General features: G+C 70.8%; 58 protein-coding genes, 1 tRNA gene and 1 pseudogene (1 of these 60 running past the window's edge). 37 read left to right on the top strand and 23 right to left on the bottom strand.

Going from position 1 to position 54,713, the window contains the following annotated elements:
- On the bottom strand, window positions 1–57 hold the 5' end (the start) of the coding sequence (locus tag ACIHFD_RS19955) for a flavin-containing monooxygenase (RefSeq protein WP_397368187.1). 1,392 nt of this gene lie to the left of the window's left edge; the window shows 57 of its 1,449 coding nt (coding positions 1–57); its start codon is at window positions 55–57; the stop codon falls past the left edge of the window.
- Window positions 58–554: 497 nt separating this feature from the next.
- Entirely contained in the window at window positions 555–728 is a 174-nt protein-coding gene (locus ACIHFD_RS19950) for a hypothetical protein (protein WP_355190968.1), read from the bottom strand.
- A gap of 105 nt (window positions 729–833) precedes the next feature.
- Between ACIHFD_RS19950 and ACIHFD_RS19945 the strand changes: the two genes are divergently transcribed.
- Both ACIHFD_RS19945 and ACIHFD_RS19940 read left to right on the top strand, forming a co-directional pair.
- The gene (locus ACIHFD_RS19945; RefSeq protein ID WP_397368186.1) at window positions 834–1,616 is read left to right on the top strand and encodes an SURF1 family protein; all 783 of its coding nucleotides are present in this window, start codon (window positions 834–836) and stop codon (window positions 1,614–1,616) included.
- 2 nt (window positions 1,617–1,618) lie between these two features.
- A complete protein-coding gene (locus ACIHFD_RS19940) occupies window positions 1,619–1,936 on the top strand; it encodes a DUF3817 domain-containing protein (RefSeq protein ID WP_350728517.1) in 318 nt (105 codons plus the stop codon).
- Between the two features lie 80 nt (window positions 1,937–2,016).
- On the opposite strand, the gene ACIHFD_RS19935 is transcribed toward ACIHFD_RS19940, so the two are convergent.
- The 3 genes from ACIHFD_RS19935 to ACIHFD_RS19925 form a co-directional block, all read right to left on the bottom strand.
- Window positions 2,017–2,211 carry a hypothetical protein gene (locus ACIHFD_RS19935; protein ID WP_397368185.1) on the bottom strand — a complete coding sequence of 65 codons (195 nt, stop codon included), beginning with the start codon at window positions 2,209–2,211 and terminating at the stop codon, window positions 2,017–2,019.
- A 114-nt stretch (window positions 2,212–2,325) separates the two neighbouring features.
- Window positions 2,326–3,390 (bottom strand): protein kinase, encoded by a 1,065-nt coding sequence (locus ACIHFD_RS19930; RefSeq protein ID WP_397368184.1) that lies wholly within the window; start codon window positions 3,388–3,390, stop codon window positions 2,326–2,328.
- Window positions 3,391–3,417: 27 nt separating this feature from the next.
- The gene (locus ACIHFD_RS19925; protein WP_397368183.1) at window positions 3,418–4,272 is read right to left on the bottom strand and encodes an arylamine N-acetyltransferase; all 855 of its coding nucleotides are present in this window, start codon (window positions 4,270–4,272) and stop codon (window positions 3,418–3,420) included.
- 72 nt (window positions 4,273–4,344) lie between these two features.
- Between ACIHFD_RS19925 and ACIHFD_RS19920 the strand changes: the two genes are divergently transcribed.
- Genes ACIHFD_RS19920 through ACIHFD_RS19895 form a run of 6 tightly spaced genes read left to right on the top strand, consistent with a single transcriptional unit; the run spans window position 4,345 to window position 12,589 of the window.
- The gene (locus tag ACIHFD_RS19920; RefSeq protein ID WP_313044633.1) at window positions 4,345–5,028 is read left to right on the top strand and encodes a response regulator transcription factor; all 684 of its coding nucleotides are present in this window, start codon (window positions 4,345–4,347) and stop codon (window positions 5,026–5,028) included.
- A complete protein-coding gene (locus tag ACIHFD_RS19915) occupies window positions 5,025–8,327 on the top strand; it encodes a DUF4153 domain-containing protein (protein ID WP_397368182.1) in 3,303 nt (1,100 codons plus the stop codon). Before ACIHFD_RS19920 ends, ACIHFD_RS19915 begins: the two co-directional genes overlap by 4 nt.
- An 8-nt stretch (window positions 8,328–8,335) precedes the next feature.
- Window positions 8,336–9,877: an amidohydrolase family protein gene (locus tag ACIHFD_RS19910; protein ID WP_397368181.1), complete on the top strand. Its 1,542-nt coding sequence runs from the start codon at window positions 8,336–8,338 to the stop codon at window positions 9,875–9,877.
- A gap of 48 nt (window positions 9,878–9,925) precedes the next feature.
- Window positions 9,926–10,993, top strand: a complete 1,068-nt coding sequence (locus ACIHFD_RS19905) for an alanine racemase (RefSeq protein WP_397368180.1) — start codon at window positions 9,926–9,928, stop codon at window positions 10,991–10,993.
- 9 nt (window positions 10,994–11,002) lie between these two features.
- Entirely contained in the window at window positions 11,003–11,383 is a 381-nt protein-coding gene (locus tag ACIHFD_RS19900; RefSeq protein WP_185071114.1) for a RidA family protein, read from the top strand.
- Between the two features lie 9 nt (window positions 11,384–11,392).
- Window positions 11,393–12,589: a hypothetical protein gene (locus ACIHFD_RS19895; RefSeq protein ID WP_350728524.1), complete on the top strand. Its 1,197-nt coding sequence runs from the start codon at window positions 11,393–11,395 to the stop codon at window positions 12,587–12,589.
- Here ACIHFD_RS19895 and ACIHFD_RS19890 read toward each other — a convergent pair.
- On the bottom strand, window positions 12,575–13,123 hold the full coding sequence (locus tag ACIHFD_RS19890; RefSeq protein WP_397368179.1) for a TetR/AcrR family transcriptional regulator: 549 nt from the start codon (window positions 13,121–13,123) through the stop codon (window positions 12,575–12,577). The genes ACIHFD_RS19895 and ACIHFD_RS19890 overlap by 15 nt on opposite strands.
- A 4-nt stretch (window positions 13,124–13,127) precedes the next feature.
- Entirely contained in the window at window positions 13,128–13,742 is a 615-nt protein-coding gene (locus ACIHFD_RS19885) for a LysE family translocator (protein WP_397368178.1), read from the bottom strand.
- Window positions 13,743–13,844: 102 nt separating this feature from the next.
- On the opposite strand from ACIHFD_RS19885, the gene ACIHFD_RS19880 reads away from it, so the two are divergent.
- Window positions 13,845–16,601 carry an ATP-binding protein gene (locus tag ACIHFD_RS19880; protein ID WP_397368177.1) on the top strand — a complete coding sequence of 919 codons (2,757 nt, stop codon included), beginning with the start codon at window positions 13,845–13,847 and terminating at the stop codon, window positions 16,599–16,601.
- 7 nt (window positions 16,602–16,608) lie between these two features.
- Here the strand turns inward: ACIHFD_RS19880 and ACIHFD_RS19875 are convergent, their stop codons facing one another.
- The 3 genes from ACIHFD_RS19875 to ACIHFD_RS19865 are packed head-to-tail and all read right to left on the bottom strand — an operon-like array spanning window position 16,609 to window position 19,391.
- Window positions 16,609–17,187 (bottom strand): TetR/AcrR family transcriptional regulator, encoded by a 579-nt coding sequence (locus ACIHFD_RS19875; protein WP_397368176.1) that lies wholly within the window; start codon window positions 17,185–17,187, stop codon window positions 16,609–16,611.
- Between the two features lie 43 nt (window positions 17,188–17,230).
- Window positions 17,231–18,394 carry a hypothetical protein gene (locus ACIHFD_RS19870; protein WP_397368175.1) on the bottom strand — a complete coding sequence of 388 codons (1,164 nt, stop codon included), beginning with the start codon at window positions 18,392–18,394 and terminating at the stop codon, window positions 17,231–17,233.
- Window positions 18,395–18,446: 52 nt separating this feature from the next.
- Window positions 18,447–19,391, bottom strand: a complete 945-nt coding sequence (locus tag ACIHFD_RS19865) for an AraC family transcriptional regulator (protein WP_397368174.1) — start codon at window positions 19,389–19,391, stop codon at window positions 18,447–18,449.
- Window positions 19,392–19,513: 122 nt separating this feature from the next.
- Between ACIHFD_RS19865 and ACIHFD_RS19860 the strand changes: the two genes are divergently transcribed.
- From ACIHFD_RS19860 to ACIHFD_RS19810, 11 genes are all read left to right on the top strand, one after another.
- Complete coding sequence (locus ACIHFD_RS19860; protein ID WP_350728531.1) at window positions 19,514–20,074, top strand: NAD(P)H-dependent oxidoreductase; 561 nt, start codon at window positions 19,514–19,516, stop codon at window positions 20,072–20,074.
- Between the two features lie 731 nt (window positions 20,075–20,805).
- Window positions 20,806–21,747 (top strand): sulfite exporter TauE/SafE family protein, encoded by a 942-nt coding sequence (locus tag ACIHFD_RS19855; RefSeq protein WP_397368173.1) that lies wholly within the window; start codon window positions 20,806–20,808, stop codon window positions 21,745–21,747.
- A 59-nt stretch (window positions 21,748–21,806) separates the two neighbouring features.
- A complete protein-coding gene (locus ACIHFD_RS19850; protein ID WP_397368172.1) occupies window positions 21,807–22,193 on the top strand; it encodes an RrF2 family transcriptional regulator in 387 nt (128 codons plus the stop codon).
- A 110-nt stretch (window positions 22,194–22,303) separates the two neighbouring features.
- Window positions 22,304–23,935, top strand: coding sequence for a TIGR04028 family ABC transporter substrate-binding protein (locus ACIHFD_RS19845; protein ID WP_397368171.1), 1,632 nt, complete (start codon window positions 22,304–22,306; stop codon window positions 23,933–23,935).
- On the top strand, window positions 23,917–24,864 hold the full coding sequence (locus ACIHFD_RS19840) for an ABC transporter permease (RefSeq protein WP_397368170.1): 948 nt from the start codon (window positions 23,917–23,919) through the stop codon (window positions 24,862–24,864). The genes ACIHFD_RS19845 and ACIHFD_RS19840 overlap by 19 nt, the downstream gene beginning before the upstream one ends.
- Complete coding sequence (locus ACIHFD_RS19835; protein ID WP_350728541.1) at window positions 24,861–25,652, top strand: ABC transporter permease; 792 nt, start codon at window positions 24,861–24,863, stop codon at window positions 25,650–25,652. The genes ACIHFD_RS19840 and ACIHFD_RS19835 overlap by 4 nt, the downstream gene beginning before the upstream one ends.
- Window positions 25,649–27,187, top strand: coding sequence for a dipeptide ABC transporter ATP-binding protein (locus ACIHFD_RS19830; protein ID WP_397368169.1), 1,539 nt, complete (start codon window positions 25,649–25,651; stop codon window positions 27,185–27,187). The genes ACIHFD_RS19835 and ACIHFD_RS19830 overlap by 4 nt, the downstream gene beginning before the upstream one ends.
- The gene (locus tag ACIHFD_RS19825) at window positions 27,184–28,176 is read left to right on the top strand and encodes a putative FMN-dependent luciferase-like monooxygenase (protein ID WP_397368168.1); all 993 of its coding nucleotides are present in this window, start codon (window positions 27,184–27,186) and stop codon (window positions 28,174–28,176) included. Before ACIHFD_RS19830 ends, ACIHFD_RS19825 begins: the two co-directional genes overlap by 4 nt.
- A complete protein-coding gene (locus ACIHFD_RS19820; protein WP_397368167.1) occupies window positions 28,173–28,763 on the top strand; it encodes a CMD domain protein in 591 nt (196 codons plus the stop codon). Before ACIHFD_RS19825 ends, ACIHFD_RS19820 begins: the two co-directional genes overlap by 4 nt.
- A complete protein-coding gene (locus tag ACIHFD_RS19815) occupies window positions 28,760–29,335 on the top strand; it encodes an alkylhydroperoxidase domain protein (protein WP_397368166.1) in 576 nt (191 codons plus the stop codon). The genes ACIHFD_RS19820 and ACIHFD_RS19815 overlap by 4 nt, the downstream gene beginning before the upstream one ends.
- Window positions 29,332–29,952, top strand: a complete 621-nt coding sequence (locus tag ACIHFD_RS19810; RefSeq protein WP_397368165.1) for a VOC family protein — start codon at window positions 29,332–29,334, stop codon at window positions 29,950–29,952. Before ACIHFD_RS19815 ends, ACIHFD_RS19810 begins: the two co-directional genes overlap by 4 nt.
- Window positions 29,953–30,002: 50 nt before the next feature.
- Here the strand turns inward: ACIHFD_RS19810 and ACIHFD_RS19805 are convergent, their stop codons facing one another.
- Genes ACIHFD_RS19805 through ACIHFD_RS19790 form a run of 4 tightly spaced genes read right to left on the bottom strand, consistent with a single transcriptional unit; the run spans window position 30,003 to window position 32,314 of the window.
- Complete coding sequence (locus tag ACIHFD_RS19805) at window positions 30,003–30,449, bottom strand: hypothetical protein (RefSeq protein WP_397368164.1); 447 nt, start codon at window positions 30,447–30,449, stop codon at window positions 30,003–30,005.
- Window positions 30,450–30,486: 37 nt separating this feature from the next.
- Window positions 30,487–31,242 carry a MauE/DoxX family redox-associated membrane protein gene (locus ACIHFD_RS19800; protein ID WP_397368163.1) on the bottom strand — a complete coding sequence of 252 codons (756 nt, stop codon included), beginning with the start codon at window positions 31,240–31,242 and terminating at the stop codon, window positions 30,487–30,489.
- 15 nt (window positions 31,243–31,257) lie between these two features.
- Window positions 31,258–31,854: a cell wall protein gene (locus ACIHFD_RS19795; RefSeq protein WP_350728549.1), complete on the bottom strand. Its 597-nt coding sequence runs from the start codon at window positions 31,852–31,854 to the stop codon at window positions 31,258–31,260.
- 10 nt (window positions 31,855–31,864) lie between these two features.
- Window positions 31,865–32,314, bottom strand: a complete 450-nt coding sequence (locus tag ACIHFD_RS19790; protein WP_192790359.1) for a hypothetical protein — start codon at window positions 32,312–32,314, stop codon at window positions 31,865–31,867.
- Between the two features lie 155 nt (window positions 32,315–32,469).
- Here ACIHFD_RS19790 and ACIHFD_RS19785 point away from each other — a divergent pair, with 155 nt between their 5' ends.
- The 10 genes from ACIHFD_RS19785 (at window position 32,470) to ACIHFD_RS19740 (ending at window position 42,597) form a co-directional block, all read left to right on the top strand.
- A complete protein-coding gene (locus ACIHFD_RS19785; protein WP_397368162.1) occupies window positions 32,470–33,318 on the top strand; it encodes an alpha/beta fold hydrolase in 849 nt (282 codons plus the stop codon).
- Between the two features lie 100 nt (window positions 33,319–33,418).
- A complete protein-coding gene (locus ACIHFD_RS19780; RefSeq protein ID WP_397368161.1) occupies window positions 33,419–34,294 on the top strand; it encodes a siderophore-interacting protein in 876 nt (291 codons plus the stop codon).
- A gap of 10 nt (window positions 34,295–34,304) precedes the next feature.
- Window positions 34,305–35,300 (top strand): iron-siderophore ABC transporter substrate-binding protein, encoded by a 996-nt coding sequence (locus tag ACIHFD_RS19775; RefSeq protein ID WP_397368160.1) that lies wholly within the window; start codon window positions 34,305–34,307, stop codon window positions 35,298–35,300.
- Window positions 35,297–36,295, top strand: coding sequence for a FecCD family ABC transporter permease (locus ACIHFD_RS19770; protein ID WP_397368159.1), 999 nt, complete (start codon window positions 35,297–35,299; stop codon window positions 36,293–36,295). The genes ACIHFD_RS19775 and ACIHFD_RS19770 overlap by 4 nt, the downstream gene beginning before the upstream one ends.
- Window positions 36,292–37,311, top strand: a complete 1,020-nt coding sequence (locus ACIHFD_RS19765; RefSeq protein WP_397368158.1) for a FecCD family ABC transporter permease — start codon at window positions 36,292–36,294, stop codon at window positions 37,309–37,311. The genes ACIHFD_RS19770 and ACIHFD_RS19765 overlap by 4 nt, the downstream gene beginning before the upstream one ends.
- A 129-nt stretch (window positions 37,312–37,440) precedes the next feature.
- Window positions 37,441–38,826, top strand: coding sequence for a family 2B encapsulin nanocompartment shell protein (locus ACIHFD_RS19760; protein WP_397368157.1), 1,386 nt, complete (start codon window positions 37,441–37,443; stop codon window positions 38,824–38,826).
- Between the two features lie 38 nt (window positions 38,827–38,864).
- Window positions 38,865–40,031 (top strand): family 2 encapsulin nanocompartment cargo protein terpene cyclase, encoded by a 1,167-nt coding sequence (locus tag ACIHFD_RS19755; RefSeq protein WP_397368156.1) that lies wholly within the window; start codon window positions 38,865–38,867, stop codon window positions 40,029–40,031.
- A 17-nt stretch (window positions 40,032–40,048) separates the two neighbouring features.
- The gene (locus ACIHFD_RS19750; RefSeq protein WP_355191035.1) at window positions 40,049–40,894 is read left to right on the top strand and encodes a geranyl diphosphate 2-C-methyltransferase; all 846 of its coding nucleotides are present in this window, start codon (window positions 40,049–40,051) and stop codon (window positions 40,892–40,894) included.
- A 78-nt stretch (window positions 40,895–40,972) separates the two neighbouring features.
- Window positions 40,973–41,473 (top strand): SigE family RNA polymerase sigma factor, encoded by a 501-nt coding sequence (locus ACIHFD_RS19745; RefSeq protein ID WP_350728558.1) that lies wholly within the window; start codon window positions 40,973–40,975, stop codon window positions 41,471–41,473.
- On the top strand, window positions 41,470–42,597 hold the full coding sequence (locus ACIHFD_RS19740; protein WP_397368155.1) for a hypothetical protein: 1,128 nt from the start codon (window positions 41,470–41,472) through the stop codon (window positions 42,595–42,597). The genes ACIHFD_RS19745 and ACIHFD_RS19740 overlap by 4 nt, the downstream gene beginning before the upstream one ends.
- A 24-nt stretch (window positions 42,598–42,621) precedes the next feature.
- Here ACIHFD_RS19740 and ACIHFD_RS19735 read toward each other — a convergent pair whose 3' ends face one another.
- From ACIHFD_RS19735 to ACIHFD_RS19725, 3 genes are all read right to left on the bottom strand, one after another.
- A complete protein-coding gene (locus ACIHFD_RS19735) occupies window positions 42,622–43,716 on the bottom strand; it encodes a hypothetical protein (RefSeq protein WP_397368154.1) in 1,095 nt (364 codons plus the stop codon).
- On the bottom strand, window positions 43,713–44,219 hold the full coding sequence (locus ACIHFD_RS19730; RefSeq protein WP_397368153.1) for a SigE family RNA polymerase sigma factor: 507 nt from the start codon (window positions 44,217–44,219) through the stop codon (window positions 43,713–43,715). The genes ACIHFD_RS19735 and ACIHFD_RS19730 overlap by 4 nt, the downstream gene beginning before the upstream one ends.
- 122 nt (window positions 44,220–44,341) lie before the next feature.
- A complete protein-coding gene (locus ACIHFD_RS19725) occupies window positions 44,342–44,776 on the bottom strand; it encodes a CBS domain-containing protein (RefSeq protein ID WP_397368152.1) in 435 nt (144 codons plus the stop codon).
- Between the two features lie 116 nt (window positions 44,777–44,892).
- Between ACIHFD_RS19725 and ACIHFD_RS19720 the strand changes: the two genes are divergently transcribed.
- From ACIHFD_RS19720 to ACIHFD_RS19710, 3 genes are all read left to right on the top strand, one after another.
- Window positions 44,893–45,240: a hypothetical protein gene (locus ACIHFD_RS19720; RefSeq protein WP_225963971.1), complete on the top strand. Its 348-nt coding sequence runs from the start codon at window positions 44,893–44,895 to the stop codon at window positions 45,238–45,240.
- 12 nt (window positions 45,241–45,252) lie between these two features.
- Window positions 45,253–46,095, top strand: coding sequence for a universal stress protein (locus tag ACIHFD_RS19715; protein ID WP_397368151.1), 843 nt, complete (start codon window positions 45,253–45,255; stop codon window positions 46,093–46,095).
- Between the two features lie 118 nt (window positions 46,096–46,213).
- Window positions 46,214–47,266, top strand: a complete 1,053-nt coding sequence (locus tag ACIHFD_RS19710) for a cellulose binding domain-containing protein (RefSeq protein ID WP_397368150.1) — start codon at window positions 46,214–46,216, stop codon at window positions 47,264–47,266.
- Here the strand turns inward: ACIHFD_RS19710 and ACIHFD_RS19705 are convergent.
- From ACIHFD_RS19705 to ACIHFD_RS19685, 5 genes are all read right to left on the bottom strand, one after another.
- The gene (locus tag ACIHFD_RS19705) at window positions 47,263–47,748 is read right to left on the bottom strand and encodes a YbaK/prolyl-tRNA synthetase associated domain-containing protein (protein ID WP_350728565.1); all 486 of its coding nucleotides are present in this window, start codon (window positions 47,746–47,748) and stop codon (window positions 47,263–47,265) included. The genes ACIHFD_RS19710 and ACIHFD_RS19705 overlap by 4 nt on opposite strands.
- A complete protein-coding gene (locus ACIHFD_RS19700; RefSeq protein WP_185071156.1) occupies window positions 47,738–48,040 on the bottom strand; it encodes a helix-turn-helix transcriptional regulator in 303 nt (100 codons plus the stop codon). Before ACIHFD_RS19700 ends, ACIHFD_RS19705 begins: the two co-directional genes overlap by 11 nt.
- A 36-nt stretch (window positions 48,041–48,076) precedes the next feature.
- Window positions 48,077–48,739, bottom strand: coding sequence for an AIM24 family protein (locus tag ACIHFD_RS19695; protein ID WP_363962621.1), 663 nt, complete (start codon window positions 48,737–48,739; stop codon window positions 48,077–48,079).
- Between the two features lie 75 nt (window positions 48,740–48,814).
- Window positions 48,815–49,453, bottom strand: coding sequence for a hypothetical protein (locus ACIHFD_RS19690; protein WP_350728567.1), 639 nt, complete (start codon window positions 49,451–49,453; stop codon window positions 48,815–48,817).
- A gap of 48 nt (window positions 49,454–49,501) precedes the next feature.
- Window positions 49,502–49,891, bottom strand: coding sequence for a response regulator (locus tag ACIHFD_RS19685; RefSeq protein WP_350728568.1), 390 nt, complete (start codon window positions 49,889–49,891; stop codon window positions 49,502–49,504).
- 116 nt (window positions 49,892–50,007) lie between these two features.
- Here ACIHFD_RS19685 and ACIHFD_RS19680 point away from each other — a divergent pair.
- Both ACIHFD_RS19680 and ACIHFD_RS19675 read left to right on the top strand, forming a co-directional pair.
- Window positions 50,008–50,079: transfer RNA gene (locus ACIHFD_RS19680), tRNA-Arg, on the top strand.
- 572 nt (window positions 50,080–50,651) lie between these two features.
- Window positions 50,652–51,872: a WD40 repeat domain-containing protein gene (locus ACIHFD_RS19675; RefSeq protein ID WP_397368149.1), complete on the top strand. Its 1,221-nt coding sequence runs from the start codon at window positions 50,652–50,654 to the stop codon at window positions 51,870–51,872.
- Between the two features lie 75 nt (window positions 51,873–51,947).
- Here the strand turns inward: ACIHFD_RS19675 and ACIHFD_RS19670 are convergent.
- A pseudogene (locus tag ACIHFD_RS19670) lies at window positions 51,948–52,391 on the bottom strand (transposase); the annotation flags it as partial.
- 153 nt (window positions 52,392–52,544) lie between these two features.
- Between ACIHFD_RS19670 and ACIHFD_RS19665 the strand changes: the two are divergent.
- On the top strand, window positions 52,545–52,949 hold the full coding sequence (locus tag ACIHFD_RS19665; protein WP_397368148.1) for a hypothetical protein: 405 nt from the start codon (window positions 52,545–52,547) through the stop codon (window positions 52,947–52,949).
- Entirely contained in the window at window positions 52,946–53,932 is a 987-nt protein-coding gene (locus tag ACIHFD_RS19660; RefSeq protein WP_397368147.1) for a tyrosine-type recombinase/integrase, read from the top strand. Before ACIHFD_RS19665 ends, ACIHFD_RS19660 begins: the two co-directional genes overlap by 4 nt.
- Window positions 53,933–54,713 lie beyond the last annotated feature (781 nt).

The raw sequence follows: 54,713 nt of genomic DNA, 5'->3' as shown, positions 1-54,713 counted from the left end.
CTTGATGGCCATGCCGATCCCGGCGAACCCGGACCCGATGATCGCTAACCCTGGCATCTGACCTCCCGGGGTGGCGCTTATTGGACGCTCAATCCAATGTAATAACCCGCCTCACCGAGGTCCAGAGCGACCCCCTCTCACGCCCTCCGCCCCTCACCCCGCTATCCGGCCCCGCCCCGGCCCCGCGCGCTCCCAGCCCCCGCGCCTGCTCGCGTGCCCCATCGCTCGTGCGCCCGCTCTGGTCCTTGCCGCTGTCCCGCTCCTGGGCGTCTCCAGCCTCACCGCCCCCAAGCGGCCGTTCGCTTGTTCGGTGGCCGTGGCGCGTTCCTGCGCAGGCGGGCACGTGGCGTGGCGGCTCTTGCCTGTGGGGTGCTGCGCCTCGGCAGAGGTCCTTGGGAGGCATTCGCCTCGCGGGCCGGAGCGGCGTCGGCAGGGGAGGCGGCAGGGAGGCGGGGTTGCCGAGGGCCCGCGCGTCGTTGGGCGGGCCGAAGGGATGATTGCGTGAACGGCGAGAAACCGCCACGGCCCCCGCGGCGGTTCGATCAGATCTGGGGTTACTTCAGCAGGAGGAAGGCGGCAACGCCGACGATCACGATCGCGACGACGACCGCGATGATCGGTACGACGGGGGACTTCTTGGGGGTGGCGGCGGCTTCCTGCTCGCGACGCTGAGCGAAAGCCTTGAACTGCTGAGTGTTGCCCGAAGGGTCGATATGCTGGTCAGACATGGCCAGCAGCCTAGCGTGAGCGCCTGTGTCGTTTGCACTGTTTGTTGGTATCGGTAGGCATGGGCTGATTAGGGGACCACCCCACCCGGCGGATAGCTTTGAAACATGCTGCGGACCCTGTTCTCCCCCCGTCTCATGGGGTTGCACCTGCTCACGATCGGGGTCCTCGTCGCGTTCATCCTGCTCGGGCGCTGGCAGCTCGGCGTTTTCCAGGATTCGGGAAAGCCGCACGCCTCCACCGATCCCGGGCCCGTCGCGGTCGGCACGCTCGCCCAGGTGGGCCCGCAGCTGAGCGGTGAGCTCGTGGGCCGCAAGGTCACGGCGGAGGGGGTCTACGAGGCAGGCCGCCAGCTCCTGGTCGCCGACCGGCGGGCCGACGTCGACGCCCCCGGCGGCAACGTCTCGCGCGATCGCGGCTACTGGGTGCTCACGCCGCTCCGGCTCGACGACGGCACGCTGATGCCGGTGGTACGGGGCTGGACCGCCAAAGCGGACGACCCGGCGGTCTCCGTGGTGCCGCAGGGCAAGGTCACGGTGGCCGGGCGGCTGCGGCCGCAACAGGGCACCGACAGCGTGCAGCGGCGCGCGGAGGGTCTGCCCGCCGGTCAGGTGCAGACGGTGTCCACGGGCGAGCTGGTCAACCTGTGGAGCGGTCAGCAGGTACGCGCAGGCTTCGTCGTCGCGCAGCCGCCGTCCGGCTCGCTGGCGCAGGTCGAGATCCAGCCGCCGGTGGTGGGAGGCACGCTGACCTGGCGTAACCTGGCATATGCCGCCAACTGGTGGATCTTCGCAGGATTCGCCGTATTCATGTGGTTCCACTTCGTACGCGATGCCGTACGAACCGATCGGGACCGTGCCAAGTCCCCTGAGATGGCTCTGGAAGGTTAATCGTGGAATCGGCTCTGAAGCCCTTCCGGGTGCTCGCGTACGTGGTCGGCTGCATGCTGCTCGTGCTCTGCGTGGCCATGGTGGTGCGTTACGGCTTCGGCGACCCGACGCTGTCGAAGGTCATCGCGCCCATCCACGGCGGGCTCTACATGCTCTACCTGGTCGCGGTCATGAACCTGGGCATGAAGGCGCGCTGGACGTGGCAGTACATGCTCGGCGTCATGGTCGGGGGCACGGTGCCGTTCCTGTCGTTCTACATCGAGCGCCGGGTGACCCAGCGCGTGCAGACGGAGCAGGCGGCGGCGACGGCGGAGGCCTGAGCGCGCGGCGGACGCCTGAGCCCGCAACGGACGCCTGAGCCCGCGGCGGAGGCCGTGTCACGGCCCCCGCCGCGCGGAGTTCAGTGGCCGATGCCGCGCCTGCGGGCCCTCTTGAGCCGCTCGCGCTGCGACGGGTCGAGCATCAGGTAGCCGACCACGGGAGCGGCGATCACGCCGAGGACGACCAGCAGGGTGATCCACCCGGTCCCGAAGATGATCAGGGAGAGCAGGACCGCGGCACCTGCGCCAATGGCGTACTTCTGGATTGGCGACATACTCAACTTCCTCCGAGCTGCTTCCGAACACGGAGCGCGTGCCCCGCCTCTCCTACATTCTGCGTCCCCTGTCCAACGAGTGAGCCCATCGCTTGGTTCCAATCGCGATGTATCTCAACGGGGGCGTCGTACCAACCGGAGGTCGCGGCGGAGCTCGTCCGGAGTGGGACGTTCCAACGGATTACCTGACAAAAGACGGAACAACACCTGAGCCAGCGCCCCCGCTCTGGTCAGCGGCGCGCCGGGTGAGGGCGGCACGCCCTCGACGGCGGTGAAGAGCGTGGCGCCCAGGGACCACAGGTCGGCGGCCAGGGTGGCGGAGGCCTCCGGGGCCGTGTAGGCCGGGAGCGTTCCCGACCTCAGCAGCGGGGTCAGATGGGCCCGGCCCCGGTCGTCGATGAGGACGTTGCCGGGCTGGATCCCGCCGTGGAACGCCTCCCCGGCCTGGAGCTGCTCGATCAGCGCGAGCCCCATCGCGGCCACCACGGGGATCGGCAGCGGCCCGAACAACCCGATGATCACGTCCAGCGGGCGGCTCACGGCCAGGAGTTCGAGGGTCTCGCGGATCACGTCCGTCGCCGGCGCCCCCGCCGGGTGGAGCATGGCTCTGATCAGTGTCCTGAGCGGGTCCGCGCCCTCCGCGGGCACCTGCCCCGGCGGGCGGCCCTCCACCGCGAAGTGCAGCGTGGCGGCCAGCGCCCACAGGTCCGCGGAAGGCAGCATGCTGAGACTGGGGAAGCCGAAGCCGGTGAGCACCGCCCGGCCCGTCGGGGTGAGCAGGACGTTGCCGGGCTCAACGCGCCCGTGTACGATCCCGGCCTCGTGCGCCGTCGTCAGGGCGGACAGGACGCAGACGCCGACCCTGGCCGCCTGCGCGACCGGCAGCGGGCGGCGGGCGCGTACGGTCTGCTCCAGCGACGCCCCCGACACGAACTCCATGACCAGCCACGGCGTCTGGTCCTCGATCACCACGTCGAGCACCCGCACGATCGAGGCGTGCCGGAGCCCGGACGCCCGGCGGGCCTCCTCCAGGGCGGCGTCGCGCAGCTCGGCCGGGACCCGCAGCTCCCTGACCGTGACATCGCGGTGCTCCGACTCGTCGAAGGCCAGCCGGACAGAGCCCGCGGCCAGGGGATTCAGCAGCCGGTAGCGACCGGCCAGCTTCCGGGTCTCACCCATGTCGAGGTGCACGATAGCGCAAGGCTGTCACGTCGCGTCACTGGCCAGCCAGGCCTCATGCGCCTCGTACAGTCTGCGCCAGAGCTTCTCCTTCTCCGGCCCGCTCACGTCCGTGAGCGGGAGCAGGAAGATGTCCGCCAGCGCCGCGTAGTAGTCGCGGGCGTCGTCCAAGGTCACCGAGAGCGTCCGGCCGCCGATGCGCTTCAGCTGGAGCCCGCGCAGGCTGTCCACGCCGTACGCGTCCCGTCGCTGGACGGTCGCGATGCGCACGAACCCGGACGTCGGCGACGTCGTCAAATGCCGGTGCATATCGACGAACGCCGACATGTCCGTCGGGGCCGGGCCGAAGTCCATGCCCTCGAACGAGCCGCTCGGATCGTGCTCGAACCGCCAGCCGCCCGGCGCGACCTCCGACGGGCGCAGGACGTACGTGAACGGCCCCTGCCCGTACGTGCCCTCGACCAGCGGCAGCGGCTCATGGAACCCGTCCCCGAGCCCGAGGTCGGTCAGCCAGGCACCGCCCGGATTGTCCTGCGACGGCAGGCCGCGTACGGTGAGCACCAGGTGGTTGGCGGTGATGCCGGGCTCGTCGCCGCGGTTCTGGACCCCGCCGACGTGCCTGGTCACGTCGTACCCCAGCGACCTGATCAGCTCGGAGAACGCGCCGTTGAGGTGGTAGCAGTAGCCGCCGCGCCCTCCGATGACGCGCTCGGCGGACTCGACGGGATCGACGGTGGTGGGGCGATCGAGCCAGATCTCCAGCGCCTCGTACGGCACCTTCTCGAGGTGCGCGGCGTGGAGCGCCCGCAGGTTCTCTGCGCTGGTGGGGGCGTTGAGGAGGCTGGGCAGGCCGATGCGGCGGAGGTATCCGGCTGTGTTCACCAGCCAAGTCTGCACTGTATGTGCACAAATTTAGGAGTGTCGTCTGCACAGGCCGCTTCTAGGCTTTCGTACGTGGCAGAGCAGCGACGCATCCTCGTGGTCGAGGACGATCAGACGATCGCGCTGGCCGTACGGAACCGGCTGGCCGCCGAGGGCTTCGACGTCAGGGTGGCCGGCGACGGGCAGGATGCCCTGATCCAGTACGGCAAGGCGGAACCGGACCTGGTGATCCTCGACCGGCTGCTGCCGGGGCTCGACGGGTTGGAGGTGTGCCGCCGGATGCAGGCGGCCAGGCCGGTACCGGTGCTCATGCTGACCGCGCTCGGCGAGGAGACCGACGTCCTGGTCGGGCTCGGCGTGGGGGCGGACGACTACCTGGCCAAGCCGTTCAGCATGCGCGAGCTCGTGGCCAGGATCCACGCGCTGCTGCGCAGGGTCGAGCGGGCGGCCCAGCTCGCGGCCGAGGACACGGTGATCAGGGTCGGCGAGGTCGAGATCGACACCGCGGCCCGCCGGGTGTTCGTCGGGGGCGCGGAGGCGCAGCTCACCAGGACGGAGTTCGACCTGCTGCGCCGGTTGGCGGAGCGCCCGGGGCAGGTGTTCGAGCGGGACCGGCTGCTGTCGGACGTGTGGGGCTTCTCGGAGGCGGCGGCGACCAGGACCGTGGACAGCCACGTCCGGGCGCTGCGCCGCAAGCTGGGCTCCGACGTGGTGCGCACGGTGCACGGCGTCGGCTACGCCCTGGTGCGGCGATGAGGCCGCTCGACTTCCTCGGCCGCATCAAGGTCAAGCTCGGCATCGTGATCGTGCTGGCCGTGGGGACCGCGTTCGTGGTGAACGAGGTCGGGCTCAACTCGGGCCTGTCCCGCGAGTTACGCATCGCGGTCGCCGTGGTCCTGGCGTTGATCATGGTGCAACTGCTGGCCACGGGGATGACCAAGCCGCTGCGCCAGATGGCCAGCGCCGCACAGACGATCGCCAAGGGCCTGTACGGGCTGCGCGTGACCGCCACGTCGCGCGACGAGGTCGGGGAGCTGGCCAGGGCGTTCAACGCGATGGCCGCCGACCTCGGCGAGGTGGACCGGCAGCGGCGCGAGCTCATCGCGAACGTCAGCCACGAGCTCCGCACCCCCATCACCGGCCTGCGCGCGGTCCTGGAGAACGTCGTGGACGGCGTCTCCGCCCCCGACCCCGTCACCATGCGGACCGCGCTCGCCCAGACCGAACGCCTCGGCCGCCTCGTGGCCCAGCTCCTGGACCTGTCGCGGCTGGACTCAGGCGTACGCCTGATCGAGCCCGAGGCCGTCGAACTGGCGCCGCTGGTCGAGCAGGCGGTGCGCGAGGGGGCGCTGGCCCGCGACGACGTCGAGATCCGGGCGTCGGTCCCCGCCGACCTGGTGGTGCGCGCCGACCCCGACCTGCTCGCGCAGGTCCTGGCGAACCTCCTCGACAACGCGGTACGCCACAGCCCCTCGGACGGGGTGGTGACCGTGACCGTCGCGGCGAAGGGGGCCGGGGTGCTGCTGGCCGTCGCCGACCGGGGGCCGGGGATCCCGGTCGCGGCCAGGGGGCGCGTGTTCGAGCGCTTCTCCCGGCTCGACGCCGGGCGGGCGGCCGACTCCGGGGGCGCCGGGCTGGGGCTGGCCATCGTGAAGGAGATCGTCGAGCTGCACGGGGGCTCCATTCGCATCGACGACTGTGCGGGTTGCCGCATGGTGGTCGATTTACCAGGGAGGACGACGATGGCGGATGTGCCGCTGGAGGGCGGTGAGCGGGGCACGGGGACCGAGCAGCTGCCGGAGGCTCTGGACGCCGCTGCCCCGACGACGGCGGGTCCCGAGACCCGCGATCGCGCCGCGGAGTTGGTGGTCACCGCCTCGGCTGAGGACGGCGCCGAGGTGGTGGGCCCGGCGGCCGACGCGGTCGAGGGCGGTGCGGCTTCAGGTGAAGGGTCCCGTGACGCCGCCGGAGTCGCGGCTCTCGTAGCCCTGGCCACGGTCGGTACGCCCGGCCGCCCCGCCGCCGAGAGCGAGACGGGCGCCGTCGTCGCGCCTGGGTCGGCGGCAGGGGTGGGAGTGCCCTCAGGGCTCGCAACCGGAGTGGGCGCGTCCGCGGGGCTCGCGGCGGGTGTGGGCGCGTCCACGGGGTTCGCGCCGGGTGCGGGCGCGTTCGCCGGTGGCGGGGGTGCTGGGCTCGCGGCGGGTGTGGGTGCGTCCGGTGGTGGCGTTGTGGCGGGGGGCACTGGGCGTGGTGCCGGGGTGCCGGCGGGCAGCGCGTTCGTCAGGATGATCGGGGGTGCGGTCATCGGTGTGCTGGTCGGGTTCCTGACCGGCCTGTTCGCCGCCGTGCTCGTCAGTGTGACCGTCAGCGACGGGATGGCCCTCGTCACGCTCGTCATGTGCACCGCGCTCATGGGCGCGGTCGGCGCGGGGATGGGGGCCGGGTCCGGACGCCGGGCGGCCGCGGCGGCCTACCAGTCGGCGCAGGTCGCGGCGTACCAGTCGGCGGCCCAAGCGGCGGCGGGCCAGGGGAGCCCGCAGGTTGCGGCGCCGCACCGGAGTCAGGGAGGCCCGCCGCCGCCCTACGTGCCGCCGCCCCTCTTCCCCAGGCCCGAGCTGCCCGACTCGCCCCGCTGGCTGCTGCCCGCGGCGGCCGGGGCCGGGGTGTTCGCGGCGGTGGCGTTGCCCGAGGCGCAGGTCGGGCTGGGGATCGTGCTGGTCGCCATGGTTCTGGGGGCGGCCGCGCTGCCTGCCGTGTTGCGGCGGATGACGCCGTGGACGGTGGCGTTCGGGCTGACGGCGTACTTCCTGATCTCGATGGCGGCGGTGCGCGACGCGGACTGGCTGGTCGCGATCCTGCTCGTGGCGGGGGCTGGTCTGGGCGCGCTGGCCGTGTCGGGAGCCGGGGCCGGGTGGCTCGGCGTGATCAGGGGCGGCGTGTCCGTGATGCTGGCGCTCGGCCCGGTGCCGTGGTTCCTGGCCCAGCCGCTGAAGAAGCTGACCGCCAGGCGGCGCTTCATGCCGATGCTGGCCGCCCTGGGCATCACGGCGGTGCTGCTCCTGGTGTTCGGGCTGCTGTTCGCCTCGGCGGACGCTGTGTTCGCCTCCTTCCTGGAACGCCTGACGACCGCGCCGGACTGGGCGGAGTCGGCGCCGGTGCGGATCTTCCTGTTCGGGCTGTTCGCCGTGCTGCTGGCCGCCGTGGTGCTGGTCGCGCTCAGGCCGGTGGTCGACCCCGTGGGGCCGGAGCCGAAGTTCACGGTGAGCAGGAGCGTCTGGATCGTGCCTCTCACGGCGGTGAACCTGCTGTTCGCCTCGTTCGTGGCGGTGCAGATCACGGCGCTGTTCGGCGGCAACACCTGGGTGCTGAAGACGGCCGGGCTCACCTATGCCGAGTACGCCAGGCAGGGGTTCTTCCAGCTCGTGGTGGTCAGCGTGTTCGTGCTGGGCATCGTGGCGGTCGCCAGCGGGATGCTCAAGGTCGAGCGGCGCGAACGCTGGCTGCTGGCCGTGCTGCTCGGCGTGCTGTGCGGGCTGACCATGGTGGTGCTGGCCTCCGCCCTGCACCGCATGAACCTCTACACCGAGGCGTACGGCCTGTCCAGGTTGCGCCTGTCCGTGCAGGCCACGGTGTGGTGGCTGGGAACGCTGTTCGCGCTGGTGCTGCTGGCGGGGGCGGCTCGGCTCCTGGGCCGCGGCTCCGGCTGGCTGCCGCGTACGGTCGTGCTGGTCACCGGGCTGGGCCTGGGCGCGTTCGCCATCGTGAACCCCGATCTCCAGGTCGCCCACACGCAGGTCGAGGTGCGCGGCGTGACCAAGCTGGACTCCGACTACCTGGGCGACCTCGGCGCGGAGGCCGTACCGGCGCTGGACAAGCTGCCGGAGCCGCAGCGAAGCTGCGTGCTGGCCGACGTGGTCGCGGCCAACGGCCTGTCCCGCCCCGACCCCTGGAACGGCTGGAACCTCGACCGGGCCCGGGCTCGCGCCGTGCTGGCCGCCCGGCCGATCGTCAAGTCCGTGGAATGCCCTCCGGCGTATTCGCGCGGCTCTGATTGAATCTTGGTGTGAGGTTCGACGTAGTCATCAACGGCGGCCGGGTGCTCGACGGGACGGGCGCCCCGCCGTACCGGGCGGACGTCGCGGTCGCGGACGGCAAGATCGCGGCGATCGGGAGGCTGGGCGGCGCCGGGGCGGAGACCGTGATCGACGCGACGGGGCGCTTCGTCGCGCCCGGCTTCGTCGACTGTCACGCCCACGGCGACGCGGCCGTGTTCGACCCGGCGGTCCAGCGGGCGGCGCTGCGGCAGGGGGTGACCACGTTCGTGCTGGGGCAGGACGGCCTGTCCTTCGCCCCGGGCTCGGCCGCCACCGTCGCCTACGCCTCCCGCTACTTCGCCGCCGTCAACGGGCCGCTCGGCGGCCCGCTCGCCGCCGATGGGCCGCTGACCGTCGGCGAGCTGCTCGGCGGCTACGACCGCGCCGTGGCGCTGAACACCGCGTACCTCCTCCCGCACGGCACCATCCGCTACGACGTCATGGGGCCCTCGCCCGAGCCGCCCTCCCGCGACCACCTGGCGGCCATGCTGCGGCACGTCGAGCAGGGCCTGTCGGAGGGGGCGGTGGGCCTGTCGACCGGCCTCGAATACCTCCCCGGCCGCTACGCCACCGCCGAGGAGCTGGCCGCCCTGTGCGCCCCGCTCGGCGGCCTCTCGTACGTCACCCACATGCGCGCGTACGGCCCTCAGGCCGGGGTGGGCATGACCGAGGTCATCGACATCGCCGAGCGCTCCGGCGCCGCCGTGCACGTCTCCCACCTGCACGGCCCCGCGGACGTGCTGCTGCCGCTGGTCGAGGAGGCGCTCGGCAAGGGCGTGGACCTCACCTTCGACACCTACCCCTACCTGCGCGGCAACACGATCCTGGCGATGGTCGTGCTGCCCGGCTCCGTGCCGGGCGCCGAGACCGACCGGGCGCTGGAGATGATCGCGTCCGACGAGCTGGACGGCTGGTGGCCGACGCTCGACGCCGTCTGGCCGCGGCTGACCGTCTCGCACGCCCCGGGGATGGAGTGGGCCGAGGGCCTGACCATCGTGGCGGCGGCCGAACGGGACGGGTCGGCGCCCGCCGAGTTCTGCCGCCGTCTCCTGACGGAGACGCGGCTGGAGGCGGGCGTCGTGTCCGCCCGCCCCGACGAGGGCCCGGAAGGGGAGGAGTCGGTACGCAGGATGCTCCGGCACCCCTCGCACACCGGCGGCTCCGACGGCATCTATGTGGGCGGCCATCCGCATCCGCGGGGTTTCGGGGCGTTCGCCAGGTTCCTCGGCCGGCACGTGCGGGAGCTGTCCGACTGGACCTGGGAGCAGGCCGTGGTGCACCTGGCCTCCCACCCGGCCAGGCGCTTCGGGCTGACGGACCGGGGGCTGGTGCGGAGCGGGTTCGCGGCCGACGTGGTGGTGTTCGACCCGGCGGCGGTGGGCGACCGGGCGACCTACGAGGCGCCGCGCACGCTCGCGGCCGGGGTCGACGACGTGCTCGTGTCGGGGGTACGCGTACTGGCCGGGGGAGAGCTGACCGGCGCCACTCCGGGGCGTGCGCTCCGTCCATGATTGCGGCGAAGGTCTGAGATAGGGTCGGACGCGGACGAAAGGGGCATTGTGCTCGGGCAGCAGGTCTTCGCGGGTGGACTCGAACTCCCCCTCATGGTCGTGCACCGGGACGCGCTGGAGCACAACATCGAGACGATGGCGGCCTTCGTCCGCGATCACGGCATGGAGCTGGCGCCGCACGCCAAGACGCACATGTCCGCTGAGATCGCCGCGCTTCAGCTCGAAGCGGGCGCCTGGGGGCTCACCGTCGCGACGCCGCGCCAGGCGCGGGTGGTCCGCGGGTTCGGGGTGGGCCGGATCCTGGTGGCCAACCAGCTCGTGGACCCGGCGGGGCTCGACTGGGCCGCGGGCGAGCTGGAGCGGGATCCCGCATTCGAGCTCCTGAGCTTCGTGGACTCCGAGGCCGGGGTGGACATTCTCGCTTGGCATGCCGCCTCCCGGCCGTTCCGGGTGCTGGTGGAGCTGGGGCACGAAGGCGGACGAGCCGGGTGCCGGTCCCTGGAGCAGCTGCTGAGCCTGGTGTCGTACGTGCAGGGGGTCCCAGGCGTAGAGCTGGCCGGGGTCGCCGGGTACGAGGGCGCGCTGAAGACCGCCGACGAGGTCCGGAAATATCTGTACTTGCTGCAGGAGGCCGTCGAGTACGTCCGCCTCAAGAACCCGATCCTGACCGTGGGCGGCAGCCAGTGGTTCGACGTGATCGGCCGCGAGCTCGTCACCACCCAGGCCAGGATCCTGCTGCGCAGCGGCGCGTACGTCACCCACGACGACGGCTACTACCGCGAGCGCACCCCGTTCAACCGCATCGACGGGGAGCTGCGCCCGGCGCTGGAGGTCTGGGCGCACGTGCTGTCCACGCCCGAGCCCGGGCTGGCGATCGTGGGCATGGGCAAGCGCGACGCGCCCTACGACGAGGGGCTGCCCATCCCGCGCCGCGACGGCGTCACGATCGTGAAGATGCAGGACCAGCAGACGGTCGTGCGCGCCGACGGGCTCAAGCCCGGTGACCTGCTGGCCTTCGGCATCTCCCATCCCTGCACCGCGTTCGACAAGTGGCGCGTGCTGCCCCTGGTGGACCAGGACTACCGTGTCGTTGGCCAGATAACCACCAATTTCTAGGGAGACACGGTGAAAAAGGAGCTCAGGACCACCGAAGGCGCCGCCCCGATCGGCGCCTACTCGCAGGGTCTCGTGGTGGGGGACTTCGTCTACACCTCCGGCATGGGCCCGCTCGACCCGCAGACCGGTGAGATCGTCGGCGACGACGTGGCCACCCAGACGCACCAGGTCATGCGCAACCTCGGCGCCATCCTGGCCGCCCACGGCCTCGGCTTCGACGACGTGATCAAGTCCACGGTCCACCTGCAGCACCTCGAGCGCGACTTCGCCGCCTACAACGAGGTTTACAAGTCCTATTTCAGCCAGCCGTTCCCCGTGCGGACCACCGTAGGATCCCAGCTGTTGGGCATCCTGGTGGAGATCGACTTCGTCGCTCACAAGAGCGCTTAAGGTCTGCTTGTGGACAGTTCGGTGTACGTCTTCGTCGAGGACCTGCGCGGCGAGGGCGTCGAGCGGGTGCTCGACAGGATCAGCGCGTACGGCGTGAGCGGCATCACCGTCGGCGCCGTGCACCACGCCTCCCGCGACGTCACCCCGCACGGACTGTCCCGGCTGACCATCCGCCACGACGGGGCGCACTTCCCCCCGCCGTCCGATCTGTTCGCCGGGCTCCGCCTGTCTCCCGTGCCCGGCTATCTGAACGCCCTCGACGGGCTTCGCGAGGCTTGTGCGAAGCGGTCCATGAAGCTCCACGGATGGACGGTCTTCCTGCGCAACGCCACGCTCGGCACGAAGCATCCGGACGTGACCGTACGCGACTGCTTCGGCGACCGCGGCTCCCTCACCGACCTGTGCCCCGCCCACCCCGACGTGCGCGAATACGCGGTCGCGCTGGCCCGGGCGGTGGCCAGGCTCGGGGTCGACAGCGTGGTGGCGGAGTCGTTGCACTTCAGGCCGCTCAAGCCGCAGCGCTCGTTCGTGCCGCTGGGGCCGATGGACGCGTACCTGTTCGCGCTCTGCTTCTGCGACTACTGCATGCGCCGCGCCACCGACCTGGGCGTGAACGCCGAGGTGGCGCGCGACGAGTGCGCCAGGATCGTGGGCGGCGTGTTCGACGGCGACCCGCCCGCGCAGGGGGAGGTGACCCGGGCCGCGCTCACCGCGTACGCGGGGCCCGACGTCGTGGCCTACGCGCGGGCCCGGTCCGAGACCGTCACCACGCTCGTGTCCGAGGTGGCCTCGGCGGTGGCCGACGAGGGCTCCAAGCTGGTGTTCATCGACTCGACCGGCGCGGTCAAGGGCTACACGGACGGGCTGCCCACACCCGGGCTCGCGGCGCACGACGCCTGGCAGCTCGGGGTCGACCTGGTGGCGCTGGGTGACCTCGTCCCGGCCTTCGGGGTGCTGGCGTACGCACGGGACGCGGCTCGGGTGGCCGACGACGTGGGCGCCTACCTGCGGTCGGTGGGCAAGGACCGGGAGGTGCGGGCGGTGCTGCGGCCCGGCTACCCGGACAGCGACTCGACGGACCGGCTGGTGGCCAAGGCCCGGGGCGCGAAGGCGGCGGGCGCGCTCGCCGTGGACTTCTACGCGTACGGGCTGGTGCCCCACCCCGTGCTGGACCGCATCCCGGCCGCGCTCTCAGAAGCGTTGTAGCCCGTCCAGGAGGGCCGAGACGGTCGCCGTGGGGAAGTCGTCGGCGACCGGCAGGCCCCGGAAGACCGCCCGCATCCACACGGCCCCGGCCAGCAGGTCGACGATCAGCATCGGGTCCACCGACCCCTTCAGCTCGCCCCGCCGTACCGCGCGCTCGAAGATCTCCCGCTCCCGCGCGAAGCGGTCGGCGAAGAAGCGGCGGGCGTCCAGCTCGGGATGGCGGACGGCGGCGGCCAGCGCGGCTACGGCGATGTCGCTGGACGGCGGCTCGGTGAGCAGTCGCCGCACCCCCTCGACCAGCGCGACCAGGTCACCGCGCAGGCTCCCCGTGTCCGGCGCCTCGAACCCCAGCACGTCGGCCTCCACCAGCGCCGCCCCCAGCAGCGCGGCCTTGGACGGCCACCAGCGGTAGATCGTCGTCTTGTTGACGCCCGAGTGCTCGGCGACCCCCTCGACGGTCAGCCCGTCGTAGCCCTTCTCCGCCACCAGCCGCAACGTCGTATCGAAGATCTCCTGCTGTTTCCTCGGCGCCATAGGGTCATTTTCTCCCGGCGAAGGCCGTGGCCACTCCCAGTCCCAGGTAGACGAAGCCGCTGACGTACCGGAGGGTCCTGGCCCGGGCGGCGAGCCGGGTGCCGAGGGCGCCGGCGGTGCAGGCGTACACGATGTCGGAGATCAGCCCCAGGAGCAGCAGCGTCAGGCCGAACAGCACCACCTGGAGCGCGGGCGAGCCCGCCTCCGGGCGCACGAAGTGCGGCAGGAACGCCAGGAAGAACAGCGCCACCTTGGGGTTCAGCACGTTGACCAGCACGCCTTCGAGGAAGACCTTGCGCAGCGGCTGGGGCGGCGGCGCCACGCCCTCCGTCTCCTTGCCGGTGAACGCGCGGATGCCGAGATAGACGAGGTACGCGACGCCGGCCCACTTGACGACCGCGAACAGCGTCGCCGACTGCGAGATCACGTACGACAGGCCCGCGGCGGCGGCCGCGATGTGCACGAGCGTGCCGGTCTCCACGCCGAACGCGCTGGCCAGGCCCGCCGCCCTGCCCTGGGCGAGGCCCCTGGCGGTGATGTAGAGATGGTTCGGGCCGGGGATGAGCACCAGGGCGAGCGAGGCCGTGATGAAGAGGGCGAAAGTCGTTGGCTGAATCACGAAACAGCAGCGTAAAATGCCTTTGGTATGCAGATGAGGGCCAATCTTGCTTGAGTTTCCTGGACCAATAAGTTGTCGGCGCAGCGTGGCATAGTTTCTGGCGTGAACGGTCTTCTCGTCGGGCGCTCTACAGAGTTGTCCGGACTTGTGCGGGTGCTGCAGTCGGCAGCCGAGGGCACGGCCGGGGTGGCGCTCGTCGGCGGAGACGCGGGCATCGGCAAGACCCGGCTGATCTCGGAGCTGGTGTCCGAGGCCCGCGAGCGTGGTTTCCACGTGCTGGTCGGCCAGTGCGCCGAGCTGGGCGACGCGCTGCCCTACCTGCCGCTGGCCGACGCGCTGCGCGGCGCCGAGCCGGCCGTGCGCGAGGCCGCCGCCGCCCATCCCATGCTGGGCCAGCTGCTGCCGGGTGTGGAGAGCGCCCCTTCGGCGGGGCTAACCCAGCAGCGGCTGTTCGGCTCGCTGCTGGGGCTGCTGGCCGACGTGCAGCCGGTGCTGTTCGTGATCGAGGACCTGCACTGGGCCGACCGGTCCACCCGCGACCTGCTGGTCTTCCTCAGCCGTATGGTGCAGAGCGAGCGGGTCTGCGTGGTCGGCACCTACCGCACCGACGACCTCCACCGCCGCCACCCGCTCCGGTCCGTGCTGGCCGAGCTGCGGCGGCTGCCCACGGTGATGGGCGTCGAGCTGGGGCCGCTGGGCTCCGGTGACATGTCCGACTATGTCACCACTATGGGTGAGGTGGGCGCCCAGGCGCTCGGCCTCATCGTGGCCCGCGCCGACGGCAACCCGTTCTACGCCGAGGAGCTGTTCGCGGCGATGGCCGAGGGCGACAGCCTGCCCGACGGGCTGGCCAGCCTGCTGATGTCCAGGGTCGAGCTGCTGTCGGAGGCCGGGCAGCGGGTGCTGCGGGCCGCCGCCGTGGCGGGCCGCCGGGTGGAGGACGAGCTGCTGCGGGAGGTGTCGGGGCTGCCGCTGGTGGAGTTCGAGGAGGCGGTCAGGGAGATCGTCTCGCGCGGGCTGCTCAGGGTCGACGGCTACGGCTACACCTTCCGCCACGCCCTGCTGCAGGAGGCGGTCTACACCGACCTGCTGCCCGGCGAGCGCACGCGGCTGCACGCCGCCTTCGCCAAGCTGCTGACCTCACCCGCCGAGCTGGCCCACCACTACCTCGCCGGTCACGACCTGGCCGGGGCGCTGGCGGCCTCCGCCGAGGCGGGGCGCCTGGCCGAGCGGCTCGGGGCTCCGGCCGAGGCGCACAGCCACTACGACCAGGTGCTCGGTCTGTGGGACCGGGTCGAGGGCGCGGCGGAGCTGGCCGGGGAGAGCCGGTTCGCGCTGGCGCTCCGCAGCGCCGTGTCGGCGGCCGACAGCGGTGACAACCATCGTGCGATCACCCAGCTCAAGGCCCTGCCACAGACGTCCGAGGTCAGCGAACGCCTGGCCTACTACCTCTACGAAGCCGACGACCAGCCGGGCGCCATCGCGACGGCGGAGCGCGCGGTGGAGAGCGCCGAGGATCAGCCCGCGCTCGCCCGCGCCCTGGCCACGCATGCCCGCTCCCTGCTGTGGAGCACCCGCCACCGCGAGATCGAGGCCCTGACCGCGCGGGCGCTGGAGACCGCGCGCGCGTCCGGTGCCAGGGACGCCGAGGTGGGCGCCCTCCTCACGCTGGCCGCCTACGTGGAGCACCAGGGCGACGTGGCCAGGGCCCACGAGCTGGTCGAGAGCGCCTCCTCCGAGAGCTCCGGCGACCTGGCGATGGACCTGCGCGCCCACTTCCTGCACGCCCGCCTCCATTACGAGCAGGGAATGCTGGCCGAGGCCGCCGAGGTGGCCGACGCCGGCGTCCGCGTGGCGACCGAGACCGGGCTCAAGTGGAGCACCTACGGCACCGACCTGCGCTTCCTGCGGTTCCTGATCCACTACGTGGCCGGCGAGTGGGACCAGGCCGAGGCGGTCGCGTCCGGCTTCGGCACCCGGGTGGGCACGCTGCCGGAGGCGACGCTGTCGTCGTTCGCGCTGTTCATCGAGGTGGCGCGGGATCTGCCCGCGGTCGAGGCGCGGCTGAGCTGGGTGCGGCCGTTCTGGTACGACGAGCTGGCCGGATACATCTCCCGTGGCCTGGCCGCCGAGCACGCGCTCTGGCACGGCGACCCCGCGGCGGCGCTCGACCACGTGCGGGCGGTCCTGGCGCCGATGGTCGACGGCTACGCGTGGATCCTGCGGCTGGCCGCCATCGGCCTGTGGGCGCTGGCCGAGCTCGGCACCACCGAGGGCGCCGACGAGCTGCGCGCCCGCGCCCGCCTCGCCGTCGAGTCCGGGCCCACGGGCGAGCCCGGCCACCTGGGGCCCGAAGGGCTGGCCTGGGCGGTGCGGGTGGAGGCCGAGTGGCATCGCGTGCACGGGCGGCTCGACGTGGAGCTGTGGCGCCGGGTCGTGGAGGCGTTCGACTTCGGGTTCGTCTACGAGGTGGCGCGAGCCCGCTGGCGGCTGGCCGAGGCGCTGCTGGCGGCCGGCGACCGGGAGGCGGCGCAGGCGGAGTGGGCCCTGGCGCGGGAGACGGCGGAGCGGCTGCGGGCCGCGCCGCTGGCCGACGCGCTGCAGGAGTTCGGGCGGCGGGCCCGGTTCGTGCCCGCCGGCGGGCACGGCGGCGGCCAGGGCGACGGCGGGCTGACGGCCCGGGAGGCGGAGGTGCTGCGGCTGGTCGCCGAGGGCCTGACCAACCGGGAGATCGGGCAACGGCTGTTCATCGCGCAGAAGACGGTCAGCGTGCACGTGTCCAACATCCTGGGGAAGCTGGAGGTCTCCACCCGCACGCAGGCGGCCGCGGCTGGACGGCGGCTGGGGCTGCTGGCTTAGCGCGGGGTCAGGCGGGCCGGGTGAGGTGGTCGATGAGCAGGTCGATCCTGGCCTCCTGATGCTCGGCCGGGATGCGCCGATCGTGGGCCAGGGTGGCCAGGCCGTGCAGGGAGGCCCACACCACCTCGGCGAAGACACCGGGATGGTGCTCACCGGCCACCGGCTCCAGCGCGAGCACGAACTCGCCGAACGCCGCCCGCAGCTCCTCCGGCGTCTCGTCGGCGGCGAAGGGGATGGCGACGGGCATGACGAACATGGCCTCGTACAGGGCGCTGTGGGTGCGGGCGAAGTCGAGGTAGGCCGTCGCCACCCGGCGCAGCACCGCCTGGGGGTCGCCGCCCGCCGTTCGCGCCGCCCGGAGCTTGTTCGCCAGCTCCACGAACCCCTCGATCGCCACCTCCCGCACGATGGCGTCCTTGCCCTTGAAGTGGCTGTAGAGCACCGGCTGGCTGTATTCGACGCGCTCCGACAGGCGCCGGGTCGTCACGGCGTCCCATCCCTCGGACTCGGCCAGTTCGCGGGCGGCGGTGATGATCAGCTGGTGGCGCTGCGCGCGTTCGCGTGCTCGGCGGGCGGCTATCGACATACCTCGCACGCTAGCATGACTAGGAGTCCTAGCGTTGCTCCTATCAGCTGGTGATGGTCAGGTCGCGGAAGAGGAAGTAGCTCGCGATGTCGCTCTGCAGGTACTGGTGGTAGTACGTGGCCATGGGCTTGGCGGCCTTGTCCGCGGTGAGGACCGTGATGACCACGTACTTCTTGGACGCGCTCGAGCGCATCTTGCCGTAGGCGTAGCTCTTGAGCGTCCTGTCCGTGCGCCACTTGACCGCGTCCGAGGTGAGCGACGCCAGGCGCGTGGCCATGGTCTTGGCGGCACCCTCGCTGGGGAAGGACAGCAGGAGCTGGACCGCCTTGATGTGGCCGCCGTTCGCCGAGTACGCGAGCTGGACGGCTCGCTGACAGTTGTTCTTGGCCAGCACGCCCTGGCCGTCCACCGGGTCGCAGCTGTCGTACGTCCACCCGGCGACCTTCTTGGCCTGGAGCTTCACGTCTCCCAGCTTGAAGTCCCAGTCCTCGAACTCGTCATCGGTGAGCGGCGAGCCGGGATCCACCCGCTTCGAGGTGCTGGAGCTGGTGTCGCTGGGGGCCGGGGTGGGCTCGGCGGGCTCGGAGGTGGGCGGGTCCGACGGGGCGGCCGACGGCGGGTCGGACTGCGGTGCCGTCGTGGTCGTGGGGACCGGGTCGGCGGTCGGCAGCGCGACGGGCGGCTTCTGGCCGGAGTCGCGCAAGTAGAGGAACGCGACGACCCCGCCGCCGATCAGGAGGACCGAGACCAGGCCCACGACCAGGCCGATGGCCAGGGCGTTGGTGCCCTTCTGTGGCGGAGCCGGGGGTGGCGGCGGGCCTGGGACGGGGCCTGGGGCCGGGAGCAACAGCGTGCCTTGGGGCCCGGTCGGGTTGCCGTACGGCGGCCCGCCCGATCCCGGCGGCTGCCCCTGCCCGGACCCGTAGCCACCTTGCCCACTCGGCGGCCCGTACCCGGGCGGCGGGACCCCCTGCCCATTCGGCGGGCCGTATCCGGGTGGTGGGGCGCCATGCCCGGGTGGGGCCGGGTAGCCGGGTTGGCCGTATCCCGGTTGGCTCTGGCCGTAGCCGGGCTGCGGAGGGCCGGCTTGGCCGGGTGGCGGGCCGTAGGGCTGCTGCTGCGGGCCGTACCCGTGCGGCGCTCCTTGCGCGCCCCACGGGCCTTCCGGCTGGGGCTGGGGCGGGGGAGGCTGCGGAGGGTATGCCATTGCTCCATTGTGGGGTAGCTCATCCCCATCTGCCCCAGCCGCCCCCCAAATCTCAGGAGGCCGTACGCGCCTCTTCGCACACCTGGCGGCGGTATTTCCCGGGTGCCAGCCCGTACTGCCGCTTGAACGCGTTCCCGAACGCGAACTCCGACCCGTACCCGACCCGCTGCGCCACCTCCGCCACCGAGACGTCGGACTCGCGCAGGATGCGGGCCGCCGTGGCCAGGCGCCACCACGTGAGGTACGCCAGCGGCGGCTGCCCGACGAGGGAGGTGAAGCGGCGGGCGAAGCCGGCGCGCGAGAGCCCGGCATGAGCGCCGAGCGACTCGACCGTCCAGTGGTGGGCGGGGGCGCGGTGGATGGCGTCCAGCGCGCGGCCGATGGCCGGGTCGGCCAGCGCGGCGGCCCAGCCCGCTTCCCTGCACGCGTCGGACTCCAGGTCGAACCAGGCGCGCAGGATGTAGAGCTGGAGGACGTCGAGCAGGGACGTGACGACGGTGTCGGCGCCCGGCCGGGGGTTGTCGATCTCGCCGGCGAGCAGTTCGACGGCGGCCCGGAGCTCGGGGTGGTGGCCGAGCGTGGTCGGCAGGTGGATCACGTCGGGCAGCGCGTTCAGGATCGGATGGGTCCTGGTGGGGTCGAGCTGGTAGCCGCAGCAGAGGGTGACCGTCTCGGCCCCGTCGCCGCCCTCGATGGTCGAGGCGAACAGCTCGGCCTCCAGGTAAGGGTCGCAGACCGGCGCGGCGAGCGGCGTACCGGGGGTGTCGGCCAGGCCGTACCCGTCGCCGTGCGGGAAGAAGATCACGTCGCCCACGCTCAGGGGCATGGGCTCGCCGCCGGGCGGGATGAGCCAGCAGGACCCGCGCAGCACTATCTGGAAGCCGGCGGACCCCGGCACCTTCGGGAACTCCTTGCCCCACGGGGCCCGCCAGGAGATGCGCACGGAGGTCGGGCGGCCGGTACGCATGAGGGCGACGACGTCGCTCAGCACATCCATGTCGCCAGTCTAAGGCCAGAGACTCTCGCGTATAAAAAGTAGTGTTTGAAGCATTGGATATCTCAATCTCGGCTCCTACTGTTGGTCAGGCATTTCCTGACTCGCTGAGAGGACCGATTGACATGATCAAGGTTGGCATCATCCTGGGGAGCACCCGCCCCGGCCGCAACGCCGAGGCGGTGGCGCAGTGGGTCCACGAGCTGGCGGCCAAGCGTGGCGACGCCGAGTACGAGCTGGTGGACCTGAAGGACTACGCCCTGGGCAACCTGGACGAGCCGCAGCACCCCGCCGCGGGGAACTACGCGCACGAGCACACCAAGCAGTGGGCGGCGAAGATCGCATCCTTCGACGCGTTCGTCTTCGTGACGCCCGAGTACAACCACTCGATCCCGGGCTCGCTGAAGAACGCCATCGACTTCCTGTATGCGGAGTGGACCAACAAGGCGGCCGGTTTCGTGGGTTGCGGGGTGGGCGGGGCGGTCCAGGCCGTCGGGCACCTGCGCGACGTCCTCTCCAATGTCGGCGTGGCCACTGTGCAGCAGCAGGTCGCGCTCTCGATCTTCACGGACTTCGAGAACATGACCGCGTTCAAGCCCGCCGCCGTGCACGAGGACAAGCTCGGCGTCATGCTCGACCAGGTCCTCGCCTGGGGCGGCGCCCTCCGCCCGCTGCGGGCGGCCTGACCACGCATTCGCGATCGCGCCCGGCTCTCGGTGGTACGGCTACGGCCCGGCGAACCCGCCGACCACCGACGAGCCCCCCGCGCCGCCGGGGCGGGCACCCCGGCACGCGGTTCGAGGGGCTGGGGTGACGGGGTGGGCCAAGTGCCAGGAGTCGCCCCCGACGCTACGCCGGACGTCGACGCGGGGGATGGCGGCGTAGGGGCGGCGCCATGGGGATGGCTGCGCCGGGGGCGATGGCGGTGTCGGGGTGATGGTGCGGATGGCGGCGCGGGAGTGACGGCGCCGCGGAGAGATAGCGGGGACGACGGCGCCGGGGCGACGGCGCTGCGGATGACGGCGCGGGAGTGGTGCCGCCGGGGAGCGACAACGGGGCGGCGGTGCCGGAGGCGATGGCGGGGCTGGGCGCCTGGCTTCGTGGTCCCCGAGGGGCGGGGATGGAGGACCCGACCGGTGGGTACGCGTGAGCGCGGCCGGTCGCTGCGGACCCGGCCACGGCGATCGAAGCGCCGGTCGCGGCCCTCTCGGACACCAAGCGCAAGGCCGCCGTGCTCGCCCTCACCCCCTGGGCGACCACCTCCGAAGCGGCCGCCGGACTGCGCACCGTCATTGACGATCCGGACGCCGACGTACGGCCTTATGCACGAAGAGCGATCCATGACTTGACTCGATCTTGAAACTCATAAATCCTTAACCCTACTTGGATAGTAGGAAAGATAGGGAAAGGGGCGGTTGTGCGAGCGCTCATCCTGCTCGGGCTGGTCGGTTTCGCGGCCCAGCTCGTCGACGGAAGCCTGGGCATGGCCTACGGCGTCACGTCGACCACGCTTCTGCTGGCCATCGGCACCAATGCGGCGGCCGCCTCGGCGACCGTCCACCTCGCGGAAATCGGCACCACGCTCGCCTCGGGCATCTCCCACTGGCGCTTCGGCAACGTCGACTGGAAGGTCGTCGCCAAGATCGGCATCCCGGGAGCGATCGGCGCCTTCGCCGGCGCGACGTTCCTGTCCAGCCTCTCGACCGAGGTCGCCGCCCCGGTCATGTCGCTCATCCTGCTCAGCCTGGGCGTGTACATCCTCATCCGCTTCACCGCTTTCGGGCTGCCGCGCGGCAACCTGGGCAAGCCACTGCGCAGGCGCTTTCTCGCCCCTCTCGGCCTGGTGGCCGGCTTCGTGGACGCCACCGGCGGTGGCGGCTGGGGTCCCGTCGGCACCCCCGCCATCCTGGCCAGCGGCCGCCTGGCCCCGCGCAAGGTGGTCGGATCGATCGACGCGAGCGAGTTCCTCGTCGCCATCGCCGCCAGCCTCGGCTTCTTCGTCGGCATCGGCTCCGAGAACATCGACTTCGCCTGGGTGGCCGTACTGCTGCTCGGCGGCGTCATCGCCGCGCCGATCGCCGCCTGGCTCGTCCGGCACATCCCGCCGCGCATCCTCGGCTCGGCCGTGGGCGGCGTCATCGTGCTGACCAACGTACGCAGCCTGCTGCGCAGTGACTGGATCAAGGCCTCCGGCGGCGTCCAGGCGGTCGCGTACATCGTCATCGCCGTCATCTGGGTGGCCGCCATCGCCTGGTCGGTCCGCGAATACCGCCGCGACAAGGCCAACGAGTCGGTCGAGGCGGTCGAGTCCGAGCTGCAGGCCCGTGCGACGGCAGAGGAGGAGACGGCCTCCGCCTGAGGCCCGCGCGCGCAGGCTCGGCTTCCCGCGGGGGGGCCGAGCCCGACGCATTGATGCCTATGAGAATCTCTGCCCGTACCCAGTACGCGCTCGGCGCCATGCTCGCCCTGGCCGTGGCGGACGGCCCGGTGCACGCGGAATGGATCGCCGCCAGCCAGGAAATCCCGCGCCGCTTCTGCGACAACATCCTGCTCCAGCTCCGCAGGGCCGGCCTCATCAACAGCCAGCGCGGCCCCGACGGGGGCTACTGGCTCGCCCGCCCGGCCAAGGAGATCGCCCTGGCCGACATCATCCGCGTCACCGAAGGGGTGGAGCAGGCGACCCGGCCCTTCCCGAAGGCCGCCGCGCCGCTGGCCGCGATCTGGGCCCAGCTGCGCAGCCACGAGGACGCCCTGCTGGGCGAGATCACCCTCGCCGACGTCGTGGACTCCGCCGAGCCCGCATAGCACTCCTGCGGCGGACATGCCCGGGTGCGTTATCTCACTATTTCCTGCTTTATAGGTAGGTTATAGTGGTTTGCGCCGATGGCTCCCGTACGACGAAGGGCAGATCTCCCATGTCATCCTCCAGACTGCGCACCACAGCCGTGGCGAGCACCGCGATGCTCGCCGTCGTGGGGCTACTCGGCGCCTGTGGCGGTGGCGGAGCTGCCCAGACGGCGAAGAGCGGCGGGCAGCCCGTCTTCGGCGGCACGCTCACCTACCTCGAGCACCAGCCCCCGACCTGCCTCTACCTGCCGGCGGCCGGGTTCTATCCCAACGGCGGCATCCTCAACCAGATCACCGACAAGCTCACCTGGCAGAACCCGAAGACGCTCGAGATCGAGCCCTGGATCGCCAGCAAGTGGGAGGTCGACAAGGACGCCACCGAGTACACGTTCCACCTGCGCGACGGAGTGACGTTCAGCGACGGCAGCCCGCTGGACGCCTCCGCCGTGGCGGCCAACTTCGACGTGTACGGCCTGGGCGACGAGAAGCTCAAGCTGCCCGTCGCCGAGTTCGTCAACAACTACCGGCGCAGCGAGGTCGTCGACCCGCTGACCGTGCGCTTCCACTTCGACAAGCCGTCGCCCGGCTTCCTCCAGGGCACCTCGGTCATCGGCGCCGGGCTGGTGTCCAAGAAGACGATCTCGCTGCCGTACGAGCAGCAGTGCCAGCTCAAGAACATCGTCGGCTCCGGTCCCTTCACGCTGAAGAACCAGGTCGTCGACAAGGAGGTGGACCTGGTCGCGCGCAAGGACTACAACTGGGCGCCGCCGTCGTCGAAACACCAGGGCCGCGCGTACCTGGACGAAATCAAGATCATCGTGACACCCGAGGACAACGTGCGCGTCGGCGCCCTCACCTCCGGCCAGGCCGACTTCGTCAGGTACGTCCAGGCGTACGACGAGAAGACCGTCAAGGACGCGGGCTTCCAGATCTACGCCGAGCCCACGCGAGGCGTCAACAACGGCCTCTACCTGCGGCCGCGCAACAGCATCCTGAAGGACGTCAAGGTCCGCAAGGCCCTCCAGGCCGGCACGAACGCCAAGGAGGTCGTCGACACCCTCTTCACCGCGAGCTACCCGCAGGCCACCTCGGTGCTCAGCCACCTGGCGCAGGGCTACGTGGACCTGTCGAAGGACCTCGCCTACGACCCCGACAAGGCCAACCGCCTCCTCGACGAGGCGGGCTGGGCCAGGGGCGCCGACGGCACCCGGGCGAAGGACGGCGTGCCGCTGCAGCTCGGCGTGTTCGTCTCCGGCCCGCAGCCGCTGTCGAAGCAGACGCTCGAGCTCGTCGGCCAGCAGTGGGCCAAGCTCGGCGTGAAGCTGGAGATCCGCCCCGCCGACGCGGGTACCCAGGCCGTGGACATCAAGGACGCCGAGAAGACCGCCGTCCAGCACGGCATGGTCGGGCGCGCCGACCAGGACGTGATCAAGAGCCACTTCCACAGCAAGAACCGCGACGTCATCCTGTCCGACGACACCAAGCTGGACAAGCTGCTGGAGGAGGAGTCGGCCGAGCCCGACGTCGCCAAGCGCAACGCCAAGGTCGCCGAGATCCAGCGATACGTGCTCGACCAGGGCTACGCGATCCCGCTCTTCGAGGAGCCGCAGGTCTACGGCGGGGCGCCGTACGTCCAGGGGGTGGCCTTCGAGGCGGTCGCCAGGCCGTGGTTCTACTCGGTGTGGAAGTCGCAGCAGTGACCAGGTACCTGCTCGGCCGGGTCGGGCAGGCGGCGCTCGTGCTCTGGATCGCCTTCACGGCGAGCTACGTGCTGCTGCAGCTGCTGCCCGGTGACTCGATCCTGATCAAGTTCCAGAACCCCGAGCTGGGCCTGTCGCCGCAGCAGATCGCCGAGATCCGGGCCTATTACGGCGCCGGCGACCCGCCGCTCCTCGACTACCTGAACACCCTGCTCGGCTTCCTGCGCGGCTCGTTCGGCTACTCGATCGACACCGGCACGCCGGTCGTCGAGCGGCTGGGCGAGGCGCTGCCGGAGACGGCGAAGCTGGCCTCGGCCGCGTTCGCGCTGGCGGTGCTGATCGCCGTGCTGATCGCGTTCGCGGCCGGCTACAGCAGGACCTCCTGGATCAGGAACGCGCTGCTGTCGGTGCCGTCGGTGTTCGTGTCGGTCCCGGCGTTCTGGCTGGGCATCCTGCTCATCCAGGTGTTCTCGTTCCGGCTCAAGCTGGTGCCGGTCATCGGCGGCGGGCCGGTGCAGCAACTCATCCTGCCGGTGCTCACGCTGGCCGTGCCCATCTCCGCGCCGATCGCCCAGGTGCTGGCGCGCAGCATGGACGAGGTCTCCACGCAGGCGTTCGTGCCCGTGGTGGCGGCCAAGGGCGCCTCGCGGTGGTGGATCCTGTGGCGGCACGTGGCCCGCAACGCCGTGCTGCCGACCCTGACCGTGGCGGGGCTGACGCTGGGCGAGCTGATCGCCGGGTCGGTCGTGACCGAGACGGTCTTCGGGCGCGGCGGCATCGGACGGCTCACCGAGCAGGCCGTCAACGCGCAGGACACGCCGGTGATGCTGGCCGTCGTGGTGCTCGCGGCGGCCGTGTTCGTGCTGGTCAACCTGGTGGTGGACGTGCTGTTCCCGGTGCTCGACCCGCGGATCGAGGCGGCCTCGTGAAGCGCAGGGGCGGGCTGGCGCTGGCGTGGGCGGTGATCGGCCTGGCCCTGTTCTGGGCCGTGGTGCCGGGCCTGTTCACCGGGTTCGACCCGATCGCGGGCGTCCCGGCCGAGAAGCTGCAGGCGCCGAGCGCGTACCACCTGTTCGGCACCGACGCGGTGGGACGCGACCTGTTCGCGCGGGTGGTGCACGGGTCCGTGCACTCGCTGTCGGGCGCGTTCGTGGCCGTGGCGGTGGGCCTGGTGCTGGGCACGCTGCTCGGGCTGCTGGCCGGGTCCGTCGGCGGGGTGCCGGACGAGGCCGTCATGCGGATCGTGGACGTGCTGCTGTCGGTGCCCGGCCTGCTCCTGGCCCTGACCGTGATCATCCTGCTCGGGCCCGGCACCGTGAACGTGGCCATCGCGGTCGGCGTCGGCTCGGTCGCGGCCTTCGCCAGGCTGTCGCGCTCGGAGGTGGTCCGGGTGCGGCGCACCGACTACGTGGAGGCCGCGTTCGGCAGCGGCGGCCGGTTCCCGGCCGTGCTGTGGCGGCACGTGCTGCCCAACTCGCTCGGCCCGGTCATCGCGCTCGCGGCGCTGCAGTTCGGGATGGCCATCCTGGCCATCTCGACGCTCGGCTTCCTCGGGTACGGCGCCGAACCGCCCACGCCCGAGTGGGGCCTGCTCATCTCCGAGGGGCGCAACTACCTGGCGACGTCATGGTGGCTGACCACGCTGCCGGGCGCCGTCGTGGTCGCGGTGGTGCTCGCCGCCGGCCGCATCAGCCGTTCGATCGGGAGGCACGAGTGAGCCTGCTGGAGGTCCGCGACCTGGCCGTCTCCTACGACGGCAGGCGCGCGGTCGAGGGCGTCTCCTTCACCGTGGAGCCCGGCGAGGTCGTCGCCGTCGTCGGCGAGTCGGGATCGGGCAAGTCCACCACCGCGCACGCCGTCATCGGCCTGCTCTCCTCGAACGGCGCCGTGGACGCGGGCCGGATCCTGCTGGGCGACGCCGACCTGGCGTCCTGGTCGTCGAAGCGCATGGAGTCGGTACGCGGCGCGCAGATCGGCCTGATCCCCCAGGACCCGTCCAGCTCGCTGGACCCGGTCAAGACCGTCGGGGCGCAGATCGCCGAGGTGCTGCGCATCCACAAGCGCGGCGACCGGCGGGCGATCCGGAGCCGGGTCGTCGACCTGCTGGCCCGCGTGGGCCTGCCGGACCCCGAGGCGCGAGCCCGCCAGTACCCGCACGAGCTGTCCGGCGGCATGCGCCAGCGCGTGCTCATCGCCATCGCGATCGCGCTCGAACCCCGCCTGATCATCGCCGACGAGCCCACCAGCGCCCTGGACGTCACCGTGCAGCGGCGCATCCTGGACCTCATCGACGACCTGCGCGCGGAGTCCGGCACCGCGCTGCTGCTGGTGACCCACGACCTGGGCGTGGCCGCCGCCCGCTCCGACCGGCTGGTCGTCATGAAGGGCGGCCGGATCGAGGAGCAGGGCCGGACGCCGGAGGTGCTGGCCTCCCCGGCGGCCGACTACACCAAGCGCCTGCTGAACGACGCCCCGTCGCTGTCGGCGTCCCCGTTCCGCGACCCCCCTCCCGGGAGCAAGCCCGCGATCGTGGCGCGCGACCTGGTCAAGGAGTTCAAGGGGTTCAGGGCGGTGGACGGGGTCTCGTTCGAGGTGGCCCGCGGCACCACGCACGCGCTCGTGGGCGAGTCCGGCTCGGGCAAGACGACCACGGCCCGGATGGTGGTGCGGTTCGCCGAGCCCACCTCGGGAACGGTCACCATCGCCGGGGCGGGGGAGGGCCGCGGGTTCCGCCGGCACGTGCAACTCGTCCACCAGAACCCGTACGGTTCGCTCGACCCCCGGCAGCCGATCGGCGACATCGTGGAGGAGCCGTTGCGCAACTTCCGGCTGGGGGACCGGGCCGAGCGGCGCGCCCGCGTGCTCGACCTGCTCGACCGGGTCGCGCTGCCGCGGGACGTGCTCACCCGCAGGCCGCACGAGCTGTCCGGCGGGCAGCGGCAGCGGGTGGCCATTGCCCGCGCGCTGGCGGCCGGGCCCGAGGTCGTCGTGCTCGACGAGGCCGTCTCCGCCCTCGACGTCACCGTGCAGGCGCAGATCCTCGACCTGCTCGAACAGCTCCAGCGCGACCTGGGGCTGACCTATCTCTTCATCTCGCACGACCTGGCCGTGGTGCGGCAGATCTCGCACACCGTCTCCGTCATGAACAAGGGAAGAATCGTGGAATCAGGAACGACCCGGCAGGTCTTCACCGACCCCCGGCACGAATACACGCGCGAGCTCCTGGCCGCCATCCCGGAGCCCGCGATATGAGGCTCGGCTTCTTCACCCGGCTGCTGGACGACGTTCCCGCGGGTGAGCGCTACCGGCTGGCCACCGAGCAGATCGCGCACGCCGAGGCGTACGGGTTCGACACGGCCTGGGTCGCGCAGCACCACTTCGACGGCGCGGAGGGCGGCCTGCCCGCGCCGCTGGTGTTCCTCGCCCACGTGGCCGCCCGGACCAGCCGCATCAGGCTCGGCACCGGGATCATCACGCTCCCGCTGGAGCAGCCGGTGCGGGTGGCCGAGGACACCGCCGTGCTCGACCTGCTCACCGGCGGGCGGCTGGAGGTCGGCGTGGGCAGCGGCGGGACGCCCGCGTCGTTCGCGCCGTTCGGGCACGACAGCGCGGAGCGCTCGGCCGTCTACGCCGAGCACCTGGCGGTGCTGCTCAACGCCTGGTCCGGGGGCGACCTCGGCGGCGGCAACCGGCTCTACCCGCCCGCGCCGAGGCTGCTGGAGGCGGTCTGGCAGGCGACGTTCTCGGTCGGCGGCGGCGTACGCGCCGGGCAGGCGGGCCACGGGCTCATGCTCTCGCGCACGCAGCCCCGCCCGGCCGACGACCCGCAGGCCACGCTGGCCCAGATCCAGCGGCCCATCGTGGACGCCTACCTCGAACACCTGACGGCCGGCGCGGCCCCGCGGATCATGGCCTCCCGCACCGCGTTCGTGGCCGACAGCCGGGCCGAGGCGCTGCGCTACGCCGAACTCGGGCTCGGGCGGGGGCGACTGCCGTTCGAGCTGCCGGACAGCGACCTCGACCGGCGCATCGCCGCGTTCGACGTGCACGTGGGCACGCCGCAGGACGTCATCGAGAGCCTCAAGGCCGACCCGACCCTCGAACGGGTCACCGACCTGGTCCTCCAGGTGCACTCGGTGGACCCGCCGCACCCGCTCGTCCTCCGCTCCATCGAGCTGCTGGCGACCGAGGTCGCGCCCGCGCTCGGCTGGGTCCCCTCCACAGAATTGAGCACCACATGATCGCCGACGTCATCGACCACCTGGCGGGCGTCCGGCCCGGCTCGTCCCTCGACCGGCTGCGCGCCCGCCGGCCCGCCGCCCGCGAGCACGCCCAGCGCAGCTACGACGCGCTGTTCAGCCCCGAGACGGAGGAGGAGATCACGCTCGTCGAGCGGGACGCGGTCGCCGCCTTCGTGGCCTGGCTGCACGACGACCCCGGCATCGCCCGCTTCTACGCCGACCGGCTGGCCGAGCTCTCGCCCGGGCTGCTCGCGACGGTCGAGTCGGAGATCTCGGCCGGGGCCACGACCGGGCCGTACGGGGTCTACCCGGGGGAGGGCCCGCTGTCGGTGGAGAGCGACGAGGGGCTGCGCTACCGGGCGCGGCGCCCCGGCGACCTCGGCGTACGGCTCGCCGCCGCGTTCGAGCACGCCCACCTGCTCGTGTTCCGCCCCAGGGAGGCGGGGCGGGAGTCCCTGGACGCGCTGGCCAGGGCGGGCTGGAGCGCCACGGGCGTCGTGACGCTGTCGCAGCTCGTCGCCTTCCTCACCTTCCAGATCCGCGTGGTGGCCGGGCTGCGTCACCTGCAGAACGGAGTGACCTCATGACTCAATTGGCGTTCACGCGGGATCAGCTCGGGTGGGAGCCCTGGCTGACGCCCCTGGAGACGGACGAGCTGACCGACGAGCACTACGAGGCGCTGGTCGACAAGGCCCGCGCGAAGTCGCCGTACTTCCTGCTCCTGGCCAGGGATCCGGCGATCCTGCAGGCCAGGACGAGGACCGACAACGACATCTTCTACAACGCCGACGGCGGGCTGCCGCGGGCCGGGCGCGAGCTGGCCGCGACGGCGACCTCGCGCCGCAACGGGTGCGTGTTCTGCGCCTCGGTGCACGCCCGCTTCGCCGCCCACTACTCCAAGCGGGCCGGCGACGTGCAGCGGCTGCTCGACGAAGGGGTCAACGCGCCCCAGGACGGGGAGTGGCAGGCGATCATCGACGCCTCGGTGGCCCTGGCCGCCACCCCGGCCGAGTTCGGCGCGAACCACGTCGAGGCGCTGCGCGCGGCCGGGCTCGACGACCTGGCGATCAGCGACGTCATCCACGCGGCCGCGTTCTTCAACTGGGCCAACCGCCTCATGCTCTCGCTCGGCGAGCCCGTCGAGGAGCCCGCGTCATGACGGCGGAGCTCGACCACCTCGTCTACGCGGTGCCCGACCTGGCCGCGGGTGTCATCGCGTTCGCCGAGGCCGCCGGCGTGACTCCGGCGCCGGGCGGCAGCCACCCGGGCGGAACCGCCAACTACCTGGTCGGCCTGGGTCCCACCGCGTACCTGGAGATCATCGGCCCGGATCCGGCGGCGCCGGGCGCGCGGCCACGCGCGTTCGGCCGGGAGACCCTCACCGCGCCCCGGCTCGCCGGGTGGGCGGTGCGGCCCGACGACATCGACGAGACGGTACGGCGGGCCCGCGCGCTCGGCGTCGACCCCGGCGAGGTCCAGCCGCTCTCGCGCCGCACACCCGCGGGCACGCTGCTGGAGTGGCGCCTGACCAGGTGGGCCGACCCGGCGGCGATCAACCCGGTGCCGTTCCTCATCGACTGGGGCCGGACGGCGCACCCGGCCGCCTCCGGGCTGCCGCAACTGCGGCTGGCCTCCTTCACCGCCACCCACCCCGACCCCGACGCGCTGCGCCGCGAGCTGGCCGCGATCGACGCGGAGCTGGAGGTCTCGAAGGGGCCGGAAGCGGCGTTGCGGGCGGTGCTGGACACCCCCCGCGGCCCCGTGACCCTGAGCTGACGATCACCCGTGCCCGTCCCCGCGCGGACGGGCACGGGTCGTCCCACGGCTCAGGGCGCCTTGTACTCGGCGGCCTTGCCGCAGTAGCTGATCCCGACCGGGGTGCTGCTGAACCGGCACACCTGCACGACCACACGATCGATGGCGGTGACCCCCGCCGGGTCGGACAGCGCGAGGGCGATCGCGACCTTGGCGTCGTCCGCCTTGACGGCCTCGGAGTCGACGAGGGTGGTGCCCTTGTAGGCGGAGAAGGTGGCCTGCGAGTACATCCCGTCCGGGGCGCACGACGAGATCGGCGCGTCGTCGGCCAGGAAGCCGTCTACCTTGACGACAGGCGCTTCGGCCCATTCCAGGGTCCCCTCCGTGACCCCGCGCAGGCACTGGTCGCCGGAGTCGGCGTGGAAGGGGACCGCGGCCTGGGCGGCGATCGCGGGTTGAGCCGTCAGCAGGCCGGCGGCGAGCACCGCCCCTGACGCGAGCCAAGCACGTAATCGCATGGCGTCGACCTTTCGGGTGATGGATGGTGGTGCAGGGTCAGGCGCCCACGAGGGTGACCAGGACGCGCGAGGGGTCGTTCCCGGCGAGGGGGACGGCGAAGACCGCCGTGCGCTCGCGGGCCCCGAAGACGACGAACCGCAGGCCTTCCTCGTCCCAGGTGTCCTGGACGTCGGAGGTGATCTGCGCGGACGCCGAGCAGTACGCGGGGCTGCGGTAGAGCAGGTGCAGCGAGGCGCCCAGCGGGACGTGCTCCGACGGCTGGGCGACGAGCGGGCCGCGCAGCCGTACGCGCAGCTGCCGCAAGGGGGTCAGCCAGTAGCGGTCCAGCTCCGCCGAAAGGGCCATCAGGGCCACGGCCTCCGCCAGGCCGAGCGCCACCAGGGGAGGGCCCGGGTCCGCCGGGACGGCCAGCAGGCTCGCGGCCAGCAGGAGCCCCGCGCGGGCGAAGGCCCGCACGTCCACCGGCCTGGAGTGGGCGCCGAGGCAGCCGCAGGACGCGGCGGGCGCGGCCACGTACGAATAGGTGAGATACGCCAGGAACCCGGCGGAGAGCAGCGCGGCCATCGCGCCCTCCCAGGGCGAGACGGGCGGCAGCAGCAGGACGGCGGCCACCGCGAGCTCGGCCACCCCGACGATCCGGAGCGCCGGGACCGCGCGCGCCGCGCCGACCAGCCGGGCCAGGGCGGTCTGCCCCGCCTGTACCCGCATCCGCCGGCTGAACAGCTTCGTCAGGCCTGCCCAGGCGAGGAACAGGGCGATCACGTACGGCTGCGTCGCGGCGATCCCGTGCATGCTCAATGCTCCTTCCTAGTGCGGGGAGAAGACGGTGGCGATGTCGACCTCGTTCGTGTCGGGCCGCCAGGCGCCGAGGATCTGCACGTGCTGGGCGACCCTCAGCATCGACAGGTCCGAGGTGGCCGGCGACTCGGAGTGGATCGCGACCGACTTGCCGGCCACGACGTGGCACAGCACCTCTTTGCCGTTGTGGTCGAGGTGGATGGTCTTGTCGGTGATGTTCTTGATGTGGCCCTTGATGTTGACGATGTTGAGCCAGACCGACTCGGCGGCGAGGGTGCCGTCCGGCATCCGCACGCCGCGGGCGTACAGGCCGTCGCCGGGCTTGGCCGCGTCGAACGCCACGGGGCCGAGCTTCCACAGGCTCGTGCCGTCCACGACCTTGATGTTGTGGATGACCATGTTCGAGCCGAGGACGAGCAGCGTGTTGTCCTTGATCGACCGGATCCGGCCCTCGGCGAAGTTGGGGTCGGGAGCGCCCGGGTCGACGTCGAGCGCGGTGTTGGCGAAGGCCGCCTCGGGGCCGAGCGAGCCCATCGCGCTCGCGGCCACGACCGTGGCGCCGCCGCCGAGCAGGGCGGACCTGAGCATGTCTCTTCTGGTGGTCATCGTCGCCCCCTCACGCCGCGTCGATCGAGCAGGGACGCAGGCCGGTGGAGAGGCTGGCGATCTTGCTGTACGCCGCCGGCGTGAGGTCGATGATCCGGTCGGTGGCGCAGGTCGAGCCGCAGCAGCTGCGCTCGCCGCAGAACAGGTCGGTCTGCGGGCCGCAGTCGGCGATGGAGGTGACGACGCTGACGCCGCTGCACAGGTTGGTGGTGCGGTGCTGGAAACCGCAGGTCCGGCGGGAGAGGTTGAAGCCGCAGGTGTCGGGGTGGGTGATGGCCCAGCAGGCGTCGGAGGTGTTGGGCCAGGCGTGCTGGAGGCTGCCGGAGTTGCAGGTGCCACAGGCGCCCTTGCCTGTGGTGCTGCACGGTCCCCAGGCGGTGCCGCAGCAGAACCAGGAGACCTCTCCTTGGACGGCGGCGTATAAGTCGATGGGGGTCTCGGGGGGCTGGGTGCGCGCCATGCGCGTCCTCCTCGGGTGAGCTCTGGACGGTCTCGGTGGGGGGGTCCTGAAACTTTCCGACTCGATCTATGAGTACCATGTAAGGATTTTTCGTCAATGCCCCTATTTTTGGCGCTTTATGGGGTCACGGGATCGTCCCATGATCTACTGAGCCCATGAATACGACGGGCGTGGCAAAGGTCGACGGCATCCGGTTGCACTACACGCGAGCCGGCGACGGGCCCCTGGTGGTGCTGCTGCACGGCTGGCCGCAGACCGGCCACTGCTGGCGGCACATCGTCGAGCCGCTGGCCGCCGAGTTCACGGTGGTGGCCCCCGACCTGCGGGGGTACGGGCTGAGCGACAAGCCGACCGGCGGCTACGACAAGCGGCGGATGGCCGCGGACATGGCGGAGCTGGTGGACGCGCTCGGGTTCGGGCGGGCCGCGGTCGTCGGGCACGATCGCGGCGCGCGGGTGGCCCACCGCTGGGGTCTCGACCGTCCCGACCAGGTCGGCAAGGTCGCGGTGCTGGACATCGTCCCCACGCGCGAGATGTTCCGCCGCCTGGACGCGACCGTGGCCGCGGGCTACTGGCACTGGCTCTTCCACCTGCAGCCCGACCTGCCCGAACGCCTGGTGGGGCACGACGTCCGGGGCTATCTGGAGTACTTCTTCGAGCGCTGGACGTACAACCGGCACGGCCTGCCCGCCGAGGCGGTCGATGTCTACGTCCAGGCGTTCGGCCGTCCGGGAGCCCTGCGCGCCGGGTTCGACGACTACCGGGCGCACGAGCGCGACCTCGCGCTCGACGACGAGGACGCCGCCGCGGGGCGCCGCCTGACCATGCCCGTGCTGGCCCTGTGGGGGTCGGTGGGGCTGCCTGCGCGGTTGTCGTCGGAGGAGATCTGGCGGGAGTACGCCGCCGACGTCACCGCCGCCGAGATCCCCGAGTGCGGGCACTTCATCGCCGAGGAACGCCCGGAGGCCCTGCTCGCCCACCTGCGGGAGTTCCTGCGCCGCTGACCGGGACGCGGGCCCGGCGTGGCGTTCGCGATCGTGATGGGTTAGGTTAGCCTCACCTAATGATTGCGGCGGGAGGCTGGCGCTGGTGGAGCCCTATCGCATGTTCGACGTGCGTGTGGCCAGGTTGGAACGGTTGAGCCCATCGTTCCTCCGGGTCACCTTCACAGGGGAGGACCTGGGCATATTCGCCGACAACGGCTACGACCAGCGGATCAAGCTCATCCTCCCCCTCCCCGGCCACGGCCTCGCCCACCTGCCCACCGGCTCCGACTGGTTCCCGCGGTGGCGCGAGCTGGACGACGACAGGCGCAACCCCATCCGCACGTACACGGCCAGGCTGGTCAGGCAGGCCGAGCGCGAGGTGGACGTCGACGTGGTGATGCACCCCGGCGGCGACGGGCCGGTGGCGCGGTGGGCGCAGGAGGTGCGGCCCGATGACGTCGCGGTGCTGTTCGGCGGCGACGCGCGGCACCCCGAAGCGCACGGGAACGTGGTGTTCCAGCCGCCGGCCGGCACCGGCACGGTGCTGATCGCCGGCGACGAGACTGCCGTCCCCGCGATCTGCTCCATCCTCGAAAGGCTCCCCGACGGCTTCACGGGCACCGCGCTCATGGAGGTGCCCTGCGAGCAGGACTTCCTGGAGATCCGGACCGCCAGCCAGGTGAAGATCGAGTGGCTGGCCAGGGGCGACGCCGAGCGCGGCGCCCTGCTGGAGCCGGCCCTGCGGTCGGCCGCCGGCACGCTGCTGCCGCCGCTGCCCGTGCCCGACACGTTCGACGACGTGGACGTCGACGTGGAGGAGCTGTGGGAAGTGCCGGAGGAGGAGAGCACGGAGCCGCTGTACGCCTGGCTGGCCGGCGAGGCGGCGGTGATCAGGTCCCTGCGGCGATACCTGGTCGCCGAGCGCGGCATGGACCGGCGCGCGGTGGCCTTCATGGGCTACTGGCGCCAGGGCCGCGCCGAGCACAACGAGTGAGGAGCGTTCCATGACCCGCACACTCGCCGTCGTGGCACTCGTCCTGATCACCATCGCGGGCTGCGGCTCGACGCGCCCCGCCGCCTCCCCACCGTCCGCCGCCGCCGTCAAGATGGCGCACAAGTACGGCGAGACCACCGTCCCAACCGCCCCCAAGCGCATCGTCACCGTCGGCCTGCTCGAACAGGACGCCCTGCTGGCCCTCGGCGTCACCCCGGTCGGGGCCACGACGTGGATCGGCGACTACCCGGGCGCGATCGGCCCCTGGGCCAAGGACGAGCTGGGCACCGCGCCCCTCCCGCAGGTCCTCAAGGACACCGGCAGCGGCCCCCAGTTCGAGAAGATCGCGGCACTCAAGCCCGACCTGATCCTGGCCCTCTACTCGGGTCTCACCCAGGAGCAGTACACGACGCTGTCGAAGATCGCGCCGACCGTGGCCCAGCCCAAGGAGTACATCGACTACGGCATCCCCTGGCAGGAGCTCACCAGGAAGGTCGGCGTCGCCGTCGGCCGCGCCACCGAGGCGGACACGCTGGTCAAGCAGGTCGAGGACCGGTTCGCGCAGGTGCGGAAGGAGCATCCGGAGTTCCAGGGCAAGACCGCGCTGATGGCCACCGTCTACGAGGGCTACTTCGTCTTCGGCAGCCAGGACCCGCGCTCCCGCCTGCTCGCCTCGCTCGGGTTCAAGCTGCCCGACGGCCTCGACCAAGCGATCGGCGACAAGTTCGGCGCGAACATCAGCCGCGAGCGCCTCGACCTGGTCGACACCGGCGTGATCGTCTGGAGCTCCGCCGACGTCGCCAAGGACCAGGGCACGCTGCACGCCGACAGCGTCTACAAGGGGCTCGGCGTGGTGAAGGAGGGCCGGGAGGTCTTCCTGCAGGAGAACACCGACCAGGGCAACGCCGTCTCCTTCGTGACCGTGCTGAGCCTGCCGTACATGCTCGACGGGCTGGTGCCGCGGCTCGCCGCGGCCGCCGACGGGGACCCGGCGACCAAGGCGTGAGACCTCTGGCACTGTCGGCCGGCGCGCTCGTCCTGGTCTGCCTGCTGTCGCTCTCGCTGGGCGCCCGCCAGATCCCGCCCGACCAGGTGGTGGGCGCGCTGGCGGGAACCGTGACCGACCGCGACGTCCTCGACGTGATCTGGTCGGTACGGGTGCCGCGCACGCTGGTCGGCGTGCTGGCGGGGGCGGCGCTCGGCCTGTCGGGCGCCCTCATGCAGGCGCTGACCCGCAACCCGCTCGCGGACCCGGGCGTGCTCGGCGTCAGCGCCGGGGCCGCGTTCGCGGTCGTCGTGTCCATCGGCGTGCTGGGCATCTCGGCGCTGGCCGGATTCGTCTGGTTCGCCTTCGCGGGGGCGCTGGTCGCGAGCGTCCTCGTCTACGCGCTGGCCGGGCTGGGCCGCGACGGGAGCACGCCGGTCAAGCTGGCCCTCGCCGGGGTCGCGGTGACGTTCCTGCTGAGCTCGGTGACCAGCGCGTTCGTGCTCGTGGACCCGGAGTCGCTGGGCCGGTACCGGTTCTGGTCGGCGGGGTCGCTGTCCGGCACGGGCACGGACGTGCTGCCGCAGCTCCTGCCGTTCGTGCTCGCCGGGTCGGCGCTCGCCCTGGCCTGCGGGCCCGCGCTCAACAGCCTCGCGCTCGGCGACGACGTGGCCAGAGGGCTGGGCCGCCGGGTGGGCCTGGTCCGGTTACGGGCGGCGGCGGCCGTGATGCTGCTCACCGGGGCCGCCGTCGCGGCCATCGGGCCCGTGGTCTTCGTCGGGCTCGTCGTGCCGCATCTGGCCCGGCTCGTCGCCCGGCCGGGCGGCTCCGAGACCGACCACCGGCTGCTGCTGCCGATGGCCGCGCTGCTCGGGCCCTGCCTGCTGATCGCGGCCGACGTGGTGGGCCGGGTGGTGGCGCCGCCGATCGAGGTGCAGGCGGGGCTGCTGGTGGCGTTCATCGGCGGCCCGTTCTTCGTCGTGCTGGCCCGGCGTAAGCACCTGGCGGAGCTATGACCCAGCTGACCTTCAGGTTGTCCGTGCCGCCCGTCTCCGGGGTGCTGCGCCCGCGCGTCATCGTGGTCTGCCTGGCCCTGGCCGGGGCCGCGTTCCTGGCCTTCTGCCTGGGCATCGGGCTCGGCGAGGTCCCGCTCGGCCTCGGCGAGGTGATCCGGGCGCTCGTCGGCGCGGGCGACCAGGGCACCGCGTTCGTGGTGGGCGAGCTGCGCCTGCCCAGGGCGCTGACCGGGCTGCTGGCGGGCGCCGCCTTCGGGGTGTCGGGCGCGCTGTTCCAGACGATGACGCGCAACCCGCTCGCCAGCCCCGACATGATCGGTGTCACGCAGGGGGCGGGCCTGGCCGTGGTCGCGGGGATCGTCATGGGTGCCGGCGGGCTCCAGGTGCTGGGCTTCGCGGGCGCGGTGGTCGTGGCGCTGCTGACGTACCTGCTGGCCTGGCGGCGCGGCGCGAGCGGCTACCGGATCGTGCTCGTCGGGGTGGGCGTGTCGTGGATGTGCACGAGCGCCACCGAGTACCTCATGGTCACCACGGGGAACTTCCAGGCGCAGCAGGCGCTGGGCTGGCTGTTCGGCAACCTGAACGGGCGCGACTGGGGCCACGTGGCGCCGCTCGCGCCGGCCCTGGCCGTCCTCGTGCCCGCCGCGCTCCTCCTCGGCCGCTGGACACGCGCGCTGCAGCTCGGTGACGAGGTGGCCGTCGTGCTCGGGGCGCCGGTGCAGGCGGCGCGGCTGACGCTGCTGCTGACCGGGGTGGCGCTGGTCGCGTTCGGCACCGCGGCGGCCGGTCCCGTGGCGTTCGTGGCGCTGGCCGCGCCGCAGATCGCGCAGCGGCTGGCCCGCACCGCCTGGCCGCCGCCGCTGGCCGCCGGGCTCGCCGGATCGTTCATCGTGCTGGCCGCCGACGTCGTCGCGCGGCTGCTGATCCCGGACGTCGAACTGCCGGTCGGCGTGGTCACCGGCGTGCTGGGGGCGCCCCTCCTGCTGTGGCTTTTGGCCCGCGCCCGCCGCCGTTAGATCGCTACCGCAGCGGGGTTAGCAGTACGTGACCATCAAGACACTCTACGGATTGTGTCAGCCTGACTACGTTCAGTGGTGAATGCCTCACGGACATCTGCTGTCACAGGCGAGCGATTGCGAGGGAACATGTCGACGGAGCCTCGGTTGAGCTTGGACACCCGGGCCGCGCGCAACCTGGCCACCACCACCAAGACGCGCCCGCAGATGCAGGCCATCACCTCCCGCTGGCTCCTGCGCAGGCTGCCGTGGGTCGACGTGCGCGGCGGCACCTACCGGGTCAACCGCCGGCTGACGCACCACATCGGGCGCGGCCGGGTGAGCGTGGTGCTCAACGGGGCGGACGACGTGCTCATCGTCCCGCAGACGCTCCAGGAGATCCCCCTGCTGCGCGGCTTCGACGACCTCGACGCGCTGGCGGCGATCGCCTCGACGTTCGCGCCGCGGGAGTTCCAGGCGGGGGAGGTCATCGCCGCGGCGGGCACGCCGGTCACCGACACGTACGTGATCGCCCACGGCCGGCTCGAACGGCTGGCCGCCGGCGCGTACGGCGACGCGCAGCTTCTCGGCGTCATCACCGACGGCGCGCACCTGGGCGACGACGCGCTCGTGCAGGAGAGCCCCCGATGGCCGTTCACGGTCAGGGCCGCCACCTCCGGCACGATCCTGGTGGCACCGCGCCACGAGATCCAGCAGCTGCTCGGCGACACCCCCGCCCTGCGCGAGCACGTCGTCCGCTACCTGGAGGAGACGCGCAAGCCGGTCAACCGCCGCGGCGAGTCGGCCGTCGCGCTCGCCTCGGGGCACGTGGGCGAGCCGGTCATCGACGGCACGTTCGTCGACTACGACATCCGGCCCCGCGAGTACGAGCTCAGCGTCACGCAGACCATCCTGCGGGTCCACACCCGCGTGGCCGACCTCTTCAACGACCCCATGAGCCAGCTCGAACAGCAGCTGCGCCTGACGGTCCACGAGATCCGCGAGCGCGAGGAGTGGGAGCTGGTCAACAACCGTGAGTTCGGCCTGCTGCACAACACCGACTACGACCAGCGGATCAGCACCTGGTCCGGCCCGCCGACCCCCGACGACCTGGACGACCTGATCAGCATGCGGCGCAAGACCAAGATGCTGCTCGCCCACCCCAAGGCGATCGCCGCGTTCTTCAGGGAGTGCAACAAGCGCGGGCTGGTGCCGGGCAGCGCCGACGTCGACGGCCACGAGATCCCGGCCTGGCGCGGCATCCCGATCTTCCCCTGCGGCAAGATCCCGATCTCCGAGCACCAGACCACCTCCATCCTGGCCCTGCGCACGGGGGAGGAGGACCAAGGGGTCGTCGGCCTCTACCAGACCGGCCTCCCGGAGGAGCACGAGCCGGGGCTCAACGCCCGCTTCATGGGCATCAACTCCCAGGCCGTGATGTCGTACCTGGTCAGCGCCTACTACTCGGCGGCGATCCTGGTGCCCGACGCCATCGGCATCCTCGAGAACGTCGACGTCTCCGCGCCGCGCTCCTGACCGCCCGACTCCGGCTCGACTCCAGGAAGGGGCGCGTCATGCCCGAGATCGCAGCAGGTCCCACCGGTCTGGGCACCTCCGCGCTGCGCCTGCCGCTCTTCGACCGCCATCCCGTGCCACGGCCCGACGAAAGGGACGGGCACGAGCCGCCCAGGCCCGCTCCGATGGATCCCGCGCAGGCGGCGCGCAGCGCCGCCTACCGCCACAGTCTCGCCCCGCTGCCCTACCGGGAACGGCAGTGGGGCGACGGGACCTATCCGCCGCTCTACTGCCCCGAGCTCGTCAGGAACGACCAGGAGCTGGGCGACGAGGTGGACCGGCGGCTGGTGGCGTGGGCGGAGCGGATCGGCCTGCACGAGGGGCGCATGGAGGAGTTCGGCGCGACCGGCTACGGGCGGCTGGCCATGCTCGCCCACCCCGACGCCGACGACCCCGACCTGCTGCTGATCGCGGCGCAGACGAACGCCGCCTGGTGGGCGGCCGACGACTACTACGCCGACGAGACCGAGCTGGGCGCCACGCCGACGGAGCTGCCGCCGCGGCTCGCCCTCGTGACCTCGGCCATGGACCCGCCTCCGCCCGCGGGCGATTACACGCGCCAGCTCGAGGAGGCGATCGAGGCCGACCCCGTCCTGGTCTCCCTGCGGGCGTCCGTCAGCCACATCACCCGCCACGCCACCCCGTCGCAGGTCATGCGGATCTGCAACATCACTTCCCAGATGTACGTGAGCTGGGCCGCCTACGCCGCCTGGCGCTACCTGGAGACGCCGCCGCCCGTGTGGCGCTACCTCGCGGCCCGGCAGCACGACAGCTTCTACACGTCCATGACGCTCATCGACATCGTGGGCGCGTACGAACTCCCCGCCAATCTCTTCTTCGACAGGAGGTTCCACACTGCGCTCATGCAGGCGGGCACCGCCAGCGTCCTCGTCAACGACCTGCACTCCGTCGCCAGGGAGGCGGCCGACGAGCTCCCCGACTCCAACGTGATCCTGCTGATCGCCGCCGAGGAGGGCTGCCCCATCCGTGAGGCGACCGAACGCGCCGTGTCCATGCACAACGACTTCGTCAGAGGTTTCGAGGCCAGCCGGCTTGCGCTCGACGCCGTACCGTCCGTCGAGCTGAAGCGGTTCCTGCGCGGGGCGCAGGGCTGGATGGCCGGCTGCGTCGAATGGCACGACACCACCAGCCGCTACAAGTCCTAGAGAGAGGAGCATTGCCGATGACGGCCAGTCCCGTACTCAGCACCTACTACCAGCACTCCGTCGCCGACTACTGGAACACCGAGAAGAACCCGGTCAACCTCCGACTGGGTGAGGTCGACGGGATCTACCACCACCACTATGGCATCGGCGAGGTGGACTGGTCGGTCCTTGAAGGCCCGGAAGACACCCGCGAGAAACGCATCATCGAGGAGCTTCACCGGCTCGAGCACGCGCAGGCCGACCTCCTCATCGGCCAGCTCGGCGCCCTGCGGCCCGAGCACCGGGCCATGGACGCCGGCTGCGGCCGTGGCGGCTCCAGCCTCCTGGTCAACCGCAGGTACGGCTGCCAGGTCGACGGCGTGTCCATCTCCGAGTCCCAGGTGACCTTCGCCAACGAACAGGCGGAGAAGCGCGGTGTGTCCGACAAGGTGCGCTTCCATTTCCGCAACATGCTCGACACCGGCTTCGAACCTGGAACGTTCCAGGCGATCTGGAACAACGAGAGCACGATGTACGTCGAGCTGTCGCTGCTGTTCGCCGCGCACGCCCGCCTCCTGAGCCGGGGCGGCCGGTACGTGTGCATCACCGGCTGCTACAACGACGCCTACGGCCTGCCCTCGCGTGCCGTGAGCCAGATCAACGCCCACTACATCTGCGACATCCACCCCCGCAGCACCTACTTCAAGGAGATGGCGGCCAACCGGCTCGTCCCCATCGACGTCATCGACCTCACCGCCGCGACCATCCCCTATTGGGAGCTGCGCGCCAAGACCCACCTCGCGACGGGGATCGAGCAGGCGTTCCTCGACGCGTACAAGGACGGCAGCTTCCAGTACCTGCTCATCGCCGCCGACCGCATCTGACGGTGATTCCCCCTCCATTCAACAAATCCACCGCCAAGTCCGTCTGAGGGGAGACCGATCACGGAAAGGCGATGGTAAGTGGAAGACGACCCCCGGTTCGCGGAGTTCGTCGCCGAACGCGCCAACGCGCTGCTGCGCTACGGCTACGCCCTGAGCGGCAATCCGCACGACGCGGCGGATCTGACGCAGGAGGCGCTGGTCAGGTTGCACCGGGCGTGGGCGCGCGTGCGCAGGAAGGAGGACCCGGAGCGCTACACCAAGGCGATCATGGCCAGGCTGCACATCAGCGCCTGGCGGCGCCGCCGCCGCGAGCAGCTCGCCTGGGCCCTCCCGGAGACGCCGATCGAGGACGTGCTGCCCTCCGACGCCGACCAGGAGCTCTGGCAGGCGCTCGAAGGGCTGCCACGCAAGCAGCGCGCCGTCCTCGTCCTGCGCTTCTACGAGCAGCTCCACGACTCGGAGATCGCCGGCGTCCTCGGCATCTCCCAGGGGACCGTACGCAGCCACGCGTCGCTCGGTCTGGCCAAGCTCCGTTCCGCGATCGCCCACCGTACGCCTGCGAGGAGGAGCGCCCCATGAGCACGGATCTGGAAGACGACCTGAGCCGGGTGCTCGGCCGTGCCGCCGAGGGGGCGCCGCAGGCCCCGACCGGCTTCCCCGGCCGGATCGCGGCCCGCTCCCGCCGCCGCAGGACGCGTACGCAGGCGCTGGTGGCGGCGGTCGCCATGGTGATCGTCGGCGTGACGGTACGCGGCATCGACGGGGCGCAGGTGGCGCAGACCAGGCTGCCCGAACCCGTCGAGACAGTCTGGCCCGGCGCGGTCTGGAAGATTCCCCGGCAGCTTCCGAACCTTCCGGACTTCCGCCCGCTGATCTTCATCGACGACCGCACGGTGCTCTTGTGGACGGAAAAGAGCGGCGAGCGGGCCGACGCCATCTACGCCTACGACCTCGGCACCGGCCGGACCCGAAAGATCGCGGACATCCCTTCCGCGTACGCCTTCACGGTCGGCGCGGGCCGAATCGTCTGGCAGACGATCGACAGGAACGACCACACGCGGTTCTGGTCGGTGCCGGTCTCCGGAGGGAAGCCCGCCGCCATCGACACCGGCGGCCCGGTCAAGGGGCGCGGTGAGAAGCTCACCGTGGTCGGCGACCGGGTGGCGTTCTCACTCATCGAAGGCGGAGTCTTCACGTTCCCTTTGAGGGGCGGGCGCGTGACCTCCGTCGCCGGTGCGGAACGGCACCACATCCTGCGCTGGCCGTGGGTGGCGACCCCGAGCGAGTACAGGCAGGACCGCGAGCCCAGCTTCCGGGAGCTGCTCAACGCCGAGACCGGGCAGGTGAGCAACGCGGTCGTCCGGCCGGGGGAGAGGTACATCAGATGCGGCGTGACGACGTGCGTCGGCATGAGGCCCGACGACACGCGCTTCTACCGGCTGCGCGACGGCTCGCGGGAACGGGACCTGCCCGACTCCCCGGTGCTCGGGCTGGGCGACGACCGCTTCATGGCCGTCGATCCGCCCGGTGCGACCGGCGGCCCGGCGCTGCTCGACCTGGTCACCGGTAAGCAGGGCGTCCTGGGCCTGCCGAGCGCCGAGGGCCGGATGATCGGGGTCGAGCCGGGGATCCTCGATGGCGGTCTGGTGTCCTACGAGATCGAGAACCAGTACGTGATCATCGACCTCGCCAGAATCCGATGATCTCCCGGCTCGGGCCCCTGGCGGCTACTTCCCGGCGGCCTTTCCGGGCAGGACCTGGTTGTTCCGGAGCCCGCCGGCGAAGTTGGCCAGGCGCCGGGCCTTCCCGGTTTCGATGTTGACCGCATACGTGCTGGGCTGCTTGCCGTCGCTGAGGATCACGACCTCGGACGGACTCTGCCAGACGGAGACGCCGCGGAGGCCGCCCTTCGGCAGACCGCGGATCGGCACCTTCCGCACGATCCGCCCGGTCTTGGCGTCGAGGACGGTGAGCGCCGGGTTCTTGTCCTTGAAGTCGCGGGCGACCACCGTGCGGCCGTCCGGAGCGAGCTCGCTGAAGAGGATGAACGTGCCGTCGAAGCGCACCGGCTTGCCCCCGCCGGTGACGGGCATCAGCCACAGGTCGGTCTTGACGTAGCGGACCAGCTCGGCGACGCCGCCCTTGATGCTGATGACCTCGAACTTGTCGGGGACCCGCACCGTCTTGCCGGTGCGCACGTCGATCAGCAGCCCGGTGTCCTTCTTGCTCCCCACGCGCGGATCGAAACCCACGTACCGGCCGTCGTCGGAGACGACGAGCTGGGTGCCGATCTGGATCTGCTCCTCTTTCACCTTGAAAAGGGAGGTCGACACGGCGCCAGTCGTCAGGTCGCGGACCACGTGGGCCTGGGCCTCGCGGCTGTAATAGGCGAGCATGCGCCCGTCCCGGCTGATCGCGATGGGACTGTAACCGCCCTTGCGGGTCGCTACCAGCGCCTGCGGCACCCGGTACGTCGTGCCGGCGCGGGTGACCACCCGCCACTCCTGGACGCGGCAGTCGGTGACCTGAAGATCATCGGACACGTCGCAGGGCGTCTTGTACCCGTACTCGAGCGCCCCCACCTTCCCGTCGGGCAGGTCGGCCACCGTGTCCGCACTTTGCGGGGCGGCCGGGTAGGCCCCACGGGGCCAGGCCACCGTCGCCACCGCCGCCGACGCCACCAGCGCCGCGACCGTCGCGAAGGTGGTCGCCGCCATCGTGACGCGCCGCCTGCGCCGGTGGCCGGCGATGGCCGCGTCGGCCAGGCTCACCAGCGGTGCCTCCTCCGCGAGACCGCTCAGCGCCTCGCGCAGCCTGGTCATCGAACTACCTCCTGCAGGTACGGGTCAGCCAGCTCGGGCGCGAGCGCGCGCAGGCGGGCGAGGGCGTGATGGGTCTGGCTCTTGACGTTGCCGATCGAGCAGCCGAGCGCTTCGGCCGTCTGCGCCTCGGTGAGGTCCTCCCAGTAGCGCAGCACGATCACTGCCCGCTGCTTGCGGGTCAGCTTGGCCAGCGCCTGGCGCAGGACGATCCGGTCGAGCGTGGCGTTGTCATGGGAGGCGGCCCGCTCCGGCGGTGCGGCGCTCAGCACCTCCGGCCGGGGGCGGCGGCGCCAGGCCAGGTACTGGTTGACCAGGGCCTTGCGCGTGTATGCCTCGGGATTGCCCTCCTTGGCCAGCTTGGGCCAGTGCTTCACAATCTTGGTCAAGACGCTCTGCAGCAGGTCCTCGGCAAGGTGGGCGTCCCCCACGAGCAGGTACGCGGTCCGCATCAGCGCCTGCTGGCGGGCGAGCACGAACTCGCGGAAGCCGTCGTGACGATCCAATGTGCTGCCTCCTCTCGCCCCTTACCAATGCGGTCCTGGGACGAAAGGTTGCACATCCGTCTCTGCTTTCACATGGTGAGGGGGCCCCGCTCTGGGACCCCCTCGCATCTGATAGGTCGCGCCTACGCGGGTGCGTACACGCGGTGGACGAACTCGGCGAGCTTGTTGTCCGGCAGCTCCTTCGCCAGATCGGCCTCGGTGACCATGCCCACGATCCGGTGGTTCTCGATCACGGGCAGCCGCTTGATCTGGTGCTGCGTCATCTTCTGCAGCGCCTCCTCGACGCTGCTGCGGGCCTCCACCCAGACCAGCCCGTGGGCGAGCTCGCTCGCGGTGGTCTGGTCGATGTCCTTGCCCTCGGCGCAACACTTGATCACGATGTCGCGGTCGGTGATGATCCCTTTGAGCCGGTCGTCGTCCCCGCAGATCGGCAACGCGCCGACCGAAAGATCACGCATCATCTGCGCGGCCGTGCGGAGGCTGTCGTGTTCGCCGACGCACTGCGCTCCGCGGTGCATCACGTCCTGGACTGTTTTTCCGACTCCCGATGTGCCCATTTCTACCTCCTCCGAGAGGAGTCGAAGGAATCTTCAATCTGAGCCCTACCCCGCCTGCGGGAGATCGCACGAGGTTTGGCGAGGGCCCTGGGCGGTATGCTCCCATCAGGGGACATATGAAAAAGATCGCCGCTGTCGCAGGACTCGTGGTCATGGCCACGTCCGGCGTGACCGCCGCCTTCGGAGACGGTACCGCCCAACACGAAGTGAGTCAGCAGCAGTACGACACCCTCATCTCCCAGTGCCGCTATGCCGACCAGGGCAAGGCGAAGTGCCGTGAGGCGGTCAAGGAGATGTACCGCATCGGCAAATACGACAAGACGCTCGACTGTCGCACGTATTCCGGCGTGACCGTATGCGGCACGCTCAAGCTCAGTAAGGCCGAACGCCAGTGCGTTCGCGAATCCGTCTCCGCGGGGCTGACGTACCGCCGCGCCGAGGTGGAGTGCTACGCCTTCACCTGAGGAGCCAGTTCCATGATCATCGTCGGCGTTGACGGCTCGAGAACCGGGTTGGACGCCGCCGGCTGGGCCGCCACGGAGGCGGCGCTGAGACAGGTGCCGCTTACCGTGGCGCACGCCGTTCCGAAGTGGGTCTGCGAGGAGACCGACGGCCACTACGCCGAGGTCGGACGGTGGCTGCGCGAGGGCGCGAAATCGGTGCTGATCTCCGCGCGGGACCGCGCTCTGCGGGAGCGGCCGGAGATCACGGTGGAGACCGTCCTGCTGCCCGGCGACCCCCGCTCCGCGCTGGTCAAGGTCTCGGAGAACGCCGAACTGCTGGTCGCGGGCAGCCGGGGCGTCGGCGGCGTGCGCGGGCTGCTGGTGGGGTCCGTCGCGTACGGTATCGCCGCGCACGCGGTCACGGACGTCGTCCTGGTACGCGCCCGCCCCTCGATCCCGCGCGGCGAGATCGTGGTGGGGGTCGACGGTTCTCCCGGGGGCGTACGGGCGCTGGGCTTCGCGTTCGCCGAGGCCGAATTGCGCGGTACGAAGCTGCGCGCCGTACACGCGTGGGCCTGGCCGCATCCGAGCGGGTTCGAGCCGGCCGACCGCGACGGCGAGCTGGACCAGTCGCGCGAGCTGGACGCGCTCCTGGCGGGGCACCGGGAGCGGCATCCGGGGGTGGAGGTGGTGCCGGAGATCGTGCACGGCCACCCCGTCGAGGTGCTGCGGGAGGCGGCGGCCGAGGCGGACCTGCTGGTGGTCGGCACGCACGGGCGCAGCCAGTTCGCCGGGATGCTCATGGGCTCGATCAGCCAGGCCATGCTCCACCACGCTCCCTGCCCGCTCGCCGTGGTCCGCAGGGGGCGGGTCTGAAAGTTACACGCCGATCCCGGCGTTCGCGCAGGTCGCCGCCTCGCGCGGGGCTCGCCGCCTTCCCGTCGTACCGGCGACGTCCTTACGATCTGCGCAGGCTACGACGGGAGAGCAGACGATGCGCAGGACCAGCACCTTGCTGGCGGCGATGCTGGCGTTCGCCGCGGCGGTGTTATTCGCGACGACCACGCAGGCCAGCGGTGCCGCCGCCACCCGGATCATGCCTCTGGGCGACTCGATCACGGGCTCTCCGGGCTGCTGGCGGGCCCTGCTCTGGAACCGGCTCCAGAGCACCGGCTACACCAACATCGACTTCGTCGGCACCCTCCCACCGCAGGGCTGCGGCGTCTCGTACGACGGCGACAACGAGGGCCACGGCGGCTACCTGGCCACCAACATCGCCAACCAGAGCCAGCTGCCCGGCTGGCTCTCGGCGACCAAACCCGACATCGTGCTGATGCACCTCGGCACGAACGACGTGTGGAGCAACATCGCGCCGGCGACGATCCTCAGCGCGTTCACCACGCTCGTGAACCAGATGCGGGCCGGCAACCCCAACATGAAGATCCTCGTCGCCAAGATCATCCCCATGAACCCGTCCACCTGCGCCGACTGCGGCCAGCGCGCCGTGAACTTCAACAACGCCATCCCCGCCTGGGCGGCCGCGACCACCACGCAGCAGTCGCCGATCACGGTGGTGGACCAGTGGACGGGGTTCAGCACGAGCACGGACACCTATGACGGCGTGCACCCGAACTCGGCCGGTGACCAGAAGATGTCCGACAAGTGGTACCCGCCCCTGGTGAGCGCCCTGTCGGGGATCACCCCCACCTCGACGCCCACCGTCACCCCCACTCCCACCCCCACTCCCGGTGGCGGGTGCACGGCGACGTACAAGAACGCCAACCAGTGGCAGGACGGCTTCCAGGGCGAGGTCACCGTCAAGAACACCGGCGCCTCGGCCATGAGCGCGTGGACGGTGCAGTGGACGTTCGCGAACGGGCAGCGGATCAGCCAGCTCTGGAACGGCACGCTGAGCGCGAACGGCTCCGCGGTGACCGTGCGCAACGTGGCCTGGAACGGCTCGCTCGCGCCGGGGGCCTCGACCACGTTCGGTTTCATCGCCTCGTGGAGCGGCACGAACACCGCCCCCACGCCCACCTGCTCCTAGTTCGCTGTGATGGGGGCCACTCTGGGCTCGGCCAGCCGCACGTAGTCGTCGGTGACCAGCGCGACGGACCGGTCGAGCCTGGCGGCGTTGAAGTACAGCTCGGGCTGGTCGAGCAGCGTCGGGTCCGCGATCAGCTCGAGCCGGGGGTCGTAGCTGAACGGGAGCACGGTCCCGCTCATACTGCCGGCCAGCTCCTCGGCCTTGTCCTTGGCGGCGAAGGCCACGTACGTGCCGTCCAGCAGCGACTTGACCGCCTGCAGGTCGAGCCGGGCGTTGCCGGGCACGACGGCCAGCACGTGCCGGGTCTGCTTCTTGCCGATCTTGACCATCACGACGAGGCACTTGGCGGCCTGCGCGACGTCGTGCCCGCGCAGGGCGCTGACCTCGTCGGTCCGCCCCTCCGGCGCGTGCTCGATCACCCGGTAACGGGCGCCGGCGGCGTCCATGTCGGAGATCAGCCGCTCGTACAGCTCACCAGCCACTGCTCAACAACTCCTTCGCCGCGGCGATCCGGTCCTCGTCGCGCTGGTAGAACACCCACTGCTTGATCTTCTTGCCGCGGATCAGGCCCGCCTTGGCGAGCACCTTGAGGTGCTCGCCGCAGGTGGGCTGGCTCACGCCGAGCTTCTCGGCGATGAAGAGCGAGCAGACTCCGTCGCGTACGAGGTCGCCGTCGCGTTGCGGCGGGAAGTGGCGCTCGGGATCGCGCAGCCAATCGAGGATCAGCAGCCGCTTGTCATTGGCCAGTGCCTTGACCAGGTCGACGTCCAGCACAAAGGTATTATGGCAATTAGCTAATTGCCTGTCTACCTAGGACTGGGTCACGACGGGCGCCCCTTCGCTGGCCTGCACCAGCACGAACCCCTGCCCGCTGAACGCCAGCTGCATGGCCTCCCCGCTGCCCCGCCCGATCAGCGCCCCCACCTTCATCGTCCGGTTGACGCCGACGTGCAGCCCCGTGCTCCAGCACACGGCGGACTGGCCGTCGGCGTACGTGGGCATGCGGGCGGCATCGAGCAGCACCGGCGTGCCGTGCGTGGTCACCGCCACCCACCCGGTCCCGGTGACCGTCGTGTTGAACAGCCCGCCCGCCGCGATCCCGGCCCCCTGCACGCGCTGGATGTCCCAGGTGAGCTGCGGCTGGAACGCCAGCAGGTTGCGCCCGTTGACGGTGATCCCCTCGTTCTCCAGGTAGAACAGGTGGATGTCGTCGGCGTTGTCGGCGAGGTAGAGCAGCCCCTCGCCGCGTACGCGCATGAGGGACGCGCCCTCGCCCGTCACGGCCTTCTTGAAGAGCTTGCCGAGCCCGCCGCCCTCGTAGTCGAAGTCCATCTTCCCCTGGAAGGCGACCATGGAGCCCTGCTTGGCCAGGACCTCGTGCGGCAGCTGCACGCGCAGCATCTTGCCGTTCTGGAGCGCGAATCCGGGTGGCAGCTGCTGGGACTCGAGATTGCCGAAAATGGAGCTACGCACGGTTGGGCCTTCCTAGGCTCGGGAGGGGACGCTACGGCCCACCGTACGCAAATTTTTCACAAAAGAAGCCGCCGGCTAGAACTGCCCTCGGGCCTCTTCCACCCACGCCAGGACGGTTGCCGCTTTCTCGGCGCCGGCGATCTCAGCGGCCTCGTCCAGCACCGCCACGGCGTCCTCACGCCGCCCCTCCGCGGCAGCGATATACGCCAGCCCCACCAGATTGGCCGCCACCCCGGCCATGAACCCGAGCTCCCGGCGCAGCCGTACGGACTCCTCCAGCCGTTCGCGCGCCGCCGGCAGCCGTCCGGCCATGTGCTCGGCGATGCCCAGGTGGCGCAGGACGTACGAGAGGGTCAGCTTGTCGCCGGCCTGCGTCGCCAGCTCATGGGCCCGCTCCAGAGCCGCCGCCGCGGGCGCCTCGTCCCCGCGGACGACCTGATGGAAGGTCCCGACCCAGAGCAGCGCCTCACCCTCACCCCGGACATCCCCGAGCGCCCGGTAAAGCTCCGCGGCCCTCTCGAACAGCCTCAGCTCTTCGTCACCCTGCTCGCCCTGCCCATCGAGGAACCGGCCGTGCATGATCCGCCCCCGCACCAGCGCAAGATCGGCCTCCACGCCGTCCAGCCCCCGATCGGCGGCCTCCAGCCCGGCCACATCCCCGCCGAAAACGGCCCGCTCATAGAGCTCCTTGGCCCGCTCAAGCCGCCCGTCCATGCCCACCACTCCCATCAGATCCGGGGGAGCGAGGGAATCGGGCCGCCCTTATCCCTTGCCGGCCGCCGTCGCCAGATCCCGTACGACCTGAATCAACTCGGCCGGATCGAACGGCTTGGTCAGATAAGCGTCGACCCCGATCCCCAACCCCCGACGCCTATCATCGTCCTGCGCCCGCGCCGTGATCAACACCACCTTGATGTGACTGGTGGCCTCCTCGGTCCGCAACCTCTGCGCCGTCGTCCATCCATCCAGGCACGGCATCATCACGTCCAACGTGATGACGTCCGGCATGACGTCGAGCACACGATCAAGGCAGTCCTGCCCATCGGTGGCGGTCGCGACCTCGAACCCCTCCAGGTTCAGGTTGACCGCGATGAGCTGCCGGATGACCTCGTCGTCGTCCACGACCAGTACTTTCCCAAGAACCTCGCCCACGGGCGCCAAGGTAACCTGTAGTGAGGTCGTCACGGGTGGTTTTCGCTGGATGTGTTCAAGGACCTTTATCGTGTGCCGAGTGGTGCCGGGATGCTGATAGCCTTATCACTCGTCGAGCCCCCTTAGCTCAGGGGATAGAGCACCGGCCTCCGGAGCCGGGTGCGTAGGTTCGAATCCTACAGGGGGCACTCGATCTTGACCGGCGGTTTCGGCCGCTGAGCAGGGCGAACATCGTAGGAACGGGCGGGTCTCCAGTCTCACGGAGCCCCGTCCGTTCTCGTTGACGCTCACTGGCTGTGGGCCAGTCGTGGGCCACTCAAGCCTCGTCCTGGGACGCAGGGGACGCCGGCGCATGAAACCCAGTCTCACGGTTTCCCAGCCAGCGCAGCGACACTCAGCTCCACGCGCCACCCCTGGCGTCGCTCTTCACGCCAGTTCATAGCGAGCACCAGGCAAGCGAAGTCTTGCGGACCTGTCGCCCCGGAGCTCAGCCCGTCCCTCATCACAGCAAGATCAATGGCCGCACGCTGCGCCTCTCAGGGCGTGTTTGAGAAGATTGTTTATGTTTGGCGTGACGGCGTGACGAGAGGCGTTGATGTGTCAAGTAGGAGGTGCATCCGTGGTACGGGCTTGAGGCCTGCAAACCCCCGAACAGCTCCGCTATCACACGCCCGTCTCGCAGAGCCGTTCCTGCGCAGGCTGCGGTAAAGCGTCAGCTCTTCCGGAACAAGGATCCCGGCCGCTACAGTGACGCCTGCCGGTGATCACGATCATGACTCCAGGGCAGAACGCCTGGAAGGACGAGGAGATGGCGCGACGTGCAGTAAGGATGGGTGCCGGAACGCTGGCGGTCGCGCTGGGTCTCCTGGTATCAGGCACGTGCTGGCATACGCCCGTGGTGATGGCGACGCCGGTCGCCCTCGCTGGCCAACCTGCCAGGTCTGCATCCCCTCCAGACGCTCCGCCCTTTGGAAGTGAGCTGCGCGGACCGTTGAAGGGTCACACACGCGGCATCAGCGCGCTCGCGGTCGGCGAGCGCAGCGACGGCACCCGAGTCATCGTCTCTGCCGGCTTCGACAAGACGCTGCGGGTGTGGAGCCTCGACACAGGCAAGCCGCTCGGCAGACCCATCACCGGCCATCACCGGCCGGCGTACGACGTGGCGATCGGTAAGCGCAGCAACGGCACTCCTGTCATCGTCTCCGGCGGTGAGGACGGCACCGTACGGATGTGGAACCTCGACACCGGCAAACCCTTGGGCAAACCGCTCAGAACCGGGCACGCGCTCGTCCACGCGGTCGCCGTCGGGAAGCGCAGTGACGGCACGCCGGTCATCATCTCCAGCGGCGAGGGCCGCAAAACGGTGGCGCTCCACATGTGGAACCTGAACACCGGCAAGCTCATCGGCAAGCCGTGGTGGGGTCACTATTCCGGCGTCATGGACATCGAGGTCACCAAGCGCGCTGATGGGTCGCCAGTCTTTGTGACCGGCAGCACCGACGCAAGGATGCGGATCTGGAACCTCGACACGCGTAAACCCATCGGCAAGCCTCTCAACACCTGCTTCACCTGCATGGTGTACGGGATGGCGATCGCGGAGCGCAGCGATGGACAGCGTGTCGTGATCTCGGCAGAGGTCCCGAACTTCCCTCTGGACGAGGGAAGCCCACCAGCGACGCTGCGCATGTGGAGCCTGGAGTCGGGCCGGCCCCTCGGGGAGCCCCTGACGCATGAAGGTAATGCCCACCATCCTGTCGTCGTGGCGACCAAGGACGGTGACGGCACCCCGGTCATCGTCTCGGGTGGCAACGACCGCAACGTGGTGGTACGCAACCTCGACACCGGCCAACCTCTTAGCGGCCCCTTCACCGGCCACACCGACAACGTCAGCGCTCTGGCTGTGGGCACACGCGAGGACGGCACCCCCGTCGTCGTCTCCGGCAGCCTCGACACCACGATCCGGATATGGAGTCTCGCCTGAGCAATCCATCACTGACGCATGCTTTCCGGGAAGTGCCATTTTCTAAGTGTGTGTGCTTGAGATGGATGATCAGCCTCAGTCGCAGACGTAGCGGGGCTGACGTCGAGCGGGTCCCCCTCGGGATATGCGGCGGGTCATGCCGACGATGGCAGCCCAGCGGATGATCGCCTCAGAGACAGCCGGGTCGCGTTCATAGTCACGAGCCAATCGGCGGCACGCAGTCAGCCAGGCCAGCGTCCTCTCCACCACCCACCTGCGTGAGATGACGCTGGAGCCGCGCTGGTCAGCAGGCTTGCGCACGATCTCCAGGGTGGTTCGCAGGGTGTCTTGCGTCCAATCCACCAGGCGTCCAGCGAAACCCTGGTCGGCGAAGACATGGCGGATCGGGGTGGAAAGGTACGCCGACAGCAGGGCGGTCTTGGCTCCATCGCGGTCCTGCCAGCTGGCAGCGATGACGGCGACCGTGATGAGCAGACCGGTGGTGTCGGTGACGATGAACCGCTTGCGGCCGTTGACCTTCTTTGCTTTATGACGGCCCCGTCATAAGGGCAATTATCTGGGGTTGGATGTTATGCCGGGCCGGGTGGATCAGGGCTGGCTGCGGGTGGTGCGACCGGTGAATTGACCTCATAACGGCGGAGGTTCACCGTCTCCTTCATCGAGGGGTTGTCGATGGAGGTGAGGACATGGTCAAGGCTGCGACGGACGGTCGCTACCCGGTCAGGGTTTCTGGGCCGTTGGCTGGGCTGGTGCACGAGTTTCGTCTCCTGCGCCGGCACCCGCCTGAACCACACCAGCGCCAGCACGGCCTTCGCCCGTGTGCTCAAGACCGCGGCGATCACCGCCCCTGCCGGGACGGGCAAGCCACGGCTCTACGACCTCAGGCACACCTTCGCGGTGACCACCATGGCGAACTGGTACGCCACCGGAGCAGACGTCGCGCACCTGCTGCCAGCTCTGTCGACCTACCTCGGACACATCAGTCCCACGACCACGTACTGGTATCTGCACGCCTGTCCGCAGCTGATGACCGAAGCCGCCAAGCGCCTGGAAGCCTCCTGGGAGGAACCATCATGACCAGCCTGGCCCCGATCATGCAGGGATACTTCACCGAACGACTCACCGACCGCCGCGCCAGCCAACACACCATCGCCGCCTACCGCGACACCTTCCGCCTGCTGCTGCACTACGCCCAAGCCGAACTCGGCCGACCGCCCGCAGCCCTGGACCTGATCGACATCGACGTCCACCTCATCAGTGGTTTCCTGGACCATCTCGAGACCGACCGGAACAACAGCATCGCCACCAGCAACGCCCGGCTGGCCGCGGTCCACTCCCTGTTCGGCTACGCGGCGCTCCGCTGTCCCGAGCACGCCCTGCTCATCCAGCGTGTCCTGGCCATCCCTCACAAGCGCCGTGAGTCCACCGACGTGTGCTTCCTGACCCGCGCCGAGAGCGACGCGCTACTCGCGGTTCCCGACCAGTCCACACCGCTGGGCCGCCGCGACCACCTGCTGCTGCTCGTCGCCATGCAGACCGGGCTGCGCGTCTCCGAACTCACCTCGCTGACCTGCGCCGACGCCGAACTCGGAGTGGGCGCCCACCTGCGCTGCACCGGCAAGGGCCGCAAACAGCGCGCCACCCCGCTCACCCGGCCCACCGCCCGCCTGCTCCAGCGCTGGATCACCGACCGTCACGCCGCACCGGCCGACCCGCTGTTCCCCAACCGCACCGGCGGACGCCTCAGTCGCGACGCCGTCGCCGACTTGCTCGCCAAGTACGTCCCCGTCGCAGTCCGCGCCTGCACGACCCTCGCATCCAAGAACGTCACGCCGCACACCTTGCGCCACACCGCGGCGATGGCGCTGCTGCACGCCGGCGTCGACACCTCCACCATCGCGCTCTGGCTCGGCCACGCCAGCACGAAGGCGACCGACGTCTACCTGCACGCCGACCTGGCCACCAAGGAGAAAGCCTTGGCCCGAACCGCGCCTCCCAGTGTCGGCACCCGGCGCTACCGCCCCGGCGACAGCCTGCTCGCCTTCCTGGAGAACCTGTAGTTATCACCGGCAACCACGCTGTCAGACCATCGCTGGCCAGCCCTGATCCACCCAGCCCGGCATAACATCCAACCCCAGATAATTGCCCGCGTCGTAGCCGCGGCTGTCTCGGCCCACGGTGTCGGCGCCCTTGACGCTTTGGGAGTCGATGATGCCGGTGAGCCAGGACTGGCCATGGGAACGTTCACCGTCCCCATTCTGGCGGAGACTGCTGACGACGTCTGCTTGTCGGGGCCCCACGGCTCTCCTCTGGAGAGGGGTACAACCCTGCCCATGGACCCATCGTGGACCGAAGAGGTTCCGACTACGGGCTGACAGGATGTTTTCGCAGGTCAACCGAGCAAGGCTAGGTATTTCTGCAATCCTCTCCGGAGTCTGGTGCGTAGGTCCGAATCCTGCAGGGGGAACGCGATCTTGACTGGCGGTTCTAGTCGCCGACCAGGACGAACACCGTACAAAAGGGGCGGGCCTTTCCCGGGGTCCCGCCTACTCGCTGACGCTCGCAGGTGGATTCCCGTGCAAAGGCTCCACCGATCCGCGAACGTATAACTCCCTTGCCGAGACAACCCGGCTGGCATATGTGTGAGACATCGCCTGCTGGAGGAAACTTTGGCACCTAACCGATGGCCGACCGGCACCTTCATGCACCGTTTGACGGACGAGCTGCGCTCGGAGCTCCTGGGGCTGGGTGTGTCCAGTCAGTGGTGTATCTCGATCTTGTTTGATTAGCGGGTGGTCGGGGTCAGACGGCCTTCGAAGGTGATGGCGAAGGCGTTCAGGG

The organism is Nonomuraea sp. NPDC051941, from assembly GCF_044593615.1.
The sequence above is the reverse complement of the archived record's forward strand: the minus strand, read 5'-3'. Positions and strand labels throughout refer to the sequence as shown.

Excerpts from the sequence above, each read along its gene's own strand:
- ACIHFD_RS19950 (WP_355190968.1), bottom strand. The coding sequence starts at position 728 with ATGTCTGACCAGCATATCGACCCTTCGGGCAACACTCAGCAGTTCAAG.
- ACIHFD_RS19945 (WP_397368186.1), top strand. The coding sequence starts at position 834 with ATGCTGCGGACCCTGTTCTCCCCCCGTCTCATGGGGTTGCACCTGCTC.
- ACIHFD_RS19935 (WP_397368185.1), bottom strand. The coding sequence starts at position 2,211 with ATGTCGCCAATCCAGAAGTACGCCATTGGCGCAGGTGCCGCGGTCCTG.
- ACIHFD_RS19930 (WP_397368184.1), bottom strand. The coding sequence starts at position 3,390 with ATGGGTGAGACCCGGAAGCTGGCCGGTCGCTACCGGCTGCTGAATCCC.
- ACIHFD_RS19915 (WP_397368182.1), top strand. The coding sequence starts at position 5,025 with ATGAGGCCGCTCGACTTCCTCGGCCGCATCAAGGTCAAGCTCGGCATC.
- ACIHFD_RS19890 (WP_397368179.1), bottom strand. The coding sequence starts at position 13,123 with ATGGCGCCGAGGAAACAGCAGGAGATCTTCGATACGACGTTGCGGCTG.
- ACIHFD_RS19875 (WP_397368176.1), bottom strand. The coding sequence starts at position 17,187 with ATGTCGATAGCCGCCCGCCGAGCACGCGAACGCGCGCAGCGCCACCAG.
- ACIHFD_RS19870 (WP_397368175.1), bottom strand. The coding sequence starts at position 18,394 with ATGGCATACCCTCCGCAGCCTCCCCCGCCCCAGCCCCAGCCGGAAGGC.
- ACIHFD_RS19865 (WP_397368174.1), bottom strand. The coding sequence starts at position 19,391 with ATGGATGTGCTGAGCGACGTCGTCGCCCTCATGCGTACCGGCCGCCCG.
- ACIHFD_RS19860 (WP_350728531.1), top strand. The coding sequence starts at position 19,514 with ATGATCAAGGTTGGCATCATCCTGGGGAGCACCCGCCCCGGCCGCAAC.
- ACIHFD_RS19850 (WP_397368172.1), top strand. The coding sequence starts at position 21,807 with ATGAGAATCTCTGCCCGTACCCAGTACGCGCTCGGCGCCATGCTCGCC.
- ACIHFD_RS19845 (WP_397368171.1), top strand. The coding sequence starts at position 22,304 with ATGTCATCCTCCAGACTGCGCACCACAGCCGTGGCGAGCACCGCGATG.
- ACIHFD_RS19825 (WP_397368168.1), top strand. The coding sequence starts at position 27,184 with ATGAGGCTCGGCTTCTTCACCCGGCTGCTGGACGACGTTCCCGCGGGT.
- ACIHFD_RS19820 (WP_397368167.1), top strand. The coding sequence starts at position 28,173 with ATGATCGCCGACGTCATCGACCACCTGGCGGGCGTCCGGCCCGGCTCG.
- ACIHFD_RS19815 (WP_397368166.1), top strand. The coding sequence starts at position 28,760 with ATGACTCAATTGGCGTTCACGCGGGATCAGCTCGGGTGGGAGCCCTGG.
- ACIHFD_RS19810 (WP_397368165.1), top strand. The coding sequence starts at position 29,332 with ATGACGGCGGAGCTCGACCACCTCGTCTACGCGGTGCCCGACCTGGCC.
- ACIHFD_RS19805 (WP_397368164.1), bottom strand. The coding sequence starts at position 30,449 with ATGCGATTACGTGCTTGGCTCGCGTCAGGGGCGGTGCTCGCCGCCGGC.
- ACIHFD_RS19800 (WP_397368163.1), bottom strand. The coding sequence starts at position 31,242 with ATGCACGGGATCGCCGCGACGCAGCCGTACGTGATCGCCCTGTTCCTC.
- ACIHFD_RS19795 (WP_350728549.1), bottom strand. The coding sequence starts at position 31,854 with ATGACCACCAGAAGAGACATGCTCAGGTCCGCCCTGCTCGGCGGCGGC.
- ACIHFD_RS19790 (WP_192790359.1), bottom strand. The coding sequence starts at position 32,314 with ATGGCGCGCACCCAGCCCCCCGAGACCCCCATCGACTTATACGCCGCC.
- ACIHFD_RS19785 (WP_397368162.1), top strand. The coding sequence starts at position 32,470 with ATGAATACGACGGGCGTGGCAAAGGTCGACGGCATCCGGTTGCACTAC.
- ACIHFD_RS19780 (WP_397368161.1), top strand. The coding sequence starts at position 33,419 with ATGTTCGACGTGCGTGTGGCCAGGTTGGAACGGTTGAGCCCATCGTTC.
- ACIHFD_RS19775 (WP_397368160.1), top strand. The coding sequence starts at position 34,305 with ATGACCCGCACACTCGCCGTCGTGGCACTCGTCCTGATCACCATCGCG.
- ACIHFD_RS19765 (WP_397368158.1), top strand. The coding sequence starts at position 36,292 with ATGACCCAGCTGACCTTCAGGTTGTCCGTGCCGCCCGTCTCCGGGGTG.
- ACIHFD_RS19760 (WP_397368157.1), top strand. The coding sequence starts at position 37,441 with ATGTCGACGGAGCCTCGGTTGAGCTTGGACACCCGGGCCGCGCGCAAC.
- ACIHFD_RS19755 (WP_397368156.1), top strand. The coding sequence starts at position 38,865 with ATGCCCGAGATCGCAGCAGGTCCCACCGGTCTGGGCACCTCCGCGCTG.
- ACIHFD_RS19750 (WP_355191035.1), top strand. The coding sequence starts at position 40,049 with ATGACGGCCAGTCCCGTACTCAGCACCTACTACCAGCACTCCGTCGCC.
- ACIHFD_RS19740 (WP_397368155.1), top strand. The coding sequence starts at position 41,470 with ATGAGCACGGATCTGGAAGACGACCTGAGCCGGGTGCTCGGCCGTGCC.
- ACIHFD_RS19735 (WP_397368154.1), bottom strand. The coding sequence starts at position 43,716 with ATGACCAGGCTGCGCGAGGCGCTGAGCGGTCTCGCGGAGGAGGCACCG.
- ACIHFD_RS19725 (WP_397368152.1), bottom strand. The coding sequence starts at position 44,776 with ATGGGCACATCGGGAGTCGGAAAAACAGTCCAGGACGTGATGCACCGC.
- ACIHFD_RS19720 (WP_225963971.1), top strand. The coding sequence starts at position 44,893 with ATGAAAAAGATCGCCGCTGTCGCAGGACTCGTGGTCATGGCCACGTCC.
- ACIHFD_RS19715 (WP_397368151.1), top strand. The coding sequence starts at position 45,253 with ATGATCATCGTCGGCGTTGACGGCTCGAGAACCGGGTTGGACGCCGCC.
- ACIHFD_RS19710 (WP_397368150.1), top strand. The coding sequence starts at position 46,214 with ATGCGCAGGACCAGCACCTTGCTGGCGGCGATGCTGGCGTTCGCCGCG.
- ACIHFD_RS19690 (WP_350728567.1), bottom strand. The coding sequence starts at position 49,453 with ATGGACGGGCGGCTTGAGCGGGCCAAGGAGCTCTATGAGCGGGCCGTT.
- ACIHFD_RS19665 (WP_397368148.1), top strand. The coding sequence starts at position 52,545 with ATGGAGGTGAGGACATGGTCAAGGCTGCGACGGACGGTCGCTACCCGG.
- ACIHFD_RS19660 (WP_397368147.1), top strand. The coding sequence starts at position 52,946 with ATGACCAGCCTGGCCCCGATCATGCAGGGATACTTCACCGAACGACTC.